General features: G+C 56.5%; 53 protein-coding genes (1 of these 53 running past the window's edge). 32 read left to right on the top strand and 21 right to left on the bottom strand.

All coding sequences use genetic code 11. The features are described 5' to 3' along the window. Together moeB and moeA are read right to left on the bottom strand one after the other, a co-directional pair. On the bottom strand, positions 1 to 552 hold the 5' portion of the coding sequence (moeB, locus tag NR195_RS11160; RefSeq protein ID WP_256844521.1) for a molybdopterin-synthase adenylyltransferase MoeB. The gene continues 207 nt to the left of window position 1, outside the view; 552 of the gene's 759 nt are visible here — the first part of the coding sequence; the start codon lies at positions 550 to 552; its stop codon lies off the left edge, out of view. Beyond that, positions 553 to 1,788, bottom strand: coding sequence for a molybdopterin molybdotransferase MoeA (gene moeA, locus NR195_RS11155; RefSeq protein ID WP_187494351.1), 1,236 nt, complete (start codon positions 1,786 to 1,788; stop codon positions 553 to 555). Between the two features lie 256 nt (positions 1,789 to 2,044). Between moeA and NR195_RS11150 the strand changes: the two genes are divergently transcribed. From NR195_RS11150 to NR195_RS11110, 9 genes are all read left to right on the top strand, one after another. After that, positions 2,045 to 3,004 carry an isoaspartyl peptidase/L-asparaginase family protein gene (locus NR195_RS11150; RefSeq protein WP_022625970.1) on the top strand — a complete coding sequence of 320 codons (960 nt, stop codon included), beginning with the start codon at positions 2,045 to 2,047 and terminating at the stop codon, positions 3,002 to 3,004. A 9-nt stretch (positions 3,005 to 3,013) separates the two neighbouring features. Further along, positions 3,014 to 4,870 carry a dipeptide ABC transporter ATP-binding protein gene (locus NR195_RS11145; protein WP_010254373.1) on the top strand — a complete coding sequence of 619 codons (1,857 nt, stop codon included), beginning with the start codon at positions 3,014 to 3,016 and terminating at the stop codon, positions 4,868 to 4,870. 54 nt (positions 4,871 to 4,924) lie between these two features. Next, positions 4,925 to 6,460, top strand: coding sequence for a glutathione ABC transporter substrate-binding protein GsiB (gene gsiB, locus NR195_RS11140; protein WP_010669736.1), 1,536 nt, complete (start codon positions 4,925 to 4,927; stop codon positions 6,458 to 6,460). A 46-nt stretch (positions 6,461 to 6,506) separates the two neighbouring features. Then, positions 6,507 to 7,436 carry a glutathione ABC transporter permease GsiC gene (gene gsiC, locus NR195_RS11135; protein WP_010254376.1) on the top strand — a complete coding sequence of 310 codons (930 nt, stop codon included), beginning with the start codon at positions 6,507 to 6,509 and terminating at the stop codon, positions 7,434 to 7,436. Continuing rightward, positions 7,433 to 8,338, top strand: a complete 906-nt coding sequence (gsiD, locus tag NR195_RS11130; protein WP_187491625.1) for a glutathione ABC transporter permease GsiD — start codon at positions 7,433 to 7,435, stop codon at positions 8,336 to 8,338. Before gsiC ends, gsiD begins: the two co-directional genes overlap by 4 nt. Continuing rightward, on the top strand, positions 8,335 to 8,784 hold the full coding sequence (locus NR195_RS11125) for a DUF4385 domain-containing protein (RefSeq protein WP_111533563.1): 450 nt from the start codon (positions 8,335 to 8,337) through the stop codon (positions 8,782 to 8,784). Before gsiD ends, NR195_RS11125 begins: the two co-directional genes overlap by 4 nt. A 516-nt stretch (positions 8,785 to 9,300) precedes the next feature. Beyond that, positions 9,301 to 9,936, top strand: a complete 636-nt coding sequence (locus NR195_RS11120; RefSeq protein WP_010254395.1) for a carbonic anhydrase — start codon at positions 9,301 to 9,303, stop codon at positions 9,934 to 9,936. A gap of 141 nt (positions 9,937 to 10,077) precedes the next feature. Further along, positions 10,078 to 10,737: a DUF3313 domain-containing protein gene (locus tag NR195_RS11115; protein ID WP_179257093.1), complete on the top strand. Its 660-nt coding sequence runs from the start codon at positions 10,078 to 10,080 to the stop codon at positions 10,735 to 10,737. Positions 10,738 to 10,852: 115 nt separating this feature from the next. After that, entirely contained in the window at positions 10,853 to 11,989 is a 1,137-nt protein-coding gene (locus NR195_RS11110; protein ID WP_033766797.1) for a PQQ-dependent sugar dehydrogenase, read from the top strand. A 207-nt stretch (positions 11,990 to 12,196) separates the two neighbouring features. On the opposite strand, the gene NR195_RS11105 is transcribed toward NR195_RS11110, so the two are convergent. Further along, the gene (locus tag NR195_RS11105; protein WP_033785519.1) at positions 12,197 to 12,853 is read right to left on the bottom strand and encodes an HAD family phosphatase; all 657 of its coding nucleotides are present in this window, start codon (positions 12,851 to 12,853) and stop codon (positions 12,197 to 12,199) included. A gap of 272 nt (positions 12,854 to 13,125) precedes the next feature. Between NR195_RS11105 and NR195_RS11100 the strand changes: the two genes are divergently transcribed. Continuing rightward, complete coding sequence (locus tag NR195_RS11100; protein ID WP_010254406.1) at positions 13,126 to 14,328, top strand: serine hydrolase; 1,203 nt, start codon at positions 13,126 to 13,128, stop codon at positions 14,326 to 14,328. A gap of 263 nt (positions 14,329 to 14,591) precedes the next feature. Here NR195_RS11100 and ybjG read toward each other — a convergent pair whose 3' ends face one another. Continuing rightward, complete coding sequence (ybjG, locus tag NR195_RS11095) at positions 14,592 to 15,197, bottom strand: undecaprenyl-diphosphate phosphatase (protein WP_010254408.1); 606 nt, start codon at positions 15,195 to 15,197, stop codon at positions 14,592 to 14,594. Positions 15,198 to 15,601: 404 nt separating this feature from the next. Then, positions 15,602 to 17,290, bottom strand: a complete 1,689-nt coding sequence (locus tag NR195_RS11090; RefSeq protein WP_010254410.1) for an aspartate:alanine antiporter — start codon at positions 17,288 to 17,290, stop codon at positions 15,602 to 15,604. A gap of 258 nt (positions 17,291 to 17,548) precedes the next feature. Between NR195_RS11090 and ybjM the strand changes: the two genes are divergently transcribed. Continuing rightward, complete coding sequence (gene ybjM, locus NR195_RS11085; protein WP_010254412.1) at positions 17,549 to 17,914, top strand: inner membrane protein YbjM; 366 nt, start codon at positions 17,549 to 17,551, stop codon at positions 17,912 to 17,914. 89 nt (positions 17,915 to 18,003) lie between these two features. Here ybjM and NR195_RS11080 read toward each other — a convergent pair whose 3' ends face one another. Further along, on the bottom strand, positions 18,004 to 18,267 hold the full coding sequence (locus NR195_RS11080) for a GrxA family glutaredoxin (protein ID WP_010254413.1): 264 nt from the start codon (positions 18,265 to 18,267) through the stop codon (positions 18,004 to 18,006). 255 nt (positions 18,268 to 18,522) lie between these two features. Between NR195_RS11080 and NR195_RS11075 the strand changes: the two genes are divergently transcribed. The 10 genes from NR195_RS11075 to rlmC all read left to right on the top strand — a co-directional run bounded on the left by NR195_RS11075 (position 18,523) and on the right by rlmC (position 27,345). Beyond that, positions 18,523 to 18,774, top strand: coding sequence for a DUF1418 family protein (locus tag NR195_RS11075; RefSeq protein WP_010254414.1), 252 nt, complete (start codon positions 18,523 to 18,525; stop codon positions 18,772 to 18,774). 16 nt (positions 18,775 to 18,790) lie between these two features. Further along, a complete protein-coding gene (gene nfsA / locus NR195_RS11070; protein ID WP_050679485.1) occupies positions 18,791 to 19,513 on the top strand; it encodes an oxygen-insensitive NADPH nitroreductase in 723 nt (240 codons plus the stop codon). A 20-nt stretch (positions 19,514 to 19,533) separates the two neighbouring features. Then, complete coding sequence (gene rimK, locus NR195_RS11065) at positions 19,534 to 20,436, top strand: 30S ribosomal protein S6--L-glutamate ligase (protein ID WP_122458973.1); 903 nt, start codon at positions 19,534 to 19,536, stop codon at positions 20,434 to 20,436. 87 nt (positions 20,437 to 20,523) lie between these two features. Next, positions 20,524 to 21,003: a YbjN domain-containing protein gene (locus NR195_RS11060; protein WP_022625960.1), complete on the top strand. Its 480-nt coding sequence runs from the start codon at positions 20,524 to 20,526 to the stop codon at positions 21,001 to 21,003. 387 nt (positions 21,004 to 21,390) lie between these two features. Continuing rightward, complete coding sequence (potF, locus tag NR195_RS11055; RefSeq protein ID WP_010254418.1) at positions 21,391 to 22,500, top strand: spermidine/putrescine ABC transporter substrate-binding protein PotF; 1,110 nt, start codon at positions 21,391 to 21,393, stop codon at positions 22,498 to 22,500. Between the two features lie 122 nt (positions 22,501 to 22,622). Beyond that, positions 22,623 to 23,756 (top strand): putrescine ABC transporter ATP-binding subunit PotG, encoded by a 1,134-nt coding sequence (potG, locus tag NR195_RS11050; RefSeq protein ID WP_010254420.1) that lies wholly within the window; start codon positions 22,623 to 22,625, stop codon positions 23,754 to 23,756. A gap of 9 nt (positions 23,757 to 23,765) precedes the next feature. Further along, positions 23,766 to 24,728, top strand: coding sequence for a putrescine ABC transporter permease PotH (gene potH, locus NR195_RS11045; RefSeq protein ID WP_010254421.1), 963 nt, complete (start codon positions 23,766 to 23,768; stop codon positions 24,726 to 24,728). Further along, positions 24,725 to 25,570, top strand: a complete 846-nt coding sequence (gene potI, locus NR195_RS11040) for a putrescine ABC transporter permease PotI (RefSeq protein ID WP_010254422.1) — start codon at positions 24,725 to 24,727, stop codon at positions 25,568 to 25,570. Before potH ends, potI begins: the two co-directional genes overlap by 4 nt. A 75-nt stretch (positions 25,571 to 25,645) precedes the next feature. Next, positions 25,646 to 26,113 (top strand): YbjO family protein, encoded by a 468-nt coding sequence (locus NR195_RS11035; protein WP_010254423.1) that lies wholly within the window; start codon positions 25,646 to 25,648, stop codon positions 26,111 to 26,113. A 41-nt stretch (positions 26,114 to 26,154) separates the two neighbouring features. Further along, entirely contained in the window at positions 26,155 to 27,345 is a 1,191-nt protein-coding gene (gene rlmC, locus NR195_RS11030) for a 23S rRNA (uracil(747)-C(5))-methyltransferase RlmC (protein ID WP_256844520.1), read from the top strand. On the opposite strand, the gene NR195_RS11025 is transcribed toward rlmC, so the two are convergent. The 6 genes from NR195_RS11025 to NR195_RS11000 all read right to left on the bottom strand — a co-directional run bounded on the left by NR195_RS11025 (position 27,324) and on the right by NR195_RS11000 (position 31,801). Then, complete coding sequence (locus NR195_RS11025; protein WP_010254425.1) at positions 27,324 to 28,055, bottom strand: arginine ABC transporter substrate-binding protein; 732 nt, start codon at positions 28,053 to 28,055, stop codon at positions 27,324 to 27,326. The genes rlmC and NR195_RS11025 overlap by 22 nt on opposite strands. Positions 28,056 to 28,170: 115 nt before the next feature. Further along, the gene (artM, locus tag NR195_RS11020) at positions 28,171 to 28,839 is read right to left on the bottom strand and encodes an arginine ABC transporter permease ArtM (protein ID WP_031593159.1); all 669 of its coding nucleotides are present in this window, start codon (positions 28,837 to 28,839) and stop codon (positions 28,171 to 28,173) included. Further along, positions 28,839 to 29,555 carry an arginine ABC transporter permease ArtQ gene (artQ, locus tag NR195_RS11015; RefSeq protein WP_256844519.1) on the bottom strand — a complete coding sequence of 239 codons (717 nt, stop codon included), beginning with the start codon at positions 29,553 to 29,555 and terminating at the stop codon, positions 28,839 to 28,841. Before artQ ends, artM begins: the two co-directional genes overlap by 1 nt. A gap of 6 nt (positions 29,556 to 29,561) precedes the next feature. After that, positions 29,562 to 30,293 carry an arginine ABC transporter substrate-binding protein gene (artJ, locus tag NR195_RS11010; RefSeq protein ID WP_031593157.1) on the bottom strand — a complete coding sequence of 244 codons (732 nt, stop codon included), beginning with the start codon at positions 30,291 to 30,293 and terminating at the stop codon, positions 29,562 to 29,564. Positions 30,294 to 30,308: 15 nt separating this feature from the next. Further along, positions 30,309 to 31,037, bottom strand: a complete 729-nt coding sequence (gene artP / locus NR195_RS11005) for an arginine ABC transporter ATP-binding protein ArtP (RefSeq protein WP_010254433.1) — start codon at positions 31,035 to 31,037, stop codon at positions 30,309 to 30,311. Positions 31,038 to 31,261: 224 nt separating this feature from the next. Continuing rightward, positions 31,262 to 31,801 carry a lipoprotein gene (locus NR195_RS11000; RefSeq protein WP_010254434.1) on the bottom strand — a complete coding sequence of 180 codons (540 nt, stop codon included), beginning with the start codon at positions 31,799 to 31,801 and terminating at the stop codon, positions 31,262 to 31,264. Between the two features lie 106 nt (positions 31,802 to 31,907). Here NR195_RS11000 and NR195_RS10995 point away from each other — a divergent pair, with 106 nt between their 5' ends. Then, complete coding sequence (locus NR195_RS10995; RefSeq protein WP_003849304.1) at positions 31,908 to 32,228, top strand: heavy metal-binding domain-containing protein; 321 nt, start codon at positions 31,908 to 31,910, stop codon at positions 32,226 to 32,228. Further along, positions 32,225 to 33,049 carry an N-acetylmuramoyl-L-alanine amidase gene (locus NR195_RS10990; protein ID WP_256844518.1) on the top strand — a complete coding sequence of 275 codons (825 nt, stop codon included), beginning with the start codon at positions 32,225 to 32,227 and terminating at the stop codon, positions 33,047 to 33,049. The genes NR195_RS10995 and NR195_RS10990 overlap by 4 nt, the downstream gene beginning before the upstream one ends. Before the next feature lie 4 nt (positions 33,050 to 33,053). Here NR195_RS10990 and ltaE read toward each other — a convergent pair whose 3' ends face one another. The 3 genes from ltaE to NR195_RS10975 form a co-directional block, all read right to left on the bottom strand. Continuing rightward, positions 33,054 to 34,055, bottom strand: coding sequence for a low-specificity L-threonine aldolase (gene ltaE / locus NR195_RS10985; RefSeq protein WP_182504527.1), 1,002 nt, complete (start codon positions 34,053 to 34,055; stop codon positions 33,054 to 33,056). Between the two features lie 69 nt (positions 34,056 to 34,124). Then, entirely contained in the window at positions 34,125 to 35,846 is a 1,722-nt protein-coding gene (poxB, locus tag NR195_RS10980) for a ubiquinone-dependent pyruvate dehydrogenase (protein WP_010254446.1), read from the bottom strand. A 130-nt stretch (positions 35,847 to 35,976) separates the two neighbouring features. Beyond that, positions 35,977 to 36,876: a lysine exporter LysO family protein gene (locus NR195_RS10975; RefSeq protein WP_256844517.1), complete on the bottom strand. Its 900-nt coding sequence runs from the start codon at positions 36,874 to 36,876 to the stop codon at positions 35,977 to 35,979. Positions 36,877 to 37,008: 132 nt separating this feature from the next. On the opposite strand from NR195_RS10975, the gene NR195_RS10970 reads away from it, so the two are divergent. After that, positions 37,009 to 38,646 carry an ATP-dependent endonuclease gene (locus NR195_RS10970; protein WP_256844516.1) on the top strand — a complete coding sequence of 546 codons (1,638 nt, stop codon included), beginning with the start codon at positions 37,009 to 37,011 and terminating at the stop codon, positions 38,644 to 38,646. Positions 38,647 to 38,719: 73 nt separating this feature from the next. Here NR195_RS10970 and cspD read toward each other — a convergent pair whose 3' ends face one another. Next, positions 38,720 to 38,941: a cold shock-like protein CspD gene (gene cspD / locus NR195_RS10965; protein ID WP_010254451.1), complete on the bottom strand. Its 222-nt coding sequence runs from the start codon at positions 38,939 to 38,941 to the stop codon at positions 38,720 to 38,722. A gap of 316 nt (positions 38,942 to 39,257) precedes the next feature. Here cspD and clpS point away from each other — a divergent pair, with 316 nt between their 5' ends. Further along, positions 39,258 to 39,578, top strand: a complete 321-nt coding sequence (gene clpS, locus NR195_RS10960; protein WP_010254453.1) for an ATP-dependent Clp protease adapter ClpS — start codon at positions 39,258 to 39,260, stop codon at positions 39,576 to 39,578. 52 nt (positions 39,579 to 39,630) lie between these two features. Continuing rightward, on the top strand, positions 39,631 to 41,907 hold the full coding sequence (gene clpA / locus NR195_RS10955) for an ATP-dependent Clp protease ATP-binding subunit ClpA (protein WP_010254457.1): 2,277 nt from the start codon (positions 39,631 to 39,633) through the stop codon (positions 41,905 to 41,907). A gap of 86 nt (positions 41,908 to 41,993) precedes the next feature. Here the strand turns inward: clpA and infA are convergent, their stop codons facing one another. The 5 genes from infA to trxB form a co-directional block, all read right to left on the bottom strand. Further along, positions 41,994 to 42,212, bottom strand: coding sequence for a translation initiation factor IF-1 (infA, locus tag NR195_RS10950; protein ID WP_002211347.1), 219 nt, complete (start codon positions 42,210 to 42,212; stop codon positions 41,994 to 41,996). 345 nt (positions 42,213 to 42,557) lie between these two features. After that, the gene (gene aat / locus NR195_RS10945; RefSeq protein WP_010254921.1) at positions 42,558 to 43,250 is read right to left on the bottom strand and encodes a leucyl/phenylalanyl-tRNA--protein transferase; all 693 of its coding nucleotides are present in this window, start codon (positions 43,248 to 43,250) and stop codon (positions 42,558 to 42,560) included. A gap of 33 nt (positions 43,251 to 43,283) precedes the next feature. Further along, positions 43,284 to 45,014 carry a cysteine/glutathione ABC transporter ATP-binding protein/permease CydC gene (gene cydC, locus NR195_RS10940; protein WP_256844515.1) on the bottom strand — a complete coding sequence of 577 codons (1,731 nt, stop codon included), beginning with the start codon at positions 45,012 to 45,014 and terminating at the stop codon, positions 43,284 to 43,286. After that, on the bottom strand, positions 45,014 to 46,783 hold the full coding sequence (cydD, locus tag NR195_RS10935) for a cysteine/glutathione ABC transporter permease/ATP-binding protein CydD (RefSeq protein ID WP_256844514.1): 1,770 nt from the start codon (positions 46,781 to 46,783) through the stop codon (positions 45,014 to 45,016). Before cydD ends, cydC begins: the two co-directional genes overlap by 1 nt. 143 nt (positions 46,784 to 46,926) lie before the next feature. Next, a complete protein-coding gene (trxB, locus tag NR195_RS10930) occupies positions 46,927 to 47,895 on the bottom strand; it encodes a thioredoxin-disulfide reductase (RefSeq protein WP_003849329.1) in 969 nt (322 codons plus the stop codon). A 520-nt stretch (positions 47,896 to 48,415) separates the two neighbouring features. On the opposite strand from trxB, the gene lrp reads away from it, so the two are divergent. From lrp to NR195_RS10900, 6 genes are all read left to right on the top strand, one after another. Beyond that, complete coding sequence (gene lrp / locus NR195_RS10925; RefSeq protein ID WP_006118610.1) at positions 48,416 to 48,910, top strand: leucine-responsive transcriptional regulator Lrp; 495 nt, start codon at positions 48,416 to 48,418, stop codon at positions 48,908 to 48,910. 118 nt (positions 48,911 to 49,028) lie between these two features. Beyond that, complete coding sequence (locus NR195_RS10920; RefSeq protein ID WP_256844513.1) at positions 49,029 to 52,562, top strand: DNA translocase FtsK 4TM domain-containing protein; 3,534 nt, start codon at positions 49,029 to 49,031, stop codon at positions 52,560 to 52,562. A gap of 177 nt (positions 52,563 to 52,739) precedes the next feature. Further along, the gene (lolA, locus tag NR195_RS10915; RefSeq protein ID WP_003849334.1) at positions 52,740 to 53,351 is read left to right on the top strand and encodes an outer membrane lipoprotein chaperone LolA; all 612 of its coding nucleotides are present in this window, start codon (positions 52,740 to 52,742) and stop codon (positions 53,349 to 53,351) included. Positions 53,352 to 53,358: 7 nt separating this feature from the next. Continuing rightward, positions 53,359 to 54,702: a replication-associated recombination protein A gene (locus tag NR195_RS10910; RefSeq protein WP_033757131.1), complete on the top strand. Its 1,344-nt coding sequence runs from the start codon at positions 53,359 to 53,361 to the stop codon at positions 54,700 to 54,702. A 92-nt stretch (positions 54,703 to 54,794) separates the two neighbouring features. After that, entirely contained in the window at positions 54,795 to 56,087 is a 1,293-nt protein-coding gene (gene serS / locus NR195_RS10905; protein WP_010254930.1) for a serine--tRNA ligase, read from the top strand. 318 nt (positions 56,088 to 56,405) lie between these two features. Then, the gene (locus NR195_RS10900; RefSeq protein ID WP_010254932.1) at positions 56,406 to 57,557 is read left to right on the top strand and encodes an MFS transporter; all 1,152 of its coding nucleotides are present in this window, start codon (positions 56,406 to 56,408) and stop codon (positions 57,555 to 57,557) included. Positions 57,558 to 57,671 lie beyond the last annotated feature (114 nt).

Genomic DNA, 57,671 nt, shown 5'->3' with positions numbered 1-57,671 from the left:
TTGTTCCCCAAACAGGCGGCTGATGCAACGATAGCAGGGTGTGCCGGGCTGCCAGTTGAATACGCTGATCTGACCTTCCATCCGAATCGCGGCGCCGGAGACCAGTGGCACCTGCTGCTGACGACAGAGCCGGTTAAGCTGCTCACGCACTGCAACGTTGTCAGTGCAGTCAAGCACCACCTGCTGCCGGGCGATCAGCGCCAGCAGCGCTGCATCGTCCAGCTGTCCATTAACCGGATGCAGCTGGCAGTGCGGATTGATGGCGGCCAGGCTTTGTGCGGCGGAGTCCACTTTGGCGCGGCTAATGTCAGCATCGTGATGCAGGATCTGCCGTTGCAGGTTAGAGTGCGATACGGTATCGAAGTCGAGCAGCGTCAGGCTGCCGACACCGGCAGCCGCCAGATAGGGCGCAGCGGCGCAGCCGAGTCCGCCCAGCCCGACGATCAGCGCATGACTCGCTTTCAGCCGCTCCTGACCGTCGAAATCAAAGCCGCGCAATACAATCTGCCGGTTGTAGCGCAGCATCTCCTCATCGCTTAATTCAGGCAGCATTTACGCCTCCAGCAGGGCGTTGAACGGTTCCACCTCGACCCATTCGCCCGGTTCAACATTGCCGCGATCCCGTTCCAGCACAATAAAACAGTTTGCCTGGGCGAAGGAGCTGAAGACGTGCGAACCCTGCATCCCGGTGGTTTCCACCTCCAGTTCACCCTGTGCGTTCTGTCGCAGGATGCCGCGCTGAAAATCGAGCCGGCCTGGTGACTTTTTAAGCCGCGAGGCGCAGCGCACTTTCTGACGTGGCGGCAATGCTGATTTTTGCTGACCGGTGAGGGTGGCAAGCAGCGGCTGAACGAGCTGATAAAAGGTCACGGCGGCGGAGACCGGATTACCTGGCAGGCCGCAGAACCAGCTGCTGGTGAGGCGGCCAAAGGCAAATGGCTTGCCAGGCTTGATCGCCAGCTTCCAGAAGCTGATGGCACCAAGCTCTTCCAGCATCGTTTTGGTGAAGTCCGCTTCGCCCACCGAGACGCCGCCGGTAGTAATCACGACATCCGCCTGCCGATCGGCCTCGGTGAAAGCAGCACGCAGTGCGGCCGGGTCATCTTTGATGATGCCAAGGTCGATGACTTCGCAACCCAGCTTATGCAGCATCAGTGATACCGCAAAGCGGTTGGTGTCGTAGATCTGGCCTTCGGCCAGCGGCTCGCCTACCGGCTGGAGTTCATCACCGGTGGAGAAGATAGCGACCCGCAGTTTTCGCAGCACGCTGACCTGCGCGATACCCAGTGAGGCGAGCAGTGGCAGCTCAGCGGCACCCAGACGCGTTCCCGCTTCCAGCACCACGGTGCCTGGCTGAATATCATCACCGATGAGACGAATGTTCTGTCCGGGACGGACCGGCGCGGTGATCATAATCGCATCACCCTGTGTTTCGGTCTGCTCCTGCATTACTACTGCTTCACAGCCTGCGGGCACCGGCGCACCGGTCATGATGCGAATCACGCTGCCCTGCGGCCACTCACCGCTAAACGGTGCGCCGGCAAAGGCTTTACCCGCCACTGGCAGCGGCTGACCGCTGCTGGCGTCTGCCAGCCTGACGGCGTAGCCATCCATTGCAGAGTTATCAAATGGCGGGACGGCAATCGGTGAGGTCACCGCTTTGGCGGTGATACGCCCGACCGCTTCGGCCAGCGGCACGCTAAGAGAGTCGGTGACGGGCGTCAGCTGTGACAGCATTTTTTGTTGTGCCTCCTCAAGGGAGATCAAGCCTGCAGTAAAACTTTCCATGGATATTCCAGCCTGGTTATCTCAGATGCTGCCTATTATGGTGGGAATTAGCCGCTGAGTCACATCGGTGTCGGCCTGACTTGCCTGTTGTTGTGGCCAAAGTGAAATATGGCGGTAAGAAAAGGTTATAACCACAGGAACAGTTTCCGCTTTACAACACTTAGCAGGCTTTCTATAGTCAAAAATCACCAAAAATGGGTGAAAACCATTTTAAATCAGTGTTTTTCGTCCTGATGCAACCACAGGGTAGATCGTTATGGTCAATGCAGTGATCGCCATTCATGGAGGCGCCGGTGCCATTACGCGCTCAGCAATGAGCGCCGAAAAAGAGCAACTCTATCGTCAGGCGCTACACGATATTGTCACTCAGGGCCAGCAGATACTGGCTCAGGGCGGCAGCGCACTCGATGCGGTGACCGAAGCGGTGCGGCTGCTGGAAGAGTGCCCGCTGTTCAACGCCGGTAAAGGCGCGGTCTTCACCCATCAGGGCACCCATGAACTCGATGCCTGCATCATGGATGGCCGCACGCTGGGTGCAGGGGCGGTCGCGGGCGTAACGCGGGTACGTAATCCGGTGCTGGCGGCACGTGCCGTGCTGGAACATAGCGAGCATGTCCTGTTTATCGGCGAGGGCGCAGAGCAGTTTGCTGAGGCGCACGGGCTGGAAATGGTCACGCCTGATTACTTCTCGACCCCGGAACGCTGGGAGCAGTTGCAGCGCGCGCTGAACAGCGATACGGCAGTGCTGGACCATGATGGAGCCGCGCACAGCGATGACCCGCTCGACCCGGACCGTAAGTTTGGTACGGTGGGGGCCGTCGCGCTGGATCTTGAGGGCAACCTCGCGGCCGCCACGTCAACGGGCGGTATGACCAACAAGCAGGCCGGGCGGGTCGGCGACTCGCCGCTGCCGGGCGCAGGCTGCTACGCCAGCAACGACAGCGTGGCGGTCTCCTGTACCGGCACTGGTGAAGTCTTTATGCGGACGCTGGCGGCCTATGATGTGGCAGCCCAGATGCGCTACGCCGGGCGCTCACTGCAGCAGGCCACAGTTAATGTCATTCATGACAGCGTGCTGGAGCTGGGCGGCAGCGGGGGGCTGATTGCCGTCGACCGCGCAGGCAACGTAGCGCTGCCGTTCAACAGCGAAGGGATGTATCGCGGTGTGGCGCGGGTTGGCGAAGTGGCAGACGTCGCTATCTATCGCGAAAGTTAAGGAGCAGAGATGAGCGACAGGCAAACGTTACCGCCGCTGGCCCCTGAGCAGGTCCTGGCGGTGCGCGATCTCAATGTGCGTTTTCAGCACGAAACCACCGTCACTGACGCGGTGCGTCATTTGTCACTCGATCTGTTTCGCGGCGAAACGCTGGCGCTGGTGGGGGAGTCAGGCTCAGGGAAATCAGTGACCTCGCTGGCGCTGATGCGGCTGATTGAGCAGGCTGGCGGGAGGGTCAGCGGCGAGGTGCTGTTGCGGCGTCGCAACGGCGACGTGCTGGATCTGATGCGCGCCTCAAAAGGTCAGATGCGGCGGGTGCGCGGTGCAGATATGGCGATGATCTTTCAGGAGCCGATGACCTCGCTGAATCCGGTCTTCTCCGTGGGCGAGCAGATCGCGGAATCCATCCGTCTGCATCAGGGCCTGAGCCACGCCGGCGCGCTGGCCGAGGCGCGCCGGATGCTGGATCTGGTACGAATCCCGGATGCGCAAAATGTGTTATCCCGCTTCCCGCATCAGCTGTCGGGCGGGATGCGTCAGCGCGTGATGATCGCCATGGCGCTCTGTTGCAAACCGGCCCTGCTGATTGCCGATGAGCCGACCACCGCGCTCGACGTCACCATTCAGGCGCAGATTTTGCAACTCATCCGCGTGCTGCAAAAAGAGATGCAGATGGGGGTGATTTTTATCACTCACGATATGGGCGTGGTCGCCGAAATGGCCGATCGGGTTCAGGTGATGTACCGCGGCGAAGTAGTAGAAAATGCCCCGGTAGCCAGGCTGTTCAGCGCCCCGCAGCAGCCCTATACCCAGGCGCTGCTGGCGGCGGTGCCAAAGCTCGGTTCGATGCAGGGCCAGCCCCTGCCGGCCAAATTTCCGTTGCTGCACAGCGATGCCGTTGATGACGTGCCGCAGGATACGGTTCGCCGCCTGCAGCCACCCATTTTGCAGGTGCGCGATCTGGTCACCCGCTTTGATATTCGCGGCGGCCTGCTGAACCGCGTTAAAAGCCGGGTGCATGCCGTCGAAAAAGTCAGTTTTGATCTCTATGCCGGTGAGACACTGGCGCTGGTGGGAGAGTCTGGCTGTGGTAAATCGACCACCGGGCGATCGCTGCTGAAGCTGGTTGCCAGTCAGGGTGGCACCCTGACCTTTGACGGACAGCGGATAGACCATTTGTCAGGTGCCGCGCTGGCCCATCTGCGACGCGACATTCAGTTTATCTTCCAGGATCCCTACGCCTCGCTCGATCCCCGGCTGACGGTTGGCTTCTCCATTATGGAGCCGCTGCTGGTCCACAAGGCGATGCCGCGTCGCGAGGCGGAGCAGCGCGTCGCCTGGCTGCTGGATAAAGTGGGTCTGCTACCGGAACATGCTCAGCGCTATCCCCATGAGTTTTCCGGCGGCCAGCGTCAGCGCATCTGTATAGCCCGCGCGCTGGCGCTGAATCCCAAAGTGGTGATCGCCGATGAGTCCGTCTCGGCGCTGGATGTGTCAATTCAGGCGCAGATTATTAATCTGATGCTCGACCTGCAGCGCGAGTTTGGCATCGCCTTCCTGTTTATTTCTCACGATATGGCGGTGGTGGAGCGTATCAGCCATCGCGTGGCGGTGATGTATCTCGGTCAGATTGTCGAGATGGGGCCGCGTCAGGCGGTGTTTGAGCAGCCTCAGCACCCTTACACCCGAAAACTCATGGCAGCGGTGCCGGTAGCCGATCCGGCTCACCGGCGTCGCGAACGAGCCTTACTGGTCGATGAGATCCCCAGCCCGATTCATGCGTTAGGGGATGAACCTGAAGTGGCGCCGCTGATGGAGGTGGCTCCGGGCCATTTCGTCGCCCGCCACGTTATCAGCGCGACCTGAACAGTGACGATGTCGCCCCGGCGACCAACCCGACAGGGATTACAGGAGAACAAGATGCAGATTACGATGCGTAAAGGGTTACTGGCGGCTGGCGTGTTAAGCAGCGCAATGGCATTGCCCGCCTGGGCAGCACAGGATGCGGTGATTGCCGTCGCGTCCAACTTCACCACTCTCGATCCCTATGACGCCAACGACACGCTGTCGCAGGCGGTCGCGAAATCCTTCTATCAGGGCCTGTTTGGCTTTGATAAAGAGATGAAGCTCACTAACGTGCTGGCTGAGAGCTATCAGGCCAGCGCCGACGGCCTGACCTACACCATTAAGCTGCGTTCCGGAGTTAAATTCCAGGATGGCACTGACTTCAATGCGGAAGCGGTAAAGGTCAACCTCGATCGTGCCAGCAACCCGGATAACCATCTCAAGCGCTACAACCTGTTTAAACATATCGCCAGCACCGAAGTGGTGGATCCAACTACGGTAAAAGTAACGCTGAAAGAGCCGTTCTCCGCCTTTATCAACATCCTGGCCCATCCGGCGGCAGCGATGATTTCGCCTACCGCGCTGAAAAAATATGGCAAAGAGATCGGTTTCCATCCGGTAGGAACCGGCCCGTTTGTGTTTGAAACCTGGAACCAGACCGATTTTGTGAAGGTGAAGAAGTGGGACGGCTACTGGAAGCCGGGCTATCCGAAGCTGGACAGCATTACCTGGCGACCGGTGGTGGATAACAACACCCGCGCGGCGATGCTGCAGACCGGCGAAGCGAACTTTGCTTTCCCGGTGCCCTATGAGCAGGCAAAACTGCTGGAGAAGAACAGCAAGCTTGCTGTGGTAACCACGCCATCGATTATGCAGCGTTACATCAGCCTTAACGTCACTCAGAAGCCGTTCGATAATCCGAAGGTGCGTGAAGCGCTGGAGTATGCCATCAACCGTCAGGCGCTGGCGAAAGTGGCGTTCTCCGGTTACGCCACGCCTGCTACCGGCATCGTGCCGCCCACCATCGACTTCGCTCAGACCTATCCGGCCATCAGCTACGATCCGGCCAAAGCGAAAGCCCTGCTGAAAGAGGCGGGTTACCCGAACGGGTTTGAAACCACGCTCTGGTCGTCACACAACCACAGCACCGCGCAGAAAGTGTTGCAGTTCACCCAGCAGCAGCTGGCGCAGGTTGGCGTGAAAGTTAAAGTTACGGCGATGGATGCGGGTCAGCGTGCCGCTGAAGTAGAAGGCAAGGGCCAGAAAGAGAGCGGCGTGCGCATGTTCTACACCGGCTGGTCCGCCTCAACCGGCGAAGCGGACTGGGCACTGACGCCACTGTTTGCTACTACGGCCTGGCCACCGGCGATCTTCAATACCGCGTTTTACAGCAATCCTAAGGTCGATAAAGATCTGGCTGATGCGCTGAAAACCACCGATCGTGCCGAGAAAGCGCGTCTCTACAAAGATGCGCAGGATACCATCTGGCAGGATCACCCATGGATCCCACTGGTAGTTGAGCAGCTGGTTTCTGCCAACAGCAAAAACCTCAGCGGTTTTTATGTGATGCCCGATACCTCATTCAATTTCGATGAGGCAACTCTGAAGTAACGGAGCCGGCCAGCCCGTGAGGCTGGCCGCAGCTGCAGGATGTTGCATGTTTAACTATTTTCTCAAACGACTCTTTGGGCTGATCCCCACGCTGCTGATTGTGGCGGTGCTGGTGTTCCTGTTTGTTCACCTGCTGCCGGGCGACCCGGCGCGTCTGATCGCCGGGCCGGAAGCCGATGCCTCGGTTGTGGCGCTGGTGCGTCAGGAGCTAGGACTCGACCTGCCGCTGCCGCAGCAGTTCTGGCACTTTATGCTGAATGCGCTGCAGGGCGATTTCGGCCAGTCGATGGTCTCGAAGCGGCCGGTCGCGGAGGAGATCGCCTCACGCTTTATGCCGACCCTGTGGCTGACGCTGGTCAGCATGATCTGGGCCGTGATTTTTGGCATGGCAATCGGCATCGTTTCTGCTGTCTGGCGCAATCGCTGGCCCGATCGACTGGGGATGACGCTGGCGGTGTCGGGCATTTCGTTTCCCGCCTTTGCGCTGGGCATGCTGCTGATGCAGGTCTTCTCAGTTGAACTGGGATGGCTGCCAACCGTCGGTGCAGAGAGCTGGAAACATTACATTCTGCCCTCCATCACCCTGGGTGCGGCGGTGGCGGCGGTGATGGCGCGCTTTACCCGTGCCTCGTTCGTGGAGGTGATGCAGGAAGATTATATGCGGACCGCCCGGGCCAAAGGGGTGCGCGAGTCGCTGGTGGTGGTCAAGCATGGCCTGCGCAACGCCATGATCCCGGTGGTAACGATGATGGGGCTGCAGTTTGGTTTCCTGCTGGGCGGCTCGATCGTGGTCGAGGTGGTGTTTAACTGGCCGGGCCTGGGGCGACTGCTGGTCGATTCCGTGGCGATGCGCGACTACCCGGTTATTCAGGCGGAAGTTTTGCTGTTTTCACTGGAGTTTATTCTGATCAACCTGTTTGTCGACATGCTCTATGCGGTGATTAATCCCGCTATTCGCTTTAAGGAGTCGCGATGAAAAACTGGCGACGCGAAGCGGCACTGAAAACGATGCCGCTGATTGCGGAGAATCGGGTGCGAACGCCGTGGCGTGAATTCTGGCGGCGTTTCAGAGGGCAGCCGGTGGCGCTGCTGGCCGGGCTGTTTGTGCTGGTACTGATTGTGCTGGCGGTTATTGCCCCGTGGATTGCGCCGTTCGACGCAGAGAATTACTTCGATTATGACCGGCTCAATGACGGCCCCTCGCTGATGCATCTGTTTGGCGTCGATTCGCTGGGGCGCGACATCTTCAGTCGGGTGCTGGTCGGCACGCGGATTTCCCTGATTGCAGGCTTCTTTTCGGTGGTGATCGGCGCGCTGATCGGCACGCTGTTTGGGCTGTTAGCCGGCTATTACGAAGGCTGGTGGGACCGCATCACCATGCGTATCTGCGATGTGCTGTTTGCCTTTCCCGGCATTCTGCTGGCGATTGCGGTGGTGGCGATTATGGGCAGCGGCATGAGTAATGTGATTGTGGCGGTCGCTATCTTCAGTATCCCGGCTTTTGCCCGGCTGGTTCGCGGCAATACGCTGGTGCTGAAGCATCAGACCTATATTGAGTCGGCACGCAGTATCGGCGCTTCTGACTGGACTATCCTGATGCGGCATATCCTGCCCGGCACGGTATCGCCGATTGTGGTCTATTTCACCATGCGGGTCGGTACCTCAATCATTACCGCGGCCAGCCTGTCGTTTCTGGGGCTGGGGGCGCAACCGCCTACGCCGGAGTGGGGTGCAATGCTGAATGAGGCGCGGGCCGACATGGTTATCGCGCCTCACGTGGCAATTTTCCCCAGCCTGGCCATCTTCCTCACCGTTCTGGCATTTAATTTACTCGGAGACGGGCTGCGCGACGCACTTGATCCTAAACTAAAGAGATGAAACCTTTCGATTATGATCAGGACTTCAGCACTATCGACTTCCGCCAGCACCCCGAGCTTTATCAGGTCGGGCGTGGTGAGCAGGGCGTGCTGATGGTCGAGCCTTATAAAGGCGAAATACTGCCACACTGGCGTTTTCGTACCGTTCCCATTGCTGAAGAGTCGGCTGAGAAAATCATGGCGCTGTTTGAGGAGTATCGGCGCAAAGATGATTTTGTCGGCATGGATATGGCGCGCAAATTTATTCAGATGGGGTATACCCGTGCGCGCCGTTACAGCAACCACAAGGGCGGACGTAAATATGACGCAGATGGCAAGGAGCTGCCGCGCGGCATCAACGAGGAAAAAGCCGCGGCGGCGGCTGTTTTCAAAGGCTACTGGGACAAACTTCGTGCAGATGAAGACTATCTGCGACGTAAAAAAGCGCATCAGCAGCAGTATGGCTAAGCGTTAATTCTGCTCTCCCGGCAGCTGTTACCTCCTGCTGCCGGGGTTGTTTTAATGAACCCGTCCTGCTCAATCTTATCCCTCATTCCTTGCCTGCAACGGTTCTGCTGCAGCGCCCGTGCTGCCAGATGCGCAGCCGTTTCGCCACGCCCTAAAACGCCATAGCCCGCCACGCTTGCCAGATAAGGTCAGACAGCAGCAGAAGAGAAACCTTTTCTGCTGGCGAGCCGGGGGCGTAAAGTAGTGAAAAAACGCGTAAAAGCCGATCCACAGCACAGGCAAAAAAACGGGCGGTTCAAACCGTGCTTTTTCCAATAACTTCCCGTGCTATAAAAAGAAATTGGCTGCGGAGCCTCTGACTGATGAACAAGCGAAACGCTGACAGTGGCCGCTGTTTAGAGCATCCGGTAAAAGGCGGGTTGATATTCACTTGTTTTCATTAATAATAAACGGGCAAACCCCACTGAGGGGGCTATGCCCCTCAGGTAATGAAATGGATAATGTGAGAGCTAAATAATGAAAGAGATCATCAACGGATTTCTGAATTTCCAGCAGAATGTGTTTCCTGAAAGGAAGGATCTTTTCAAAAGCCTGGCATCAAATCAAAATCCGAAAGCGCTGTTCATCTCCTGTTCAGATAGCCGTCTGGTGCCTGAACTGGTGACGCAGCAGGAGCCAGGAGAGCTGTTCGTTATCCGCAATGCGGGCAACATCGTTCCCTCATTCGGCCCGGAGCCAGGCGGTGTCTCCGCCACTATCGAATATGCGGTGGTCGCGCTGGGCGTCTCCGACATCATCATCTGTGGTCACTCTAACTGTGGTGCCATGAACGCCATCGCCTCCTGCGCCTGCATGGATACCATGCCTGCGGTTGAGCACTGGCTGCGCTATGCCGATGCGGCAAAAGCGGTGGTTGAGCAGCGTGAGTATGACTCGCCAGAGAAGAAGCTGAACGAGATGGTCAAAGAGAACGTCATCGCCCAGCTGAACAACATGAAAACCCATCCTTCCGTTTCCGTCGCGCTGCGTAACGGTAAGCTGCGTCTGCACGGCTGGGTTTACGATATCGAAAGCGGCACCATTATGGCGCTGACCCAGGGTGGCAAACAGTTCATCACCCTGTCTGAGAATCCTGATACCTGCTTTGAGTAATCTTTTTCGCCCGCTGTGCTCTGCAGCGGGTTTTCCTGCTATTTATTCTGCATAACAGCGTTAAATCGCCTCTGTTATTCTGCATTTCCCTTCTGGCTTATCTATGCTTGCTTAAACCTTCCTGATACAAGCGAGTTGATGATGCGTAAAACTTCCGTTGCTGCTCTTCTGGCGGTCTCTGCCATGCTGCTCAGTGGTTGTACTTCTCATGTTGCTGATAAGCAGCAATATTCAGGTTTTTTAAGCGATTACAGTCAGTTGCAACCGGCTTCGTCAGCCAGTGGTGAACCGACTCTGCGCTGGATATCACCCGACTATCAAAGCAGCCATTATAAAGATGTGCTTTATACATCGCTGATCTACTACCCGGCGGCGCACCCCACGCCACGTGTCACTCAGCAAACGCTGGATCAGGTGCTCAGTTACACCGAGATCCAGCTAAAAGGCGCGATAGCCACCCGCCTGCCGCTGGTGAATCAGGCTACGCCGCATACCCTGAAGGTAAGGGCCGCCATTACCGCCGTGTCAGCAGAAAATCAGGGCGTGCAGTTTTATGAAGTGGTACCGGTTGCCGCGGTCGTTGCCAGCACCATGGCGGCGTCAGGGCATCGTACTCAGAACAGCGAACTGTTTCTGGAGATAGAAGCCAGCGATGCGGTGACGGGCAAACCGATGATCCGGGTGGTTCGCAAAGCCTTTGGCAAAACGGTCAGTAACAGCAATACGCCGATCACCTTTGACGAGCTGAAGCCTGGGATCGATACGATGGTGCGTGACACGGTAAGTTTTAACGCGCCCTGACTCTGACGGGCGACAGCAGAGCGCTGTCGCCCTGATTAATCTTTTGTAAATCCTCAACATCATTGCAGAGGGGCTGACTACGCTTAAGGGCATTCTATCCCGTCAGGAGATCGTTATGGCCCGTTTCTCAACTGCCTTGTTGCTAAGTGGCTCCCTGTTCTGTACCGCCCCCCTGTTTGCCGCCGACGTAAAGGTCGAGGTATTACAGGATAAGTTACAACATCCATGGTCCGTCGCCTTCCTGCCCGACAACAAAACGCTGCTGATTACCGAACGTAGCGGACAACTGCGCAGCTGGAGCCCGGAGAGCGGCCTGTCGCAGCCGATCCAGGGCGTGCCAAAGGTCTGGGCAGAACGGCAGAGTGGCCTGCTGGACGTGGTGCTGGCACCCGATTTTGCCACCAGTCGTCGCGTCTGGCTTAGCTATACCGAAGCGAACAGCAGTGGTAAAGCGGGCGCGGTGGTAGGCGTTGGCACGCTGAGCAAGGATAACCGGCAACTCAGCGATTTCCGCGAGGTGATTCGGCAGACGCCGATGCTCTCCAGCGGCAACAACATCGGTACCCGGCTGGCGTTTGATACCCAGGGCTATCTCTGGATCGCCTTCGGCGATAACTTTGCCAGCAGCGCTGCGCAGGATCTCGATAAGCTGCAGGGCAAACTGCTGCGGCTCAACGCCGATGGCAGCGTGCCGGACGATAACCCGTTTGCGAAACAGCGCGGCGCACGGCCAGAGATCTGGGCCTTTGGTTTGCGTAATCCGCAGGGGCTGGCGCTTAACCCCTGGACCGGCAAGATATGGGAAAATGAACATGGCCCGCGCGGCGGCGATGAAGTGAATATCATGGAGCGGGGCAAGAATTACGGCTGGCCGCTGGCAACCTACGGCATCGACTATAGCGGTGACAAAGTGCCGGAGTCACAAGGCACACAGGTTGCGGGTACCGAACCGCCGCTTTATCACTGGAAGGATTCTCCGGCCATCAGCGGCATGGCGTTCTACAATAGCGCCCGTTTTCCGCAGTGGAAAAACTCGCTGTTTATCGGCGCTCTGAAAGAGAAAAACCTGATTCGTCTGAGTATTAACGGCGAGAAAGTGGTGGAAGAGCAGCGTCTGCTGGACGATCAGAAGGCGCGCATTCGCGATGTGCGTCAGGGGCCGGATGGCTGGCTCTATGTGCTGACCGATGAGGCCAATGGCAAGCTGCTGAAAGTGGGATTAGCGCAGGACGCTGGTGCGTCCCGCGGCTAAGAGCCTGTCCCCGGGCTATTTTATTGGTCAGTCTGGGCCAGGGCAGTGCTCACACAGGCTGCTTTAGCAACCTGAACGCCCGTCAGGGCGGCCCTGAAGGGGCGAGCGCAGCGAGTAATCCTCACGGACTACGTGTACTACGGATTGTGCCGCGCTGCCCGTGTCCAGGCTGCCAGCAACAGTATGCCTGATGGAGCAGGCTCTGAGTCAGCGCGCCCAGTGATAAACCTGCCAGCCGCGGTTTAACGCTTCCTGGTGTAACTGTTCGTCAGGGTTGATGACATGGGCATGATCGGCCTGTTCCAGTAGCGGCAGGTCGTTCATCGAATCGCTGTAGGCCCAGGTGCGGTCAAAGGCCTCGTCCTGCTGCAGCGCTTTCCAGTCACCCAGTCGCGTGACTTTGCCCTCTTTATAGGTCATGGTGCCGTAAGTGTTGCCGCTGTAGCGCTCGTCCACGATTTCAACGCCAATCGCCAGCGCGCCGCAGGCACCCAGCTTTTCTGCAATCGGCACCACCAGATGCTCGCCGCTGGCGGAGATGATCATGACCTTGTCGCCACGCGCCCGGTGCCACTCAATCCGCTCGCGGGCTGCAGGATAAACGCGTGGCATGATGTCGCGGTGAATGAAGCGGCGCACCCAGCCTTCAACGGTAAGCGTGGCCATGCCCGCCAGGGGAGAGAGTGTTTTATTCATATACTCTTCAATCGACAGCGTACCGGCATAGTACTGGCTCATTAATGCCTGTTCCTGATCAATCAGTTCACTGGGGGCGAATCCCTGTGATACCAGCCAGCGCAGCCACAGGCTGGTGCTGTCTTCACAAATGAGTGTTTCATCCAGATCAAAAAGGGCTAAGTCCATGGTCGGTCTCCTCGGCTGACTGGCGTTCAGGTTAACTGATATTTGTGACGGGCTTAACTCTTCTGCGAAAAATCGGAATTTCACGCAGTTTTAATAGCGACAGAATCGGGGAAAAGCGGCACGCGCGCGGCACTTATGCCAGGGTTACTCTACTAAACTCTAAAAAACTTTACGATTCGACGGTTTTTTTCGCTGCCGTCAAGGGTTAGCGTTTGAGTGAGAATTTTCTGCCCCTGGAATTTCGATTTAACAAGGACAATCCGGCCAAGCCCATGACAAACACTCGCTTCACATCTCGCCTGCGGCACCTTGCTGCCACTTCATTACTGATTCTTGCCCCCGTCAGCGTTTTTGCTGAGCAGGCTCCCGCCGCGCCAGGCATTGATGCTAAAGCGTGGATTCTGATCGACTACGCCAGCGGTAAGGTGTTAACCGAATCCAGTGCCGATCAGCGCCTCGACCCCGCCAGTCTGACTAAAATGATGACCAGCTATGTTGTGGGTCAGGCGATTAAAGCGGGGAAAATCAAGCCGGATGACCTGGTTACCGTCGGACAGGATGCCTGGGCCACCGGCAATCCTAAGCTGCGCGGCTCGTCGCTGATGTTCCTCAAGCCGGGCGATCGTATTCCGGTGCATGAGCTGAATAAGGGAATCGTGATCCAGTCCGGCAATGACGCCTGTATTGCGCTGGCGGATTATGTGGCGGGCAGTCAGGATTCGTTTATCGGCCTGATGAACAACTACGTGAAGGCGCTGGGACTGCAGAATACCCACTTTATGACGGTGCATGGTCTGGATGCAGAAGGGCAGTACAGTACCGCGCGTGACATGGCGCTGATTGCTCAGGCGCTGATCCGCGATGTGCCCGAAGAGTACGCGCTGAATAAAGAGAAAGAGTTCACCTTCAATAATATTCGCCAGATCAACCGCAACCGCCTGTTGTGGAGCACCAATCTCAAGGTTGATGGCGTCAAAACCGGCCACACCTCAGGCGCGGGGAATAACCTGGTCGCTTCAGCAACCGAAGGGGATATGCGTCTGATCTCGGTGGTGCTGGGCACCGCCAGCGATGCGATTCGTTTCCGCGAAAGTGAAAAGCTGCTGACATGGGGCTTCCGTTTCTTTGAAACGGTCACGCCGATTAAAGCGGATGCGCCGTTTGCGCAGCAGCGGGTCTGGTTTGGTGATCGCAGCCAGGTCAATCTGGGCGTGGCGAAAGATGCTGCGCTGACCATCCCTAAAGGGCAGATGAAGAATCTGAAGGCGAGTTTCAGACTCACTACGCCGCAGCTGGAAGCTCCGCTGAAGAAGAATCAGGTGGTCGGCACCATCGATTTCCAGCTGGACGGGAAAACCATTGAGCAGCGGCCGCTGGTGGTGATGCAGGATGTGCCGGAAGGCGGGTTCTTCAGCCGGATGATTGATTTCGTGATGATGAAATTCAATGGCTGGTTCGGGAAGTGGTTTTCATAAGTAAGCAGGGACGCTGATATGTTCCTCTCAGACGAGCGCTGTTTCTAAAACAGGATCTAACCGCAACGCATTAGCTCAGCGCGCAGGGAGCTGGGTCAGAAGAGGAAAGCGTCCCGCGCCAGGGATGGCGCGGGACGAGCATGCCATGGATGGCGGTTTTTGCGTCTTTCCAATCTGACCCAGTTCCCTGCGCAGGCTCGATCTCACCGCTGTCAGGTGCAGTTTTTTTCCGACAGCTTCAGGGACGCTAACGCGTCCCTTTTTTAATCCTGCGTCCAGCCTTTGCGAATCGGCACGGCAAACAGCGACCGATAGAGTGGATTGATTACCGCCAGCATCCGCTCGCCATAGAACTGCCACGCCAGATGCGAAGCCAGACAGCTCAGCAGACCCACCAGGAACCCGCCCAGCATATCCATTGGCCAGTGAACGCCAAGGTAGACCCGTGACCAGGCAATAGCGCAACCGGCCACCATCAGAACCACACCTGACCAGAGGCGATGCCAGAAGATAAAGGCCAGTGCAAAGGTGAAGATCGTGGTGCCGTGATCGCTGGGATAGGAGTCATCGGCGGCGTGATGCAGGAACTGATAACCAAAACCGATAGCGAAAGGGCGGGGATGCGGCAACAGCTGGCCCACAGACCAGGAGATCGCCAGCGCATAGATCAGCGCCATACCGGTTTTCAGTACCAGCACCCGCTGCGAAGAAACCTGATCACGCGGTCCCCAGAGCCACATCGCCACGATTAACAGCGGCACGATGGCGATCAGATCTTTGGCAAAAAACGTCGCCAGCTGCAGTAACCAGGCGGGTGAAGCCGGTGTGGCATTAATGGCAGTAAACAGTGAATGGTTCAGCTCTTCCATTTCGGGATAAATTCCTCAGCAGACAGTCCGGTTAACGGCAGCTGGCAGCATCCCGCCAGCCCGGCCCGATAACAGCGGCAAAAAAAACGGTCAGCGACAGCACGCTCACCCAATCAGTCAGCACAAATTGCTAACTAAACAGCGGTCTATCCTGCTTTTTACCGTTTTGTTCGTCTATAGAAAGGCTCTTAATCTGCCGTTGAGTTGTGTAACGGTTTAAGTTTTATGACATTTGCAGTTGCGAATCAGGCGGGGAATGACGGGCAGGGACGAAAAAAAGGCATAAAAAAACCCGCCGGGAAAAAGACCAGCGGGCTCCACAATTTGGGGATTTCAAAGAAAAGCAGTGGCACTTATTATGACTATCCCTTAACAATAAAGTTCTGGACGCAGGCAAAAAAATTTTATAGGGGCAATATCGGCCAGATAATCACAATCAGCGTTCCCGCCAGCGTCAGCAACACATTGGCGATGGCATAGGTCCCGGCATAGCCCAGCGCCGGAATATTGCTGCGTGCCGTATCACTGATGATCTCCATGGCCGGTGCGCAGGTACGTGCGCCCATGATGGCGCCAAACAGCAGGGCGCGGTTCATCCGCAACACATAAGCACCAAACAGATAGCAGATGATCACCGGAATCAGGCTGACCAGCAGGCCGCACAGCAGCATCAGCGCACCATCGCTGCTCAGGCCGTGATTAATGCCACTACCGGCACTCAATCCCACTCCCGCCATAAACACCATCAGACCGAACTCTTTCACCATAGTGAGCGCGCCCTGCGGAATATAACCAAAGGTTGGATGGTTGGCGCGCAGGAAGCCGAGCATGATACCGGCGAACAGCAGGCCCGCGGCGTTACCAATACCAAAACTGAAATTGCTGAACTGGAAGGTGATCAGACCAATCATCAGACCCACGATAAAGAAGGCGCAGAAGGCTAAAAGATCGGTCATCTGACTGTGAATCGCGATAAAGCCAATGCGATCCGCCACGCTTTTCACTCGTCGTGCCTCGCCGCTGACCTGCAGCACATCACCTTTGTTCAGCATGATACTGTCGTCGATCGGCATCTCAATCTGACTGCGTATCACCCGGTTCAGGAAGCAGCCGTGATCGGTGAGGTTTAACTTGCTGAGGCGTTTGTTTACCGCATTGTGGTTTTTCACCACGATCTCTTCAGTGACGATACGCATATCCAGCAGGTCGCGGTCAAAAACCTCTTTGCCGTTGCGGAAGCTGGGGTCGAGCCGGGCGTGAGCATCGGGATAGCCCACCAGCGAGATATCATCGCCGAGCTGTAACACCGCATCGCCATCGGGACTGGCGAGAATACCGTTGCGGCGGATGCGCTCAATGTAGCAACCGGTCTGACGATAGATACCCAGTTCGCGCAGGTTTTTGCCGCCGCTCCATGCCACCAGTTCCGGACCGACGCGATAGGCGCGGATCACCGGCAGGAAAACTTTGCGCTGGCTGTCCGCATCCAGACCGCGTTCCCGGGCGATCTGCTGAGCGCAGGTGGGCAGATCCTGATGTTGCAGACGGGGCAGATAACGTGCGCCGAAAATCAGACTGACCAGGCCTATCAGATAGGTCACGGCATAACCGAGGCTCAACTGATCCTGCATCAGTCCAAGCTGTTTCGGATCGCTGATGCTTTGCCGCAGGGTATCGCCCGCTCCGACCAGCACCGGCGTTGAGGTCATCGACCCGGCCAGCATGCCGGCGGTGAGACCGATATCCCAGCCAAAGAGTTTGCCCAGTCCCAGCGCCAGCAACAGTGCGCTGACCACCATGACGATGGCGAGCATGAAATAGTTTTTGCCGTCGCGAAAGAAAATGGAAAAAAAGTTGGGACCGGCTTCGACGCCGACACAAAAAATAAACAGCATAAAGCCCAGACTCAATGCATCTGTATTGATCGTAAAGTGCTGCTGGCCTAATAAGAGCGAAACCACTAATACGCCAATCGAATTTCCCAGCTGAACCGAGCCCAGACGCAACTTACCCAGACAGAGGCCGAGCGCTAAAACGACAAACAATAACAAAATGTCATTTCCGCTTAACAATCCTGCGACGTTAATATTCACTGTTTAACTTCTTGTTTACATGTAACCTATTGAAGAGTAGCCTGTTTTTCGCTATCGTGAGCAGGCCGTTGAGGTGCTGTTGCATCAGTACTGCAAATGGAACCTTTACCGCGGCGCTATTCTAATCACAAATATCTTTCACAGCCATTGGCTGTTTTCATTCGTTGCCACAGCGAACTGTTTCTTTTTATTTCCATCTGAACGCATCAGGGTTATCAGCAGGTTATTGTCGGGGTTACTTTTAATCAGTGGGGTGGTATGCCGCAGCGTTCTTATCTCTGGACTACCCGCCTGTGCGGCGTGGTGTTGTACAGTCTGGTGTTTGTCTTTACCTGTCATTTCTGGCAGGTCGGTCCCGGCCCGCTTCGCGGTCAGCCCGAATTACTGCTCTTTATGTTGCCCGGTATCGTGATGGCATTGGTGCAGGTGGAAAGCCCGTTAAAAAGCACTCTGCTGATGGGGCTATGGGGAACGTTACTGGCAGCACTGCTGTTAAACAGCAGCCTGTTTATCCACAGCAATGCACTTTTTGTGGTCGCATGGAGCCTTAGCGCGCTGTTCTGGGCAGGCTGCGGGGCTTTGCTGGTGCGGTTGATGCAGATAGTGATGGCCTCACTCAATTAAACAGTGTTGGGCGATGGATGACCGGCAGAGCGCAAAAAAGGCGAGACAGGAAAATCCTGGCTCGCCTTTTTCATTCCGGCTATCAGCGCTTACGCGGCAAATCCCAGATTCTCTTTGGTCCAGGCCGCAAACTCGGTGTAGCCACCGATATGTTTTTCGTCGACGAAAATCTGTGGCACGGTGCTGACCGGTTTACCGGCGCTCGCTTCCAGGTCGGCTTTAGTAATGCCTTCTGCGTTAATATCGACATACTGGTAGCTAAAATCATCACGTTCAGCGGTTAGTTTGTCGGCCAGTTCATGGGCACGCACACAGTAGGGACAGCCCGGACGACCAAAAATAACAGCAATCATTGAGAACTCCTTGCAGCGACTATTATGTGATGTGTATCACACAATGAAACAGAGAATGGCAACCATGATGCCCGCTCGTATCGCTTAAGGAAAGCAGGATTTGCCTGTTAGTCTGATGCCCGCACGCTATCGCTGCCCGGTCAGGAAGCCTCTGAATCAGAGGCTTTTTCGCGCCGGCAGCCCGTGTATCTCGCGCAATTTTTGGGTTGTTGACCATAATTGACGCTCAGTCAGCCGCTAAGGCAGGAGGATATCATGCAGAGTGTAGCCAGATTACCCCGGTTTGTGGTGGTGCTGGAGGCGGCTGGCGGCCTGTTAATCGTGGCCGCGCTGCTGCTGATCAACCACTGGCTTCCGCTGCCAGACAAGGCGGATGTAAAAACGCTGGCCACTGTGCTGTTTATTGCTGGCGTGGTTCTGATGCTGCCTGCTGCCTGGCTGTTAATGTGGCGCACCGCGAAAGCGATAGCACCACAGCTGTTTAATCAAACTGACAAAAAAAGATAATATTGCTGGAGACTTTATGACACCGACCATTGATTTACTGTGCAGCCATCGTTCAATCCGCGCCTTTACTGACCAGCCGGTCAGCGAAGCACAGCGTGAAGCGATTATTACTGCGGCGCAATCGGCGTCCACATCCAGTTTTTTACAGTGTTCTTCCATTATCCGTATCACCGACAAAGCCCTGCGCGACAAGCTGGTGACGCTGACGGGCGGACAGACCTGGGTCGCGGATGCGCCTGAGTTCTGGATCTTCTGCGCTGACTTTAATCGCCACCTGCAGATTTGCCCTGATGCGCAGCTGGGTCGTGCCGAGCAGTTGCTGCTGGGCTGCGTCGATACCGCGCTGATGGGGCAGAATGCCATGGTCGCAGCGGAATCGCTGGATCTGGGCGGCGTCTTTATCGGCGGAATCCGTAACAGTATCGTGGAAGTAACCGAACTGCTGGGCCTGCCGAAATTTGTTCTGCCGTTGTTTGGTTTTTGCCTGGGCCATCCGGAGTCAAAGCCGGACGTCAAACCGCGTATGCCGCACGCGATGCTGGTGCATGAGAACCGCTATCAGCCGCTGGATCCGGCGGTACTGGCCGAATACGATAGCCGCACAGAACTCTATTATCAGCAGCGCGGCAGCAACCAGCGCAGTGAAACCTGGAGTGAGCTGATCCAGCGCCTGATCATTAAAGAGACGCGTCCGTTTATGCTCGATTATCTGCATCAGCAGGGCTGGGCCACGCGTTAAGCCAGTAAGGGAGAGCAGCGATGAAGATAGCTATCCTGTCACGTGATGAGACGCTCTACTCCAGTCGGCGACTGCGTGAGGAGGCCGCCGCACGCGGCCACCAGGTTCAGATCATCGATCCGCTCTCCTGCTATATGAATATTAATCCCGCCTCACCGGCGGTTCACTACTGTGGTGAACCGCTGGGCCATTTTGATGCGGTTATCCCGCGCATCGGCAACCCTATCACTTTTTATGGCACGGCCGTGCTGCGACAGTTTGAGATGTGCGGCAGCTATCCGCTGAATGAGTCCGCCGCCATTACCCGCACCCGTGACAAATTGCGCTCGCTGCAGCTGCTGGCACGGGAAGGCATCGACATGCCGGTCACCGGCTTTGCCTCCTCACCCGATGACACCGCTGATCTGATCGCCCTTGTCGGCGGTGCGCCGCTGGTGGTCAAGCTGGTGGAGGGCACCCAGGGCATTGGCGTGGTGCTGGCGGAAACGCGGCAGGCGGCAGAAAGCGTTATCGATGCCTTTCGCGGCCTGAATGCCCATATTCTGGTGCAGGAGTTTATTAAAGAAGCGCAGGGTCGTGATGTTCGCTGTCTGGTGATTGGCAATCAGGTGGTGGCAGCGATTGAGCGGGTGGCGAAAGAGGGCGACTTCCGCTCTAATCTGCATCGCGGCGGCAAAGCTTATCCCGTCGTCATTACGCAACAGGAGCGCCAGATCGCCGTGAAAGCGGCGGCTACGCTCGGGCTGGAAGTGGCGGGCGTCGATATTCTGCGCGCCCATCGCGGCCCGCTGGTGATGGAAGTTAACGCCTCGCCCGGTCTTGAAGGCATTGAAACCAGCACTGACCTTAACATCGCCGTCCTGATGATCGAACGGATTGAGCAGCAGGCCATCCCCGGGCTCCGTCCTAAAACCGCTGGCTGACACGCGCTTTTCAGCGGTTTTCATGGCATCGTCGCGCATTTTTCCGTAAGCTAAGTCGCCTGTTTATCACCCCACTGGGATTTTACGATGGATTCTCTTGTCGTTCCGGATATCGACCTGCTGCGTCGCTGGCTGGATCAGCAAAATATCACCTGGTTCGAATGCGATGCCTGTCAGGCACTTCATCTGCCGCACATGCAAAACTTCGATGGGGTGTTTGACGCCAAAATCGATCTGGTCGACAACGTCATTCTGTTTTCGGCGCTGGCTGAAGTGAAGCCGACGGCGCTGATTCCACTGGTTGGCGATTTGTCGCAGATCAATGCCAGTTCGCTGACGGTGAAAGCATTTATCGACATTCAGGATGATAATCTGCCGAAACTCATTGTCTGTCAGTCAATGATTACCACCGCCGGGTTAACCTTTGGTCAGTTCTCGCACTTTATGAAACAGAGTGAAGAGCAGATCTCCATGGTGATCCTGGAAGCCTTTGCCAACAATCTGTTGATCGTGGGCGAAGAAGAAGAGCACGTTCCGGTGACCAGCGTTCATTCTGTGCTGCACTAAGCCCGACATGGTCACACACTAAGCCGTCCCTGAGACGGCTTTTTTATGCCCGCCATCCGCTGCCGCGATAATTTTTTATTCTGCATTTTGCCCTTTAACGCCAGATATTAGTCGTGGTTTATGCCATCAAAGCCGAACCTCATAGCTCAAACATGCATAAAATATCGCTTTCAGGCGTTTTTTACGCTGGGGTCTGGTGAAGCCTGACCGGGGGGGCTATGCTTGCGGGGCTGTAACAGGCGCGTAACTGCGCCTCAGCTATAGGTTTTTGCTATTAAACTCCCGCTGAATAATGATTCATTGTGTCACTGACGTCTTGTACAGAACGCAATGCAGGGATCTCTGGTTTGCAGCGTTGTAATGACCCGCTCAGGAGGATGGAAAAATATGTTCAACTCACGTCAGAAATGGCTGTCAGCTGTGGTAGCTGCTGCGCTGATGGCCGCATCGGCCAGCAGCATGGCGGAAGATAAAACGCTGCACGTCTACAACTGGTCCGATTATATTTCGCCAGATACCGTGCCGAACTTTGAAAAGCAGTCCGGCATCAAAGTGGTCTACGATGTTTTTGACTCCAACGAAGTCCTGGAAGGCAAACTGATGGCGGGCAGCACCGGCTATGATGTGGTGGTGCCATCCTCCAGCTTCCTGGCGCGTCAGTTGCAGTCCGGGGTATTCCAGCCGCTGGATAAGAGCAAACTGCCTAACTACAAAAACCTCGATCCGGCGCTGATGGAAAAAGTGGCGCAGCACGATCCGGGTAATAAATATGCCATTCCTTATCTGTGGGGCACCACCGGTATCGGCTACAACGTCGACAAGGTCAAAGCCGCACTGGGCGCCGATGCGCCGGTCAACAGCTGGGATCTGGTGCTGAAGCCGGAAAATCTGGAGAAGCTGAAAAGCTGCGGCGTCTCCTTCCTGGATGCCCCAGAAGAGATTTTCGCCACGGTGCTCAACTACCTGGGCAAAGATCCTAATACCTCTGATGCCAAAGAGTATTCCGGCGCGGCCACTGACCTGCTGCTGAAACTGCGTCCGAATATCCGCTACTTCCATTCGTCGCAGTACATCAACGATCTGGCCAACGGTAATATCTGCGTCGCCATTGGCTGGTCGGGCGATATTCTGCAGGCGAAAAACCGTGCTGATGCGGCGAAAAATGGCGTGCATCTGGGCTACAGCGTACCGAAAGAGGGCGCACTGGCCTTCTTCGATATGATGGCGATCCCGAAAGATGCGAAAAACCTCGATGGTGCTTACGCCTGGCTGAACTACATCATGGATCCGAAAGTGATCGCCGATGTCTCCAACAAAATGAACTACGCCAACGGCAACAAAGCGTCGCTGCCGTTGATCAATGCCGACGTCCGCAACAACCCGGGTATCTTCCCGACGCCAGAAGCGATGTCGAAATTGTTTGTGCTGAAAGTCCAGGATCCTAAACTGGATCGTGTGCGTACGCGCGCATGGACTAAAGTAAAAAGTGGTAAGTAATTCGTCCTTAACGGATTGACCTGTCATGAATCAGCAACAGAGGCGCGGTGTCGGCCTCTGTTGTGCCATTTTTAGCGGCAAATTTTGTCGCCATGTTCCGCCTGGCTCCGGAGAGAACCTTTGTGAACGATGCCATTCCCCGTCCTCAAAATAAAACCGCAAAGGCGTTAACGCCACTGCTGGAAATTCGCAATCTGACCAAATCCTTTGACGGGCAACACGCCGTGGATGATGTCAGCCTGACTATTTATAAAGGTGAGATCTTTGCCCTGCTGGGCGCATCGGGCTGTGGTAAATCAACGCTGCTGCGCATGCTGGCCGGTTTTGAGCCGCCAACCAGCGGGCAGATTGTGCTGGATGGCCAGGATCTGTCCCACGTTGCTCCCTATCAGCGCCCGATCAACATGATGTTCCAGTCCTACGCGCTGTTTCCCCACATGACGGTGGAGCAGAATATCGCCTTTGGTCTGAAACAGGATCGGCTGCCGAAAGGGGAGATCACCAGCCGGGTAGCAGAGATGCTGGCGCTGGTGCATATGCAGGAGTTTGCTAAACGCAAACCGCACCAGCTCTCCGGTGGTCAGCGTCAGCGTGTGGCGCTGGCCCGCAGCCTGGCGAAGCGGCCGAAACTGCTGCTGCTGGATGAGCCGATGGGGGCACTGGACAAGAAGCTGCGCGACAGGATGCAGCTGGAAGTGGTCGATATTCTGGAGCGTGTTGGCGCCACCTGTGTGATGGTGACGCACGATCAGGAAGAGGCGATGACCATGGCGGGCCGTATCGCGATTATGAATCGCGGCAAGTTCGTGCAGATTGGTGAACCGGAGGAGATCTACGAGCATCCTACCAGCCGCTACAGCGCGGAATTTATCGGTTCGGTTAACGTCTTCGAAGGCTTACTGCGTGAACGTCAGGCGGATGGCCTGGTGATCGACAGTCCCGGCCTGATGCATCCGCTGAAAGTCGACTCCGATGTCTCGGTGGTGGATAACGTTCCGGTCCATGTCGCACTGCGCCCGGAAAAAGTGATGTTGTGCGATGAGGTGCCTGCCGATGGCTGTAACTTTGCGGTGGGTGAAGTGGTCCACATCGCCTATCTCGGCGACCTCTCTATCTTCCATGTCCGTCTGCACAGCGGACAGATGATCAGCGCACAGTTGCAAAACGCGCATCGCTACCGCAAAGGGTTGCCGACCTGGGGTGATGAAGTCCGCCTCTGCTGGGAATGCGACAGCTGCGTGGTGTTGACGGTTTAAGGAGCGGCTATGAGCCAGATTTTCCAACGCGCCAAAGCGCCTGCCCGACTGGTCGGCACGCCGCTGCAACGCTGGGCCACGCGGATAAAAATGCAGCATGGCCGCAAGCTGGTGATCGCCTTGCCTTATGTCTGGCTGGTGCTGTTGTTTCTGCTGCCGTTTCTGACGGTGCTGAAGATCAGCTTCGCGGACATTGCGCGTGCGATTCCCCCCTACACCGAGCTGGTGAGCTGGGCTGATGACCAGTTCAGCATTGTGCTCAATTTCGGCAACTACCTGACGCTGACCGACGATCCGCTCTACGTCGATGCCTATCTGCAGTCGCTGAAAGTGGCGGCGATCTCCACGGTGATCTGTCTGCTGATTGGCTACCCGCTCGCCTGGGCCGTGGCGCACAGCAAGCCATCCATGCGCACCATTCTGCTGCTGCTGGTGATCCTGCCGTCGTGGACCTCATTTCTGGTGCGCGTCTACGCCTGGATGGGGCTGCTTAACAACAACGGTATCCTGAACCGGTTCCTGCTGTGGCTGGGGGTGATCGATCATCCGCTGGTGATCCTCTACACCAATACAGCGGTCTATATCGGTATCGTCTACTGCTATCTGCCGTTTATGGTGCTGCCAATCTACACCGCGCTGACCCGCATTGATTACTCGCTGGTGGAAGCCTCACTGGATCTGGGTGCGCGTCCGCTGAAGACCTTTTTCAGCGTGATTGTCCCGCTGACAAAAGGGGGCATTATCGCCGGATCGATGCTGGTGTTTATTCCGGCGGTGGGGGAGTACGTGATCCCTGAACTGCTGGGTGGCCCGGACAGCATCATGATTGGCCGTATCCTGTGGCAGGAGTTCTTTAACAACCGCGACTGGCCGGTGGCCTCCGCGCTGGCGGTTATCATTCTGCTGATCCTGATTCTGCCGATCATCTGGTTCCACAAGCATCAAAACCGTGAAATGGGAGAGAAGGCATGAATAATTTGCCAACCATTCGCTCACCCTGGCGTACCGGTATTCTGGTCTGCTGCTTCCTGTTCCTCTATGCGCCGATGCTTCTGCTGGTGGTTTACTCATTCAACAGCTCACCGCTGGTGACGGTGTGGGAGAGCTTCTCGTTCCACTGGTACAGGGTGCTCTTCCAGGACAGCGCGATGATTGACGCCGTGCTGCTGAGTCTGAGCATTGCCGGTCTCTCCGCCACCATGGCGGTGGTGCTGGGCACGCTGGCGGCGGTGATTATCGTGCGCTTTGGTCGCTTCCGCGGCCACAACGGTTTTGCCTTTATGCTCACCGCGCCGCTGGTGATGCCCGACGTCATCACCGGCCTGTCGCTGCTGCTGCTGTTTGTGGCAATGGGCAACGCCTTTGGCTGGCCGAGCGAACGCGGCATGCTGACCATCTGGCTGGCCCACGTCACCTTCTGTACCGCCTATGTGGCCGTGGTGATTAACTCGCGTCTGCGTGAGCTGGACCGTTCCATCGAAGAGGCGGCGATGGATTTAGGCGCAACGCCGCTGAAGGTCTTTTTTGTGATTACCGTGCCCATGATTGCACCGGCTATTGTGACCGGCTGGCTGCTGGCGTTTACCCTGTCACTCGACGATCTGGTGATTGCCAGCTTTGTGACCGGGCCGGGTGCCACCACATTGCCGATGGCGATCTTCGCCACCGTGCGACGCGGCGTTAACCCGGAAATCAATGCGCTGGCTTCATTGATCCTGTTTGTGGTCGGTTTAGTGGGTTTTATCGCCTGGCGGGTGATGGCACACGAAGAAAAACAACGTTTAAGCGATATTCAGAAAGCTAAACGTGGCTGAAATCCGTAACCTTTGCCACTATATGAACGGGCCGGTCTGACCGGCCCGTTTTTCGATCAGGTGGAGTCACGGACTATGTCAGAAATCTTCAAAAGCAGTGCCACGCTTTCAATCGCGCCGGTTCCGGTGACGGTTGCGGGCATTGCTATTATTGCGACCCGCTGCCTGAGCGTCCTGATGCTGGCAAATGAGCTGGGTTACAGTGAACTCGCCAATTTTGTTCACCGCAGCGCCCAGTCCTGGGACGCGACACTCATCTTTGTCGCCAGCCAGCTGATCTTCCTGTTCGAACTGCGCTGCGCCTTTACCCTGATGCGCGGCAGTAACCGTGGACGCTGGGGCTATGTGGCGACGCAGGTGATTGTGCTCAGCTATATGCTGGTCGCCTCGCTGGGCTGGATCTACCCCGAGATTTTCAGCATTGATGGCGACAATAACGTCCAGATTATCCACCATACCCTGTCGCAGAAAATCCCCGATCTGCTGGTGCTCCTGCTGCTGTTTCTGCCTGCCAGCAGCCGCGCTTTTTTCAGGAAGCGATGATACAATCGCGCTCCGCCCGACCCGATCGTTAAGGCTTTACCATGCACTGCGCGCTTTATGACGCTAACCGTTGCCGCTCCTGTCAGTGGCTGGAAAAACCCTATCCCACTCAGCTGAACGACAAACAGTCGATGCTGGAACAGTTACTGGCTGAGCAGCCGGTCGCTGCCTGGTTGCCGCCGGTCACCTCACCGCAGCAGGCATTTCGTAATAAAGCCAAAATGGTGGTGAGTGGCAGCGTAGAGCGTCCGGTGCTGGGATTAATCCATCGTGATGGTGAAGCTGTGGATCTGTGCGATTGTCCGCTCTATCCCGCCAGCTTCCAGCCGGTTTTTGCTGCACTTAAGCCCTTTATCGCCCGTGCCGGACTGACGCCCTATAACGTGGCGCGCAAACGCGGCGAACTCAAATTCCTGCTGATAACCGAAAGCCAGCAGGGTGGCGTGATGCTGCGCTTTGTCCTGCGTTCAACCGCGAAACTGGAACAGCTGCGCGCCGCATTGCCGTGGCTGCAACAGCAACTGCCGCAGCTGGCGGTGATCTCTGCCAATATTCAGCCGGTGCATATGGCGATTCTGGAGGGGGAAGAAGAGATTGCGCTGACGCCCGCGCAGTCGCTGGCAGAGAACTTCAACGGCGTGCCGCTGTGGATCCGCCCGCAAAGCTTCTTCCAGACCAACCCGCAGGTTGCCAGCGCACTCTATGCCACCGCGCGCGACTGGGTCAGGGCGCTGCCGGTCAACAGCATGTGGGATCTCTTCTGCGGCGTAGGCGGTTTTGGTCTGCACTGCGCGACAGCGGAGATGGAACTGACGGGCATTGAGATCAGCGCCGAGGCGATAAAATGCGCCCAGCGTTCCGCTGAGATGCTGGGGCTGGAAAAAGTGCAGTTTGCGGCGCTGGATTCTACGGCGTTTGCGACCGGACGCGATGCGGTGCCGCAGTTGGTGCTGGTTAATCCGCCGCGTCGTGGAATTGGTGAGGCGCTGTGTAACTATCTCAGCCAGATGGCCCCGGATTATCTGCTCTATTCAAGCTGCAATCCGCAGACCATGGCGCAGGATATTGCCCGACTGAGCGCCTATGAGGTGACGAAGGTGCAACTGTTCGATATGTTTCCCCACACCGCCCATTTTGAAGTGCTGACGCTGTTAACCCGCCGTCAGCACGAGTCCGGGAAAGCATCGGCAGAGGCTGCCTCAGCCGGTAATCACTCCGGGAACCACTTCTGATTAAGCTGCTGCCAGCTGCCGTTGGCTTTCAGTTCGTTCAGCGCCTGATTGAACTGATCGCGAAGCGCCGTATTGCCTTTGCGTACGGCAATGCCGAGACCGGTGCCAAAGTAGTCCGCATCCGTAACATGTTCACCGACAGTGGCGAGATCCGCATTGGTCTTCAGCCACTGATTCACCACCGCGCTGTCGCCAAACACGCCATCCAGCCGGCCACTCTTCATATCCAGAATCGCATTCTGATAGCTGTCATAGGCCACCACTTTCACTTCCGGATGCTTATCCTGCAGGTACTTCTGGTGAGTGGTGCCGTTTTCCACGCCAATGCGCTTGCCCTTAAGCTCAGCAAAGCTGCTGAACTGGCCTTTACGGGCGATCACGATGGCGGAGTTAGCGTAATAAGGCTGGGTAAAATCGACCTGCTTGCTGCGCTCAGTGGTGATATCCATGCCGGAAATCACCGCGTCATAGCGGCGGAACTTCAGTGACGGGATCAGGCTGTCGAAGGCATTGTTGGTAAAGGTACACTCCGCTTTCATCTGCTGGCACAGCGCTTTGGCCAGATCGATATCGAATCCCACCAGGTTATTTTCCCGATCCAGGGATTCAAACGGCGGATAAGTCGCTGAAGCGGCGAAGCGAATCTTTTCCGCTGCCTGGGCGGTAAGTGCCAGCGAAGCCAGCGCAGCGGCAACAATCCATTTTTTCATTTTATGATTCCTGTGATGTGGTCAGCCAGAGAAGGCGATACCCTGCCATAAAATGCATTTTTATGCAATTAGTGTGATTTTTCAGGCGAAAAGGGCGAGGGGCCTCGCCCGGATATCAGTTACGTCGTTCGAAGGCCAGGGCGCGCTTTTCGATCAGCCGCATCATCAGCGTCAGCAAACCGTTAACGCAGAGATAAACCAGACCCGCCGCGGCATAGACCGTGATGTCGTAGGTGCGGCCATAGAGCAACTGACCGTGGCCCATGACTTCCATCAGGGTGATGGTGTAGGCCAGCGAGGTGCCTTTGAACACCAGCACCACTTCATTGGAGTAGGAGGAGAGGGCGCGTTTAAATGCATATGGCAGCAGAATGCGCAGCGTATCTTTGCGGCTCATGCCGAGCGCGGCACACGATTGCCACTGTCCGGAAGGAATCGCACGCACCGCACCGTAAAACAGCTGCGTGGTGTAAGCCGCGCTGTTCAGCGACAGCGCCAGCATCGCGCACAGCCAGGGCTGCGACAGTAAATGCCACAGCCAGGGGATCTGCTGGATCGAGGGAAACTGTCCCGGACCGTAATAGATCAGGAAGATCTGCACCAGCAGCGGTGTGCCGGTAAACAGTGTAATAAAGCCTTTGACCAGCGGGTTGAACACCGGCGTTTTCAGCGACAGCACCACGGTGAAGAGCAGCGCCAGCAGCAGGGCCACGACCAGCGATGCTGCCGTCAGCGTCAGGCTGGTATGCAACCCTTTCAGGAGTTCAGGCAGATAGGCCAGCATTAGCTGTTCCCCCGTTCAAAGCGGGTGGTGCGCAGTTCGATGCGGCGTAACACCGCCTGGCTGAACAGCGTGATCACTAAGTAGATAGCGGCCGCCACCAGGAACCAGGTAAACGGCTCCTGCGTGCGGGTGGCGATACTTTTGGTTAGCAGCATCAGATCGTTGACGCTAATCAGCGAGACCAGCGCAGTATCTTTCAGCAGCACCAGCCACTGATTGCCCAGACCGGGCAGGGCGTGACGCCACATCTGCGGCATAATCAGCCGGAGAAAGATGGCCGATTTTTTCATGCCCAGCGCCTGACCCGACTCCCACTGACCCATCGGCACCGCTTTCAGCGCGCCGCGCAGCGTTTGCGAGGCGTAGGCGGCATAGAGCATCGCCAGCGCAATCACACCGCACAGGAACGGACTGACGTCGAAGTTTTCAATTTCAACCTGAATCGGTAACTGAAACAGGCCGAAATTCAGGGTGAAGCCGTCAGAGAGGGTGAGCAGCAGCTGTGAGGCGCCAAAATAGATAAACAGCACCACCAGAATTTCCGGCAGGCCACGGATCAGCGTTACCAGGCCGGTGCCAATCCACGCCAGCGGTTTCAGGCGCAGTGACTCCCAGCCAGCGAAAATCATCGCCAGCACCAGGCCAGCGATGAGAGCACAAACAGCAAGGCCGACGGTCATGCCGGCGGCGCTTGCGAGGGTCATCATTTCATTCATCAGAGATTACTGCTGGAACCATTTGCTGTAGATGGTTTTGTACGTGCCGTCTGCTTTGATCTTATCCAGCGCGCCATTGAATCTGGTCTGCAGATCGGTGTTACCGGTACGTACCGCAATGCCCAGGCCGGTACCAAAGTAGGCTTTGTCCGTGACTTTCTCACCAACGGCAGCCAGCGCGGCATTCTGCTTCAGCCATTCGTTGACTACTGCGGTGTCACCGAACACAGCATCAATACGGCCATTTTTCAGATCCAGCACCGCATTCTGATAGCTGTCGTAAGGAACGGTGGTGATTTCGCTGTGTTTCTCAGTCAGGTATTTCTGATGCGTGGTGCCGTTCTGGACGCCAACCCGCTTGCCTTTCAGCGCTTCCACGCTGGCGACTTTGCCTTTCTGGGCAACAAACAGCGCGGAGTTGTCGTAGTAAGGCTTGGTGAACAGGACCTGTTTTTCACGATCTGGTGTGATATCCATGCCCGCCATCACCGCATCAAAACGACGGAATTTCAGGCTTGGGATCAGGCTGTCGAACGCCTGATTGGTGAAGGTGCAGGTCGCATCAATCTCTTTACACAGCGCATTGGCCAGATCGACATCAAAGCCCTGAATCTTGTTGTCCGCATCCACAAACTCAAAAGGAGGATAAGAGGCTTCGGTCGCAAAACGAATCGTCTGTGCCGCCGTAGCGCTCAGGCTAAAACCAGCAAGCAGTGCAGCAAGTACCATTTTTTTCATTTTTAGCATCCTGACTTAGTGCGAAAGATAGTGAGCAAACGCCTCGGTTTGCGGCTGTGTAAAGCGGCTGGCATCGCCCTGTTCCACAATGTGACCGTTCTCCATATAGACGACGCGGCTGGCCGTTTTACGTGCCACCTCCACTTCATGGGTCACAATCACCTGGGTAATGCGGGTCTGGGCCAGTTCGCGAATGATACTGACAATCTGTGCGGTAATTTCAGGGTCCAGCGCGGCTGTCGGCTCATCGAACAGCAGCACCTGCGGCTCCATCATCAGCGCGCGGGCAATCGCCACACGCTGCTGCTGACCACCGGAGAGATGCAGCGGAAAGCGATCGCTGTAGGGCGTCAGGCGCAGCCGGTCAAGCAGCTTGTCGGCGCGGGCGCGGGCGTCGCTTTTGCTGAGGCCCAGTACCCGGCAGGGCGCTTCAATCAGATTCTGCAGCACGGTAAGATGCGGCCAGAGGTTGTACTGCTGAAACACCATACCGACGTTCTGACGCAGTTCGCGAATCGCAGCATCGGAGGGTTTCTGACTGAAGTCGAACTGATTACCGGCAATCTGCAACTGACCTGAACGCGGTTGCTCCAGCAGGTTAAGCACCCGCAGCAGCGAACTCTTACCCGCACCGCTGGGACCCAGCAGCACCAGGGTCTCGCCTTGCGGACACTCAAGGTTAATGTCGAACAGCGCCTGATGAGCACCGTAGAAGCAGTTTATTGCGTTTAGTTGAATACTCATGCGCCAGATTTGAATAGCTATTAGTGTCGCGGATTTTAACGTCACCAGAATAGTTATGCAAATAAGGTGGGTTAAAATTTGTAAAACAGCAGGCTAACCGCAAAAGCTTAGCACAATATCATGCACTGCCTGGGAGCAGCGCGCTGCAGCGGGACGGGCGGCGGAAATAAAAAAAGCGCAGCGCCCGGGGGCGACTGCGCTTCTCTGAACGGTTAAGCCTGAGGTTATTTTTTCGATTTCTCAAGCATCTGGCTCAGGCTGCCACCCTCTGCATGCGCAGGGTTGGCCATGTAGCGCACATCATCCACCACCCAGCAACTGCCCTGATGGATCATCAGCACTTCATCCTGCCACTGCTTGCCGTCGCGGCTCAGGTCGACCCGCAGCGGGATGTTGCGTGCATCGCGGTTCGGAATGGTGGAAGCATCAGCGACGCTGGCGGCGGTCGGACCCTGTGACAGGCTGGAGAAGAGATCGCCATTGCGCCACTGTGCGCCTGCATTGCTGCCGCTGGCCGCCTGCAATGAGTGGTACAGCGCATCACTCAGGTAAGGGCGATATTTTGCCAGGGTGTTGCTGTCGGGCAGACCCTGCGTAGGCTGTTCGATACGCAGGTCGTAAAACTGCTGGGCCACCTGGTCAGGACCGCCTTCAATGCACGGTGCGGTACGTGGGCCATTATCCTTAATCACTGGCTCAACGGTGGTACAGGCGCTGAGCAGCAGGGCCGCCGGGATCATTAGCGCAAACGCGTTGTTTCTCATCTCGATTTCCTTATGGTTCTCTGGCAAGGTGCCCTTTTTAGCATAGAGTATAGCCGTGCTTTTTAGTCGAAAGAGCCTTAGCCCGGTTTTCAACAAGGAGAATGCGATGAAATTTTCAACAACCCCCACGCTGGAAGGTCACAGCATCAGCGAATATTGTGGCGTCGTCACCGGTGAAGCGATTCTGGGTGCCAACATCTTCCGTGACTTTTTCGCTGGCATCCGTGATGTGGTCGGTGGCCGCTCCGGTGCTTACGAGAAAGAGCTGCGTAAAGCGCGAGAGATCGCGTTTGAAGAGCTGGAGGAGCAGGCAAAAGCGCTGGGCGCCAACGCCGTGGTCGGTATTGATATTGACTACGAAACGGTCGGCAAAGATGGCAGCATGCTGATGGTAAGCGTCAGCGGCACGGCGGTGATCATTCGTTGAAACGGTGGCTGTGGCTGATACTGACGCTGCTGCTGGCGGGCTGCCAGTCCGGGATAGAATCCCGTGACGGCTACTGGGCCGATCTGCGGCATCCGGCGCAGGGCGCGCGACCGCGGGTGAAGGTGATAGTGATCCACTACACCGCCGAAGATTTTTCTTCGTCGCTGGCGACCCTGACCGATAGGGAAGTCAGCGCCCACTATCTGATCCCCCGCCAGCCGCCACAGCGCGCCGGGAAAGGCGTTATCTGGCAACTGGTGCCGGAGCAGCAGCTCGCCTGGCATGCCGGTCCAAGCTTCTGGCGCGGAGCCAGCCGCATCAATGACACATCGATTGGTATCGAACTGGTGAACCAGGGTTATCGCCGGACCCTGACCGGTCTTGAATGGCAGCCGTTTACTTCTGCGCAGATCACCACGCTGGAGGCGATGCTGCGCGATATTGCACAGCGCTACGGCATCGCACCGGAAAATATTGTCGGTCACAGTGATATCGCGCCGCAGCGTAAGCAGGATCCCGGCCCACTCTTTCCGTGGCATCAGCTGGCCCAGCGCGGAATGGGTGCCTGGCCCGATGCCGGACGAGTGCAGTTTCATTTAGCGGGTCAGGATCCGCACGCGGTGGTACCCGTGGAGCCACTACTGGAACGTTTACAGCGCTATGGCTATCCCATAACGGCAGAGATGAGCGCGCGTGAACAGCAGAGGGTAATCGCCGCGTTTCAGATGCATTTCCGGCCTGCGGATTATCGCGGGCAGCCCGATGCAGAAACCGCCGCGATAGCTGCCGCGCTACTGGATAAATATGGCGCGGCGCAATAGCGGATTATTGGTGTAAAAACGCCTTCCAGTGGGCGACGACCTGCGCCAGTGCCGCACGATCAGCATCCAGATGGGTGACCAGACGGGTGCGGGTTCCTGCGCTGATTAACACCCCGCGCGCCTTCATCCACTCACCTAATGGTTTGACCTGGGCTTCCGGCACCGCCACAAACAGCATGTTGGTCTGCTGATCGATGACCTGAACGCCCAGCTCATGCAACTGCTGTCCCAGCCAGGCGGCATTGTCATGATCCTCCTGCAGCCGCGCCACGTTGTGTTCTAACGCATAGAGACCCGCCGCCGCCAGAATACCGGCCTGGCGCATGCCGCCGCCGGTCATTTTACGCCAGCGACGTGCGCGCTCAATCAGCGCCGTGTCGCCACACAGCAGAGAACCGACAGGCGTGCCCAGACCTTTAGAGAGACAGATGGTCAGGGTGTCGCAGTAGCGGGCAATCGCCGCCAGCGTGGTCTGCTGCGCGACTACCGCATTGAAAATGCGTGCGCCATCAATGTGCAGCGCCAGCTGGTGCTCGCGGGTAAAAGTCCACGCCTGTTCCAGATACGCCAGCGGCAGGACTTTACCGTGATGCGTGTTCTCCAGACTCAGCAGGCGGGTGCGGGCAAAGTGAATGTCGTCCGGCTTAATGGCGGCCGCTACTACGTCGAGCGGCAGCGTACCATCGTCGACGGCCAGAATCGGCTGTGGCTGAATACTGCCCAGCACCGCCGCGCCGCCCGCCTCATATTTGTAGTTGTGCGCCTGCTGACCGACGATATATTCATCGCCGCGTTCGCAATGGCTGAGTAGCGCCACCAGATTCGCCTGGGTGCCGGTCGGGAAAAACAGCGCCGCTGCTTTGCCGCTCAGCCGTGCGGCTTCCGCCTCCAGCGCATTTACGGTGGGGTCGTCACGGTAGACGTCATCACCGGTTTCGGCAGACATCATCGCGCTTAACATGGCGGCGCTGGGCCGGGTTACGGTATCACTGCGTAAATCGATCACCCTATGCTCCTGAACGTGGCGGAAGAAAAAAAAGGCGGGCATCGCGCCCGCCTGGATGGAGTCTCTGTTTTACCGCAGCCAGTTGGTTTTCGCCAGTTCTACCACCTCATCACCGCGACCATTCATAATGGCGCGCAGCATGTAGAGACTGAAGCCTTTAGCCTGCTCCATTTTGATCTCGGGCGGCATCGCCAGTTCCTCTTTGGCGGTAATGACATCCACCAGCACCGGGCCATCGTGGGCAAACGCCTGCTCCAGCGCGCCATTGAGATCAGATGCCTTTTCCACCCGGATACCCCGGATACCGCAGGCCTCGGCGATAGCGGCAAAGTCAGGATTTTCCAGCTCGGTGCCATCGGTGAGATAGCCACCCGCTTTCATCTCCATCGCCACAAAGCCCAGCACGCTGTTGTTGAAGATCACCAGTTTGACCGGCATTTTCAGTTGCGCCAGCGAGATAAAATCCCCCATCAGCATGCTGAAGCCGCCGTCGCCACACAGTGCCACCACCTGACGATTGCGATCAATCGACTGCGCGCCCAGCGCCTGTGGCATCGCGTTCGCCATTGAGCCGTGGTTAAACGAACCCAGCAGGCGACGTCTGCCGTTCATCTTCAGATAGCGCGCCGCCCAGACGGTCGGTGTCCCGACATCGCAGGTAAAGATGGCGTCATCACTGGCGTAGTGGCTGATCTGCTGTGCCAGATATTGCGGATGGATCGGCTGCTTGTCGTTGGGCTGCGCCAGCTCGTCCAGACTTTTGCGCGCCTCGCCATAGTGCTTAACCGCGCTGTCGAGATGGCTGCGATCGCTTTTGTGCGTCAGTTGCGGCAACAGCGCCTGCAGTGTGCTTTTCACATCGCCGACATAGGCCTGATTGACGTGACAATGTGACCCAAGGCTGCCCGGATTGATATCAATCTGGATGATTTTAGCCTTTTCCGGATAGAAGGCGCGATAGGGGAACTGCGTGCCCAGCAACACCAGCGTCCCGGCATTCATCATGGCGTGGAAACCGGATGAGAAACCGATCAGTCCGGTCATGCCGACATCATAAGGGTTGTCATATTCGATGTGTTCTTTGCCGCGCAGCGCATGGACGATAGGGGCTTTCAGCGCTTCTGCCAGCGCTACCACCTCCTGATGCGCTCCGGCGCAGCCACTGCCGCACAGCAGCGTAATATCGCTGGCTTCGTTCAGCGTTTGCGCCAGCTGCGCCAGTTCGGCGGGCTGTGGCAGGACCTGCGGCAACTGTGGCGGATACCATTCCGCGCTGGCGCTCTCTGGCGCCAGTTTAAGCGCGACATCCCCAGGCAGCACCACCACCGAGACACCACGATTCAGAATCGCTTTACGCATCGCGATGCCCAGCACCTGCGGGAGCTGCTCAGGGTTCGAAACCAGTTCGCAGTAGTGGCTGCATTCGCGGAACAGCTCCTGCGGATGGGTTTCCTGAAAATAGCCGCTGCCGATTTCGCTGGAGGGAATATGTGCCGCAATCGCCAGAACAGGAACGCGGTTACGATGGCAATCGAATAGACCGTTGATCAGATGTAAGTTGCCTGGCCCACAGGAGCCGGCGCAGACCGCCAGTTCACCGCTGATGTGCGCTTCCGCGCCCGCTGCGAATGCGGCGACTTCTTCATGGCGCGTCGGCATCCATTCAATGGTGCCCATGCGATTAAGACTGTCGCTCAGGCCGTTAAGGGAATCCCCGGTGACGCCCCAGATGCGTTTTACGCCCGCGCTTTCCAGCGTTTTGGCGACCAGCGCCGCGACGGTTTGTTTCATGCTCTTCTCCTTTGTCGGCCCGCCCTGAAGAGTGACGTGACCAGAACCGAAAAAAGAAGCGTAGACGACACGGAAGAAAAACAGGCGTGAAAAAATGCGCTGGCAGAGCTCAGCGCATATCAGACAGGATTCAGGCGGAGAAGAGGGCGATAAGAATCGGGGCCAGCAGGCTCATCACAAAGCCGTGCACAATGGCGGCCGGGACGATCTCATTGCCGCCCGCCCGCTGCAGCACCGGCAGGGTAAAGTCCATTGAAGTTGCGCCACACAGGCCCAGTGCGCTGGAGCGATGACGGCCAATCAACGCCGGAATGAGCATGATTGCCACCAGTTCACGTATCAGGTCGTTGAAGAAGGCGGCGCTGCCGATGACCGGACCAAAAGCTTCGGTCATCAGAATGCCGGAGAGAGAGTACCAGCCAAAACCGCTGGCTAACGCCAGACCGGTTTTCAGCGGCACGCCCAGCAGCAACGCCGCAATCATGCCGCCGATAAGCGCGCTGACCAGCACTACGCTGGCAACCAGCAGGCCACGACGGTTCAGGATAATCTGACGCAGCGTCATGCCGCTGCCGCGCAGCTGAATGCCAACCAGAAACAGCAGGAAGATCAGCGCATATTCGCTGGCCGTCGAGGCGTGTTGCAGCAGTGGCCACTGGGTCAGGCCAAGCAGAAAACCGATGACAACCACGCCGCATAGCTTCAGAGAGTCCAGCGCCATATGCAGCCGCGAGGGCAGTTTCTCCTGACGATGCGCATGCTGCCAGGGGGCATATTTTTCCAGCCCGCGCAGCGCCAGCAGGTTGCACAGCAGAATGCAGAAGGCCGCTACCAGCGCGGTGTGAAATACCGCCAGCAGATTGCTGCTCAGGTTGTCGAGAAAGGCCAGGCTGATGCCCATAAAGAACAGAATGACGTAAACCATCCAGCCCAGCAGCTCATTGACCCGGCGCAGGGTTGAAGTTTGACGGAACGGTAGCAGCCAGCCGGCGATCAGCGGCAGCAGAATAATCAGGAGTCCGGAGTACATAGCGATATGGGCCATCCATGGTGGAAGAGGCCACACGCTAGCGAAAAAGCGTAACGGAGTAAACCCTGAGAAAGCGGCTTGACCGGCTCGCTGGCGGCAACCATGCTGTTTATAAACTGAGGATGGACGCCTATGATTCTGGAACATATCGACATTCGCGGTTTCCGCGGCATCAATAAGCTCTCACTGCCTTTAACCCAGACCAATCTGCTGATTGGTGAGAACGCCTGGGGCAAATCCAGTCTGCTGGATGCCCTGAGCCTGTTACTTTCGCCCCATGAACCGGCCTATGTTTTTACCGAGGCTGATTTCCATTTCACCCCAGGCGATGTGACCGATGCGATGCGCCGTCTGTCGGTGGTGTTCCACTTTCGCGATGACGGCAACGACCCGGATGCGGTGTTCTCGACCTTCTGGCAGCGTGATGCTCAGGGCCAGCGTCAGCTCTGTTACAGCGTCAGCGCCACCTGGCGTGACAGCGGTATCGAAACCCGGCGTCGTTTTGTTGACCTGAACTATCAGCTGTTGCCTGAGCAGAACTGCGCGGCGGCCATCGATCTTTTGCTGAAACGGTATCCGGTTTTGCGATTGCGCGATGCGCGTTTCAGTAAGCGGACGCGGAGTAGTGCACCGCTCCCCACCGCACATCCTGAGCTACTGGCGGGTATGGAGACGCTGGCGCGCGATCTGGAGCACCATCCGCAACAGCTCAGCGATGAGGTGCTGCGGCGGGGGCTGAAGACGATGCAGCAACTGATGCAGCACTACTTCCTGGTGCAGCCGCCCGATGCGGGCAACGAGGTCAGGCTAAGGGACCCGCAGACGCGCGAGGGGGGACAGGGATGGCGGGCGCTGGATCACCTGAACCAGCTGATTGCCGGAACCGACTCCCGCAGCCGTCAGCTGATACTGCTGCAGATGTTTACCCTGCTGATTGAGGCACGAGGAGACGTCCCGCTGGCCGCCGGTGCCCGCCCGCTGCTGCTGATTGAAGATCCGGAAACCCGGCTGCATCCGATTATGCTGTCGGTAGCATGGAATCTGCTGAGGCTGCTGCCGCTGCAAAAAATCGCCACCACTAATTCGCCGGAGCTGCTGTCGCAGGTGCCGGTGGAAAACGTCTGTCGTCTGGTGCGTGGACCCTCGCGCGTAGCGGCCTGGCGCATCGGTCCGGAGGGACTGAGTGCCGAAGAGAGCCGGCGCATCGGCTTCCATATTCGGGTCAACCGGCCTGCTGCGCTGTTTGCCCGTTGCTGGCTGCTGGTGGAGGGAGAAACCGAAGTCTGGATCATGAATGAGCTGGCGCAGCAGTGCGGTTACAACTTCGCTGCTGAAGGCGTGAAGGTGATTGAGTTTGCGCAGTCGGGGTTAAAACCGCTACTGAAGTTTGCCCGGCGCATGGGTATCGCCTGGCATGTCCTGACTGACGGTGATCAGGCGGGGAATAAATATGCCAGTACGGCACGCACTCAGTTACAGCCGGGTGAACCGGAGCCGCGTTTTCTGACGCAATTACCGGCGCTGGATATGGAAAATTTTCTCTATCAGCACGGCTTTCAGGATGTCTATCATCAGATGGCGCACCTGCCGTTAAACGTTCCGATGAGTTCCAGGCGTATTATTACTAAAGCGATTCACCAGAGCTCCAAGCCGGAACTGGCGATCGCAGTGGCTACGTCGGCGGCGGAACGCGGGCCAGAGGCCATCCCGGCATTGATGCGGCAGATGTTTGCCCGGGTGATTGGACTGGCGCAGGGCCAGGCAGATTAGGTGACATCGAACAGGAAAATGCCAGCGGCACTGGCTGGCATTTTTGGGTCTTTGTTCAGAAAGGCGATATGTGTCAGGCCACAGCCTGCACCTCGACCGGCACGATCAGGCTGGCGTGATTGCCTTTCGGGCCTTCATGGACATCGAACTGAACCTGCTGGCCTGCCTTAAGCGTGCGGTAGCCTTCCATCTGAATGGTGGAGTAGTGCGCAAAAATATCTTCGCCACCGCCAATCGGACAGATAAAGCCAAAGCCTTTGGAATTGTTGAACCATTTAACTGTGCCCGTCTCCATGCTTTTACTTCCCTCGCAAGACATTTTATAAGTAGGTGAGGTCATCGAAGCTGTGAGTCGGATTTGATTAAAACTCAATCAGCCTGTGCAGCTAGAATGTAGAGAAAGCGCGGCTGACGTCAAGCAAACCACCGGGCCAGGTGGGGAAAAAATCATCAAAATTTGAGGCAGTTAACGCTATTGCAAATTTTGTGATGCAGGTCGCGCAGGGGAATTTCTGAATAAATTTTCAGCAGCGGCATGCGGCTTGACAGGCATGTTAAACTCTCAATATGTAGCTACTTAAAGGCTAAAAGCAAAATCTCAACGGAACACTATGGCAAACGCAAACGACTGGCTTAACTTTGAACATCTGGCCGACGATAAAGTACGTGAAGGGTTAAAGCCGCCTTCTATGTATAAAGTCATTCTGAATAATGACGATTATACACCTATGGAATTTGTTATTGACGTTGTACAAAAGTTCTTTTCTTATGATGTTGAACGTGCAACGCAGCTGATGTTGAAAGTTCACTATCACGGCAAGGCGATCTGTGGTGTATTTACTGCAGAAGTCGCCGAAACAAAAGCGGCCCAGGTGAACAACTATGCACGGGAAAATCATCATCCGTTGCTGTGTACGCTGGAAAAGGCCTGAACCCGTCTCCATATAGGAAACAGGTAAGGGCGATAATTGGGGGAGGTGCCTAATGCTCAATCAAGAACTGGAACTCAGTTTAAATATGGCTTTCGCCAGAGCGCGTGAGCACCGTCATGAGTTTATGACCGTCGAGCATCTGTTACTGGCGTTGCTCAGTAACCCGTCGGCCAGAGAGGCACTGGAAGCCTGTACGGTGGACATTGTGGCTCTGCGGCAGGAACTCGAAGCCTTCATCGAACAAACCACGCCCGTGCTGCCTGCCAGCGAAGAGGAGCGTGATACACAACCCACGCTTAGCTTCCAGCGCGTCCTGCAGCGTGCGGTTTTCCATGTCCAGTCATCCGGTCGCAGCGAAGTCTCCGGTGCGAATGTGCTGGTCGCCATTTTCAGCGAGCAGGAGTCGCAAGCGGCTTATCTGCTACGCAAACATGAAGTGAGCCGCCTTGATGTGGTGAACTTCATCTCTCACGGTACGCGTAAAGATGAGTCCGGCCAGGCGCCAGGCGCAGAAAATCCGGTTAACGAAGAGCAAGCAGGCGGGGAGGAGCGTATGGAAAACTTCACCACCAATCTTAATCAGCTTGCTCGCGTCGGTGGTATTGATCCACTGATTGGTCGCGATAAAGAGCTGGAACGTACCGTTCAGGTGCTATGTCGTCGCCGTAAAAATAACCCGCTGCTGGTGGGTGAGTCGGGTGTGGGTAAAACCGCCATTGCTGAAGGTCTCGCCTGGCGCATAGAGCAGGGCGATGTACCGGAAGTGATGAAAGACTGCACGATCTACTCGCTGGATATCGGTTCGTTATTAGCCGGCACCAAGTACCGTGGTGACTTTGAAAAACGTTTCAAAGCGCTGCTGAAACAGCTGGAGCAGGACGAACACAGCATTCTGTTTATCGATGAGATCCATACCATCATCGGTGCGGGTGCTGCATCCGGCGGGCAGGTCGATGCTGCGAACCTGATCAAACCTCTTCTTTCCTCTGGCAAGATTCGGGTGATGGGTTCCACCACCTATCAGGAATTCAGCAACATCTTTGAAAAAGATCGTGCCCTGGCGCGTCGCTTCCAGAAGATCGATATCACGGAGCCTTCACCAGAAGAGACCGTGCAGATCCTGAATGGCCTGAAGACCAAGTACGAAGCGCATCACGATGTGCGCTATACCGCGAAAGCGGTGCGCGCAGCCGTGGAACTGGCGGTGAAATATATCAACGACCGTCATCTGCCTGACAAGGCGATTGATGTGATTGATGAAGCGGGTGCGCGAGCGCGCCTGATGCCAGCCAGTAAGCGCAAGAAAACCATCAACGTCTCTGACATTGAAACGGTGGTGGCCCGTATTGCCCGTATTCCTGAGCAAAGCGTGTCAGCAAGCGACCGCGATACGCTGAAAAATCTGGGCGATCGTCTGAAGATGCTGGTGTTTGGTCAGGACAACGCCATTGAGGCGCTGACGGAAGCGATCAAAATGAGCCGTGCAGGTCTGGGTCAGGATCGTAAGCCCGTCGGTTCCTTCCTGTTTGCCGGGCCTACCGGTGTCGGTAAAACGGAAGTCACCGTGCAGCTGGCGAAAGCGCTGGGCATTGAGTTGCTGCGCTTTGATATGTCCGAGTATATGGAGCGTCACACCGTCAGCCGTTTGATTGGTGCGCCTCCGGGTTACGTCGGTTTTGATCAGGGCGGCCTGCTGACGGATGCGGTGATTAAGCATCCTCATGCGGTGGTGTTGCTGGATGAGATTGAGAAAGCACACCCGGATGTCTTCAACCTGCTGCTGCAGGTGATGGATAACGGTATGCTGACCGACAACAACGGTCGCAAAGCGGACTTCCGCAATGTGGTGCTGGTCATGACCACTAACGCCGGTGTCCGCGAGACTGAACGTAAGTCGATTGGCCTGATTCATCAGGACAACAGCACCGATGCCATGGAAGAGATCAAAAAGATGTTTTCTCCAGAGTTTCGTAACCGTCTCGACAACATTATCTGGTTCAGTCACCTGTCACCAGAGGTGATCCATCAGGTGGTCGACAAGTTCATTGTCGAGTTGCAGGCGCAGCTGGATGCCAAAGGCGTGTCGCTGGAAGTCAGCGATGAAGCACGCGACTGGCTTGCTGAGAAAGGCTACGACAAAGCGATGGGCGCTCGTCCGATGGCGCGCACCGTGCAGGACAGCCTGAAGAAACCGTTAGCCAATGAACTGCTGTTTGGTTCGCTGGTGGATGGCGGCTCGGTGTCAGTGGCGCTGGATCGTGAGAAAGGTGAACTGACCTATCACTTCCTGAGTGCTGAAAAACGCAAAACCGAAGGCACGGTGCATTAATCACCTGCTGCAGATATGAAAAAGGCCGGATTAAAATCCGGCCTTTTTTTTCGCTGCAAATTGCAGAGCGATGAGATTACTGCAAATTAGCGACTACGGAAGACAATGCGGCCTTTGCTCAGGTCGTACGGGGTCAGCTCAACGGTCACTTTGTCACCCGTCAGGATGCGGATGTAGTTTTTGCGCATTTTACCGGAGATATGAGCAGTAACCACGTGTCCGTTCTCAAGTTCTACGCGGAACATGGTGTTAGGTAACGTATCCAGTACGGTACCTTGCATTTCAATATTGTCTTCTTTGGCCATCGAATCCTCTGGGTGTACTACCTTTCAGTTGAACCGGCAAGATAATGCCCAATTCAACGATTTATGTAAAGAACCGTCGGCGATTTTGCCAACGCTTTGCCGGGGTGCACGTCAGTCGCGCGCATCCGGTAAAATTAGGGTGTTTATGTGACGTCTGCGGGGGATTAGCGGGCTAAGAATCTGTATCAACCGGTTACACGCGCACGATTGAAAACAGTTCCGAGAGTGCGTTGAGATTCCCAGCCTGGCAATTCCGGCTCGTTATTGCGAAGCGCGGACGACATACCAAACTCGACCATTATACCACTTAATACGCCTTTATGTGTGCAAAACATCTCTGTGCGACTAAAAAAGGGTTTGTGTCTGCCAGCAGCCATCGCTGACAGGCTGGCACGCAAGGCTTTGTACATATTGCAGATAGTCAGCGCGTGGGATCTCCTGCGCGCCCAAAGAGGCCGTATGAGGGTTAAGTACCTGACAATCCACCAGACGGCCCTGATGTCTGAGGAAATGCTGACAAAATACCCAAAGTGCGGTTTTTGACGCATTCTGCTGACGGCTGAACATTGATTCGCCGCAGAAGATTTGCCCCATCGCCAGCCCATACATGCCACCTGCCAGCTGATGTTCATCCCACACCTCAATGGAGTGGGCGTGGCCCAGTTCATACAATCGCAACCAGGCGCGCTTCATTTCAAAGGTGATCCAGGTGCCTTCCTCGCGACCGGTGGCACAGCCCTCGATCACCTCGGCAAATGACTCATTCATCGTCACCCGATAGGGCGAACGGCTGTGGAAACGCTTCATGCTCCGGCTGAGATGAAACTGCTCAGGCAACAGCACTGCACGGGGATCGGGCGACCACCAGAGAATCGGGTCGCCAGAAGAAAACCACGGAAAGATGCCGCGCTGATAAGCGTTAAGTAACCGGGCAGGGGAGAGATCACCCCCCATGGCCAGCAGGCCGTTTGGCTCGCGCAGCGCCATCTCCGGTGGGGGAAATTGCAAAGATTCCCGTGACAGTTGTACCAGTCTCATCGCGTTTTGTTACCTATCAGCATTTCGCTAAGACTATAGCGCAATCCGCTGCCGGAAACGCCAGTACCGACCCGCTTTTGAGATTAATTCGGCATGACTTCCCTGTTCCACAATCACGCCATTATCCATCACGCAGATGCGATCCATCTGCTCCAGGCCGCTGAGCCGGTGGGTGACCATTATTACGGTCTTGCCAGCGGTCAGCCGCTGCAGCAGGGTGAGGATATGCTGCTCGGTTGTGGCATCCAGTCCTTCGGTGGGTTCATCCAGCAGCCAGAGATCGCCGTTATGCAGTAACGCACGCGCCAGCGCCAGCCGACGCAGTTCGCCGCCTGACAGCGGGCGACCGCCTTCTCCCATCCAGGCGTTTAATCCTTCCGGGCTCTCAAGCAGGCGCTGCAGGCCGACGTCATTCAGCACGCGGCGTAACTGCTCATCAGTAGCATCGGGACAGGCCAGCAGTAGGTTATCACGCAGGCTCTGACTGAAGAGATGAACCCGCTGAGTCACCACGCTGATGCGCTGACGCAGCGCTGGCTCTGACCATGCGGTGATCGGCAGGTCATTCAGGCTGATAACACCGTGCTGGCTATCCCAGCCACGGGTTAACAGCGCCAGCAGAGTGGATTTGCCGCAGCCGGTCGGCCCCAGCAGTGCAATGTGTTCACCGGCTGCCACCTTAAGGGTAAAGCGGTTCAGCACCTTATCCGGGCGGTCGGGATAGCTGAAGTCGAGCTGATCGATAGCAACCGCGAGTCGTCCTGGCCGGGCGTCTGAATCTGCCGGAAAGGTGATAGCGGGTGACTGATCGATAATGTCATTGACTCGCTGAGCGGCATTTATCACCTGCGACATGGGCAGAAAGGCCCCTGCAACCGGTGCCAGCGCCTCGAAAGCAGCCAGCGCGCAAAACACCACCAGGGCAATCAGCGAGCCGGGCAACTGCTGCTGGCTGATTGTCGCCGCACTGAGCCAGAGCAACAGTGTGACGGTTACGCCGCTGATCAGCAGCAGCAGGCTCTGTGCCGCAGCCTGCAAGCGCTGTTGCTGGCTCTGAGCCTGCTGCCAGCGCTGTTCATCTTCATCAAGTTGCTGACGCCAGTCCCGCGAGGCACCGTACAGGGTGAGCTCAGCCTGAGCCGCCAGCCACTGCATCAGCTGTAAGCGCCAGCGGGCGCGCCCACGGGCAATCGTGCCGCCTGCGGGCGATCCCAGACGGTAAAACAGCGCTGGCATCACCACCAGCGTACTCAGCATGATGCCGCCCAGCGTCAGTGCCAGCTGAAGATCGATAAAGCTCATTCCGAGGGTAACCACGACAATCACCACCAGTGCGCCGATCAGCGGCGAGATGACGCGCAGATAGAGGTGATCCAGCGTATCGACATCGGCCACGAAGCGGTTGAGCAGGTCCGCCTGCCGGAACCGCGAAAGCTGGCCTGGCGAAAGGGCCATCAGGCGACTGAAGGTGTGGACACGCAGATGCTGAAGAACCCTGAATGTTGCATCGTGGCTGACCAGCCGTTCAGCATAGCGTGCGGCAGTGCGAATGATGGCGGCGCCACGTACGCCTGCCGCAGGCAGCATATAGTTGAAGGTATAGAGACCGGCTACGCCTGCCACTGACGAGGCGGCCAGAAACCAGCCTGAAAGCGTCAGCAGGCCGATGCTGGCCAGCAGGGTAACAATCGCCAGCACGATGCCCAGCGCCAGGCGATAAGGGTGGCGCAGCCAGAGACGAAGAAAAGGACGCAAGGCGGACATCAGCGAATCTCCTGTTGACGATGCTTCAGCATCTCACTGAACGCACCCGGCTGTTGCGACAGCTGCTGCCAGTTACCCTGTTGCACCAGCTTACCGGCTTCCATTACCCAGAGGGTCTGCCAGTGACTTAGCGTATCAATCTGATGAGTTATCATCAGCGTGGTCTGGCGGGCTGCCGCCTGGTTAAGTGCCAGCATCACATGACGTTCACTGAGCGCATCCAGGCTGGCTGCGGGTTCATCGAGCAGCAAAAAATGCGAGGATTTATAGAGTGCGCGCGCGACCGCGACCCGCTGCGCCTGACCCACCGACAGCTGATTACCGCCATCGCCGGGCTGGGTGTCAATGCCCTGGGGCAGCCGAGGCAGGAACTCATTAATGCCGCACGACTCCAGCAGCGCCGCAAAACGCTCGTCATCCCAGGCCGCATTCATCACGATATTGTCGCGCAAGGTGGCGGCCGGTAACTGAGGATTCTGTCCTACCCAACTGAGTTGCTGATGCCAGTCACTCCGTCGTATATCGCGAAGTTCAACGCCATTCGCTTTCAGCGAACCCTGATAAGGCAGAAAACCGAGCAGGGCGTTCATCAGGGCCGTTTTACCTGCCCCGCTTTGACCGACCAGCGCAATCTGTTCGCCAGGGACGACAGTAAAAGAGAGCGGGCCGCACAACACCTGACCATCAGGCGCACAGACACGCAGATCTTCGGCGGTAAGTGCGATTGAGCGATCGGCAGTGAAGGGCAACTGGCCTTCCTGCGGCGCGGTGGCAGGCGTCGCCTGCATAAAGGCTTCAAGGGCATCGGCACCGCCTACAGCCTGGGCTTTGGCGTGATAGAAAGCGCCGAGATCGCGCAGCGGCTGGAAAAACTCCGGGGCGAGGATCAGCACCAGAAAGCCGGCAAACAGCGTCACGCCCTGGCCGTAATCACCAAAATGCAATTCGCCCAGATAGGAGAAGCCAAAGTAGACGGCCACCACGGCAATCGCCAGCGAGGCAAAAAACTCCAGTACGGCAGAGGAGAGAAAGGCTAAGCGCAGCACTTCCATGGTGCGCTGGCGAAAATCGGTGGTGGCGGTGGCAACCGCCTGCTGCTCCGCTGCGCCACGATGAAACAGCCGCAGCGTCTCTCTGCCGCGCAGGCGGTCGAGAAAGTTACCGCTCAGGCGGGCCAGCACCAGGAAGTTCCGGCGGTTGGCCTCGGCCGCACCCATCCCGACCAGCGCCATAAACAGCGGAATCAGTGGCGCGGTGGCAAACAGGATCAGACCCGCCGTCCAGTTGAGCGGAAAAATAGTCAGCAGAATGCAGCAGGGGATCAGCACCGCCAGGGTCATCTGCGGCAGATAGCGCGCGTAATACTCCTGCATCTCTTCGATCTGCTCCAGCAGCAGCGTCGCCCAGCTGCCGGCTGGCTTTCCCTGAATCCACGCCGGCCCCAGATCAGACAATCGGTCTAATACCTGCTGACGTAAAGCCTGACGGATAGCCTGTCCGGCACGATAACCGGTCAGTTCACGGGCATAGTTAATCAGGGCGCGGAGCACAAAGCAGAGCAGTAACAGCAGGATGCTGACAGTCAGGGATTCACGCGGCTGCTGGTCAACAATCAGAGCCTGCAGCAGCAAGGCCAGTAAACCCGCCTGAGCAATGATCAGAAGTGCACTTGCCATGCCCAGCAGGGTGTTGAGTCGCAACCAGCGACCGGCGAAATGACGTTGCTGACGAAGCCAGCGGGTAAGATGCTGCTGCCGCGATTTGTCCATGCGAGACCATGATGAATGTCGATGACGGGTGAAAATGGAAAGACATTTCCATCTCTTCAGGCGCAAGAATCTAGCATGAGAGCAATAAAAAAGGCGACGGAAAAACCGTCGCCTGGAACATTTGAGATCAGAGGGTTAACAACTTACTGATCGTTTTTAACCAGTCCGTCAAGAAAGCGCTCAGCGTCTAACGCGGCCATACAGCCGGTGCCCGCAGAGGTGATCGCCTGACGATAGATATGGTCCATCACATCGCCTGCCGCAAAGACGCCAGGGATGCTGGTCTGAGTGGCGTTGCCGTGCAGACCTGACTGAACTTTGATGTAACCGTTCTCCAGCGCCAGCTGACCCTCAAAAATGGCCGTATTCGGACTGTGTCCGATAGCAACAAAGAGACCCGCCACCTCCAGCGCTTCTGTCTCATCACTGTTCTGGGTAGAACGCAGCGTCAGACCGGTGACACCCATCTGATCGCCCACCACTTCTTCCAGCGTGCGATGGGTGTGCAGAACGATATTGCCATTGCGCACTTTTTCCATCAGGCGGTCGATCAGGATCTTCTCTGCGCGGAAGCTGTCACGACGGTGAATAAGGTGCACTTCAGCCGCAATATTCGCCAGGTAGAGCGCCTCTTCCACAGCCGTGTTGCCACCGCCAATCACCGCGACTTTCTGGTTGCGATAGAAGAAGCCGTCACAGGTTGCACAGGCAGAGACGCCTTTGCCTTTGAAGGCCTCTTCGGAAGGCAGACCGAGGTAGCGCGCTGACGCACCGGTGGCGATGATCAGGGCATCTGCCGTGTATTCGCCGCTGTCACCCGTAAGGCGGAACGGACGGTTCTGCAAATCGACGGTGTGAATGTGATCGAAAATGATCTCAGTATTAAATTTTTCGGCATGCTCATGCATCCGCTCCATCAGCGATGGACCTGTCAGATCGTGCGGGTCGCCCGGCCAGTTCTCCACCTCGGTGGTAGTGGTCAGCTGTCCGCCTTTTTCCAGACCCGTGATCAGTACTGGGTTCAGATTGGCGCGTGCAGCATAAACGGCTGCGGTATAACCCGCTGGGCCGGAGCCCAGAATGAGTAACTTACTGTGTTTGGCCGTACTCATGCGTTCCTCAGTTTCATTCGGCTGACATAGCCTGCGATTGTAGGGAATATCCGGCGACAATGACAAGGCTTCGGCAATTTTGTTAACGATAGCTGCAAACGGCGTAGACGATGAGCGACGGTTTTGCCTGGCCAATGCGCCAAAAGGGGGCAAAACTCGGGTCAGAGGGGTGCAATAGTGGAAAAATAGTCATTTAAAAACAGATACCCAGCGAACTGTCTGGCATCTTGTCCTGAATTTGGTGATTTTACTTTGACAATCGCCTGCGCTTTTGCGAAAACATTATCAGAAGCGAATAACATTTATCGGAACAAAACAGGTTTTCATCGCCCGTTTTGCACGTAACGCCGAATAAAAGCAGCCTGATATGGATAATGACGCATGATGTGGACAGACAACATGCGTCATATCGATAGGTGTCAGAACACAGGCTCTGTTAGCTCACTTCAGAAATGCCCCGAACAATGAGCGTTTTCAGGGCGTGGCAGGTAAAGGGAAGGAATTAAGAGAGACAATAATAATGGTAGACAATAAGAAACGCCCCGGGAAAGACCTCGACAGAATTGACAGGAACATTCTGAATGAACTTCAGAAAGATGGTCGCATTTCAAACGTAGAGCTTTCCAAACGCGTAGGCTTATCGCCTACGCCATGTCTTGAACGCGTGCGTCGTCTCGAACGTCAGGGATTTATTCTTGGCTACACCGCGCAGTTGAACCCGCACTATCTGGATGCGTCGCTGCTGGTGTTCGTTGAGATTACTCTGAATCGTGGTGCACCGGATGTGTTTGAGCAATTTAACGCCGCTGTGCAAAAACTTGAGGAAACTCAAGAGTGTCACCTCGTTTCCGGCGATTTCGACTACCTGCTGAAAACGCGCGTACCTGATATGTCAGCCTACCGTAAGCTGCTGGGTGAAACCCTGTTGCGCCTGCCGGGCGTAAACGACACGCGTACGTATGTGGTGATGGAAGAGGTTAAACAGAGCAATCGACTGGTGATCAAAACTCGCTGATGCGGGGCAGGTGCAAAACCTGTGAGATTTCGGTACACTCCTGTGCATTCATACAGGATCAGCGTCGGGCTCGCCCGGCGCTGTTGCTTCTTACTTTACAGGCACCTGGAGAGTCCTCTTGAGCCAGGAATATACAGAAGATAAAGACGTTTCGTTACAATCGATGAGCAGTGGACGTCGTCTGCTGGAAGCAATGCTCATTCTGGTGGCGCTGTTTGCCATCTACCTGATGGTTTCTCTGGTCAGTTTTAACCCTTCCGACCCGAGCTGGTCGCAAACGGCCTGGCATGAACCTATCCATAATATCGGCGGCAGCGTCGGTGCCTGGCTGGCTGACACCTTACTTTTCATCTTTGGTGTGATGGCGTATGCCATTCCGCCCGTCATCCTGGGACTGTGCTGGATTGCTTTCCGTCAGCGCGACAGCCAGGACTACTTTGACTACTTTGCCGTCGGGCTGCGCTTAATTGGCGTCCTCGCGCTGGTGGTGACGACCTGTGGTATGGCGGCGCTGAATGCCGATGATATCTGGTACTTTGCCTCGGGCGGCGTGATCGGCAGCCTGGTCAGTAATGCTATTGCACCCTGGTTCAGTCCGGCTGGCGGCACGCTGATGCTGCTCTGCGTCTGGGCGGCGGGCATTACCCTTTACACCGGCTGGTCATGGCTCACCATTGCAGAAAGAATTGGTGGCGTAGTCATGGGCGTACTGACGTTTGCAAGCAACCGCTCTCGTCACGATGAACCCTGGCAGGAAGAGGATGACGGGCGGGACGCCCGTGAATACGCGGATGTGCCTGAGCTTCATGCCGCCGATCAGGATGATGATGTGCTGCTTTCTGCCCCACGTGCAGCTGCTGAGCCTGCGGCGTCACAACAGGATCCGCTGCTGGCTAAAGCTGCAGCAGCCACCAGTGCGGCAGTCGCGGCCACCGCTGAAGCCGCCGAGGTGACCCTCGCCCCTGCAGCCACGGTGACGCCAGCATCTGTCGCTGCACCTGCTGCTGCGGTTACAGCTTCGGCGCCTGCCGCGTCAGCGACATCCATCCCTGCATCGCCGTCTGCACAACCTGCGCCTGCGTACGCACAGAGCGCGCCAGCTCCGCAGAGTGTGGCGAATTCCCCGACGCCGCCGCAGAGTGCTTCTGCACCCGCAGACTCACCACCGCTTTATCACTTTGAAATGCCAGACGACGCTCCGGCTACGCCGTCGTTCAGTGCTTACGACGATGATGAACCTAAAATGGGTAACTGGCGGGATACGTCAGCCATCCCTGCGGCAGCCGCTGCAACGGCAGCCCAGGCAACAACGCGTACTGCGCCTGTTTTTGATTTAGCCCCTGAAACCAATCTCAATCCGCAGGTTAAACAAGGTATCGGCCCGGCACTGCCGCGTCCTAACCCGGTAAAACTGCCAACCCGTCGTGAGCTGGCCTCTTATGGCATTAAGCTGCCTTCTCAGCGCATGGCAGAAGAGAAAGCGAAAACGGAAGAGACCGAACCGGTTAGTGCTGGCTCCGTTTCCTCTGCTCCGGATGCTGAAGAGGCGCTGCAGCAGGCTGAACTGCGACAGGCTTTCCAGTCTGAACAGCAGCAGCGTTACGGCACCAGCTGGCAGCAGGACGAGGAAGATGAACAGGATGCACAGCAGCAGGATGCACTGGCCCGTCAGTTCGCCGAGCAGCAACAGCAGCGCTATGAGCCAGAAGTGAAAAAAGAGCCGGTATTCAATATTGATACCGCCTCAGCGTTTGATTTTTCACCGATGAAAGATCTGGTGGATGACGGTCCTTCTGAACCGCTGTTTACCATTGCGGCGACGCCAGAACCTGAAGCTCCAGCGGTTTCACACGAACCCTGGCAGCAGGTGAGTGAGGTTTCAAGACCTCAGGCTCCGGCTCATGTTCCTGCACCAGCCAGCTTTGCCCCGGCAGAACCTGCCTATAGCGCCCCGGCAGCACCGTCTGAACCTGACTATGCTGCGCCTGCGGCAACCTCTGCGCCCGCTTATGGTGCCCCTGCGGCTCCTCAGGCTCCGGCTTACGCTGCGCCTGCCTTTGGCACGCCAGCGGCAGCGCCGGTTCAGCCGGTGGAAGAGGCGAGACCTTCACTGCATGACAGCCTGATTCATCCATTCCTGATGCGTCACGAGCAGCCGCTGGAGAAACCTTCCACGCCACTGCCTTCGCTGGATCTGCTGACCGCACCGCCTGAAGAGGAAGAACCGGTTGATATGTTCTCGCTGGAGCAGACTGCCCGTCTGGTGGAGTCGCGCTTAGGCGATTATCGCGTCAAAGCGGAGGTGGTCGGTATCTCGCCTGGCCCGGTTATTACCCGTTTCGAACTTGACCTGGCACCGGGCGTTAAAGCGGCGCGTATCTCCAATCTGTCCCGCGATCTGGCGCGTTCGCTGTCGACGGTAGCGGTTCGTGTGGTGGAAGTGATCCCAGGCAAACCCTACGTAGGTCTGGAACTGCCAAACAAGCATCGTCAGACCGTCTATCTGCGTGAAGTGCTGGATTGTCCTAAATTCCGCGACAACCCTTCACCGCTGGCCGTCGTACTGGGTAAAGATATTGCCGGTCAGCCGGTGGTGGCCGATCTGGCGAAAATGCCACACTTACTTGTCGCCGGTACCACCGGTTCTGGTAAGTCTGTGGGCGTGAACGCCATGATTATCAGCATGCTGTATAAGGCGACGCCGGAAGAAGTTCGCTTCATCATGATCGACCCGAAAATGCTTGAGCTGTCGGTCTATGAAGGTATTCCGCATCTGCTGACCGAAGTGGTCACAGACATGAAGGATGCTGCCAATGCGCTGCGCTGGAGCGTCGGTGAAATGGAGCGTCGCTACAAGCTGATGTCGGCGCTGGGCGTGCGTAATCTGGCGGGCTACAACGAAAAAGTGGAACAGGCCGAAGCGATGGGTCGTCCGATTCCCGATCCGTTCTGGAAGCCGGGCGACAGCATGGATATGACGCCGCCGGTTCTGGAGAAGCTGCCTTATATTGTTGTGATGGTCGATGAGTTTGCTGACCTGATCATGGCAGTCGGTAAAAAGGTGGAAGAGCTGATTGCCCGCCTGGCACAGAAAGCCCGTGCTGCCGGCATCCATCTGGTACTGGCGACACAGCGTCCATCCGTGGATGTCATTACCGGTCTGATCAAAGCGAACATTCCGACGCGTATCGCCTTTACCGTTTCCAGCAAAATTGATTCACGTACCATTCTCGATCAGGGCGGAGCGGAGTCATTGCTGGGTATGGGTGACATGCTCTACATGCCGCCGAACTCCTCGCTGCCGATTCGTGTTCACGGTGCGTTTGTTCGTGACCAGGAAGTGCATGCAGTGGTTCAGGACTGGAAAGCGCGTGGTCGTCCGCAATATATCGACAGCATTACGGCGGGCGAAGAGAGCGAAAATGCCGGTGGCATCGACAGTGATGAAGAGCTCGATCCGCTGTTCGATCAGGCGGTCGGTTTTGTGGTCGATAAGCGCCGTGCGTCGATTTCAGGCGTTCAGCGTCAGTTCCGCATCGGCTATAACCGCGCGGCACGTATCATTGAACAGATGGAAGCGCAGGGCATCGTTTCTGCACCAGGACACAATGGTAACCGTGAAGTGCTGTCGCCACCGCCACACGATATGTAGTGGCTAAATGTTTTGAAACACAACGCAATGAGCCAGTTCCGACTGGCTCATTGTTTTTATGCGGTTAAACCCCATATCTGAATCAGCTTTCGGTTTTTTCCTCTGTTCTGATGGCGGAACGGCGGCCAGGCTTAATGCAGTTATCGATGGGAACGTTTAAATAAGGAATTGAAGCAGATGAAATTACGCGTAATCGCTCTGGGCCTGTTGGCCACCTTTTCTTCAGCCAGCGTTCTGGCTGATGCTTCCAGTGATCTGCAACAGCGCCTGAACAAGGTCAGCAGCTTCCACGCCAGCTTCACCCAAAAAGTGACCGACAGCAGCGGCGCGAATGTGCAGGACGGCGAAGGCGAATTGTGGGTAAAACGTCCCAGCCTGTTTAACTGGCACATGACCGCGCCGGACGAAAGCATCATCATCTCCGACGGTAAATCGCTGTGGTTCTACAACCCGTTTGTTGAGCAGGCGACAGTCAGCCTGTTGCAGAATGCGACCAGCAACACGCCCTTTATGCTGATTGCCCGCAACCAGTCAAATGACTGGAAGCAGTACAATATCAAACAGCAGGGTGACAATTTTGAACTGACACCTAAGAACAGCGACGGCAACCTGAAACAGTTCACCATCCAGGTGACGTCCAGCGGGACCATCAACCGCTTCAGTGCTATCGAGCAGGATGGCCAGCGCAGCGATTACCAGCTGAAAAGCCAGCAGAATGGCGCTATCAGCCCGGATAAATTCACGTTCACACCGCCAAAAGGCGTGACGGTGGACGACCAACGTCAGTGAGGTCACGGTGAGTAACCTGTCCCTGGATTTTTCCACCGAAAATTTCAAACCTCTGGCCGCGCGTATGCGGCCAGAAACATTGAAACAGTACATTGGTCAGCAACATCTGCTGGGCGCAGGCAAACCTCTGCCGCGCGCGATTGAAGCAGGGCACCTGCATTCAATGATCCTGTGGGGACCTCCCGGGACCGGCAAGACCACGCTGGCTGAGATCATTGCCCATTACGGTAACGCCGATGTGGAGCGTATTTCGGCCGTCACCTCCGGCGTAAAAGAGATCCGTGAGGCGATTGAGCGGGCCCGTCAGAATAAACATGCCGGGCGGCGCACGATCCTGTTTGTGGACGAGGTCCATCGGTTCAACAAGAGCCAGCAGGATGCCTTTCTGCCCCATATCGAAGATGGCACCATTACCTTTATTGGTGCGACCACCGAAAACCCCTCTTTTGAACTTAACTCTGCGTTGTTGTCACGCGCCCGCGTTTACCTGCTGAAATCACTGACTCTGGAAGATATTGAGCAGGTGCTGGATCAGGCGATGCAGGATAAAGCGCGAGGTTATGGCGACAGTGACATCGTGCTGCCGGACAACACACGCAGGATGATCGCTGAACTGGTTAATGGTGATGCACGTCGGGCACTGAATACGCTGGAAATGATGGCTGATATGGCCGAAATCACCGCATCAGGTCAGCGAGAACTGACGCCGCAGCTGCTTAACGAAGTCTCTGGTGAGCGATCCGCGCGGTTTGATAATAAAGGCGATCGTTTTTACGATCTGATTTCCGCACTGCACAAATCGGTACGCGGCTCCGCACCGGATGCGGCGCTCTACTGGTATGCGCGCATTATCACTGCGGGCGGCGATCCGCTCTATGTGGCTCGTCGGTTGCTGGCAATCGCCTCCGAAGATGTCGGCAACGCCGATCCGCGCGGTATGCAGGTGGCGATTGCGGCCTGGGATTGCTTCACGCGCGTCGGTCCGGCAGAAGGGGAGCGTGCGATTGCCCAGGCCATTGTTTATCTGGCTTGCGCGCCTAAAAGTAATGCGGTCTACAACGCGTTTAAAGCCGCAATGCGTGATGCGCGCGACCATCCCGATTACGATGTGCCGGAACATCTGCGCAATGCCCCGACTAAGCTGATGAAAGAGATGGGCCTGGGTAAAGAGTACCGTTATGCCCATGATGAAACCAACGCCTATGCCGCGGGTGAAGTCTATTTTCCGCAGGAACTGGCCAGCGCGCGCTATTACACCCCAACCCAGCGCGGGCTTGAAGGCAAGATTGGTGAAAAGCTAAGCTGGCTGGCTGAGCAGGATCAAAATAGCCCGACAAAACGCTACCGCTGAAACAGACGTTACGGTAATGTGGGCAATGTTTTCAACGCATTCCGCTGGAATGCGTCCCTTCTTTCAACCAACTTTTTATACACAGGATAAGCATGCTCGATCCCAATCTGCTGCGTAACGAGCCAGACGCAGTCGCAGAAAAACTGGCACGCCGGGGATACAAACTGGATGTGGAAACGCTGCGTTCGCTTGAAGAGCGTCGCAAAGTGCTGCAGGTGGAAACAGAAAATCTGCAGGCAGAGCGTAACTCCCGATCCAAATCCATCGGTCAGGCCAAAGCACGTGGGGAAGACATCGAGCCGCTGCGTCAGGAAGTGAACGCGCTGGGCGAACGCCTGGATGCCGCAAAAGCAGAACTGGATGAACTGCAGAATCAAATCCGTGACTTCTCACTGGCACTGCCGAACATTCCGGCCGATGAAGTGCCGCTGGGCAAAGATGACAGCGAAAACCAGGAAGTGAGCCGCTGGGGTACCCCGCGCGAGTTCAGCTTCCCGGTTAAAGATCACGTTGAGCTGGGTGAAGCGGCTAAAGGCCTGGATTTTGCGTCTGCCGTGAAACTGACCGGTTCACGCTTTGTGGTCATGCAGGGGCAGATTGCCCGCCTGCACCGTGCACTGAGTCAGTTTATGATTGACCTGCACACCGAGCAGCATGGCTACCTTGAAACCTACGTGCCTTATCTGGTTAACCACGAAACGCTTTACGGTACCGGACAGCTGCCTAAGTTTGGCGAAGACCTGTTCCACACCCGTCCGCTGGAAGAGGAGTCAGACAGCAGCAACTATGCGTTAATTCCTACTGCGGAAGTGCCGCTGACTAACCTGGTGCGTGATGAGATCCTCGAAGAGGATAGCCTGCCGGTTAAACTGACTGCGCATACGCCGTGCTTCCGTTCTGAAGCGGGTTCTTACGGTCGTGACACGCGTGGCCTGATCCGTATGCACCAGTTCGACAAAGTTGAGATGGTGCAGATCGTCACGCCGGAGCAGTCAATGGATGCCCTGGAAGAGCTGACCGGTCACGCTGAGAAAGTGCTGCAGCTGCTGAACCTGCCATATCGTAAGGTTTTACTCTGCACCGGCGATATGGGCTTTGGATCGACTAAAACTTACGATCTGGAAGTCTGGCTACCGGCGCAGAATACCTATCGTGAAATTTCATCCTGTTCCAACATGGGTGATTTCCAGGCGCGTCGTATGCAGGCGCGTTGCCGCAACAAACAGGATAAGAAACCGCGTCTGGTTCATACCCTGAATGGCTCAGGGCTGGCCGTAGGCCGTACCCTGGTGGCGGTGCTGGAAAATTATCAGCAGGAAGATGGCCGCATCACTGTGCCTGAGGTTTTACGCCCCTATATGAATGGCGTCGAAATTATCGGCTAAGCAACAGTAACTCTCTGAACCCGGCCATGGCCGGGTTTTTTTATATTATTGCTCCGGAAAAACTGTTCTGTCAGGCCTCATTTTAATCACAAATAAACGTTATCGATATCAGCCAGGCCGGAATGGCTAAAAACCTAGTTTTTCATAGAGATAGCATTTAGCGACCTGCCGCTTCTTACGATTGTAACCCACTGAAGATTAGTAAATTAAATTGTCGCACAGCAAAATGTGCTGCCGTTAAAGTTCGCCCATTGACTTTAAAAAAGCCAGTGGCAAACTGCGCGCAATTTCCTTCATTTGCTCTGGTTTCTATCCCCTATGTCAACCTGGTCACGCCCCGTGATATTGCTGCTTTGCGGCCTGATGTTAATGACGGTCGCAATTGCCGTGCTGAATACGCTCGTTCCACTATGGCTGACGCATGACTTACTGACAACCTGGCAGGTGGGCATCGTAAGCTCCTCCTATTACACCGGTAATCTCGCAGGAACTCTGCTGGCTGGCTGGTTAATCAGGCATTACGGCTTCAACCGCAGCTACTACCTGGCTACCTTGATGTTTGCCGTCGCAACCCTGTGCCTGGCGATGATGTCGGGTTTCTGGGCATGGAGTTCAATGCGTTTCATCGCCGGTGTCGGCTGTGCGCTGATGTGGGTGGTGGTCGAGAGCGCACTTCTGTGCAGCGGAACGGTACGTAATCGGGGACAGCTGCTGGCGGCCTATATGGTTGTCTATTACATCGGCACCGTGACAGGCCAGTTGCTGGTCAGCAAACTGTCTACGGAATTACTCAGCGTGATTCCGTGGGTGACGTCGCTGGTCTTCTGCGCCGTGCTGCCACTGGTCTTTACTCGCGTCTCCGCCAGCGGTGAAGCGACAGAAGCCGCTCCGGCCCGCATCTGGCCGATGCTGCGTCGCCGTAGCTCACGTCTGGGCATCAATGGCTGCATTATCTCTGGCATCCTTCTGGGCTCGCTTTATGGCCTGATGCCGCTTTACCTGTCACATCAGGGAATGAGTGATGCCAATGTGGGTTACTGGATGGCGTTGCTGGTCAGCGCAGGCATTGTGGGCCAGTGGCCCATTGGCCGTCTGGCCGATCGTTTTGGTCGCATGCTGGTGCTGCGAGTTCAGGTCTTTGTGGTTATCCTGGGTGCGATGGCCATGTTAACCAATGCCGCGATGGCACCAGCGCTATTTGTTCTGGGGCTGGCAGGCTTCACACTCTATCCGGTGGCGATGTCCTGGGCTTGCGAGACGGTCGCACATCATGAACTGGTAGCGATGAATCAGGCACTGCTGATGAGTTATACCGTGGGCAGTCTGGCTGGACCGGCAATGACCTCTGTTCTGATGCAGAATTATTCTGACCAGCTGCTGTTCGTGATGATCGCTGCTGTGGCGCTGATTTATCTGGTGATGCTGCTGCGCAAAGCGAATCATCAGGCTACGCCAGTGGCACATGCCTGATCGCTGAACAGCAAAAAGGGAGCGTTAAGCTTAATGCCAGTCAGTTAAGCGACAGGTGATAACGCAGTCTGGTGCCGGGCAGGGGCTGGCGGTCCTCGCGCCGCTGCGCGGTTC

Origin of the sequence: Pantoea sp. Ft-CA_14 (assembly GCF_024520875.1) — a bacterium.
Taxonomy (GTDB): Bacteria; Pseudomonadota; Gammaproteobacteria; order Enterobacterales; family Enterobacteriaceae; genus Pantoea; species Pantoea agglomerans.
This window is presented reverse-complemented; position numbering and strand designations above follow the sequence as displayed.

Bases quoted from the DNA above. Each gene is read 5' to 3' on its own strand.
- moeA (WP_187494351.1), bottom strand. From the start codon at position 1,788: ATGGAAAGTTTTACTGCAGGCTTGATCTCCCTTGAGGAGGCACAACAA.
- NR195_RS11150 (WP_022625970.1), top strand. From the start codon at position 2,045: ATGGTCAATGCAGTGATCGCCATTCATGGAGGCGCCGGTGCCATTACG.
- NR195_RS11145 (WP_010254373.1), top strand. From the start codon at position 3,014: ATGAGCGACAGGCAAACGTTACCGCCGCTGGCCCCTGAGCAGGTCCTG.
- gsiB (WP_010669736.1), top strand. From the start codon at position 4,925: ATGCAGATTACGATGCGTAAAGGGTTACTGGCGGCTGGCGTGTTAAGC.
- gsiC (WP_010254376.1), top strand. From the start codon at position 6,507: ATGTTTAACTATTTTCTCAAACGACTCTTTGGGCTGATCCCCACGCTG.
- gsiD (WP_187491625.1), top strand. From the start codon at position 7,433: ATGAAAAACTGGCGACGCGAAGCGGCACTGAAAACGATGCCGCTGATT.
- NR195_RS11125 (WP_111533563.1), top strand. From the start codon at position 8,335: ATGAAACCTTTCGATTATGATCAGGACTTCAGCACTATCGACTTCCGC.
- NR195_RS11120 (WP_010254395.1), top strand. From the start codon at position 9,301: ATGAAAGAGATCATCAACGGATTTCTGAATTTCCAGCAGAATGTGTTT.
- NR195_RS11115 (WP_179257093.1), top strand. From the start codon at position 10,078: ATGCGTAAAACTTCCGTTGCTGCTCTTCTGGCGGTCTCTGCCATGCTG.
- NR195_RS11110 (WP_033766797.1), top strand. From the start codon at position 10,853: ATGGCCCGTTTCTCAACTGCCTTGTTGCTAAGTGGCTCCCTGTTCTGT.
- NR195_RS11105 (WP_033785519.1), bottom strand. From the start codon at position 12,853: ATGGACTTAGCCCTTTTTGATCTGGATGAAACACTCATTTGTGAAGAC.
- NR195_RS11100 (WP_010254406.1), top strand. From the start codon at position 13,126: ATGACAAACACTCGCTTCACATCTCGCCTGCGGCACCTTGCTGCCACT.
- ybjG (WP_010254408.1), bottom strand. From the start codon at position 15,197: ATGGAAGAGCTGAACCATTCACTGTTTACTGCCATTAATGCCACACCG.
- ybjM (WP_010254412.1), top strand. From the start codon at position 17,549: ATGCCGCAGCGTTCTTATCTCTGGACTACCCGCCTGTGCGGCGTGGTG.
- NR195_RS11080 (WP_010254413.1), bottom strand. From the start codon at position 18,267: ATGATTGCTGTTATTTTTGGTCGTCCGGGCTGTCCCTACTGTGTGCGT.
- NR195_RS11075 (WP_010254414.1), top strand. From the start codon at position 18,523: ATGCAGAGTGTAGCCAGATTACCCCGGTTTGTGGTGGTGCTGGAGGCG.
- nfsA (WP_050679485.1), top strand. From the start codon at position 18,791: ATGACACCGACCATTGATTTACTGTGCAGCCATCGTTCAATCCGCGCC.
- rimK (WP_122458973.1), top strand. From the start codon at position 19,534: ATGAAGATAGCTATCCTGTCACGTGATGAGACGCTCTACTCCAGTCGG.
- NR195_RS11060 (WP_022625960.1), top strand. From the start codon at position 20,524: ATGGATTCTCTTGTCGTTCCGGATATCGACCTGCTGCGTCGCTGGCTG.
- potF (WP_010254418.1), top strand. From the start codon at position 21,391: ATGTTCAACTCACGTCAGAAATGGCTGTCAGCTGTGGTAGCTGCTGCG.
- potH (WP_010254421.1), top strand. From the start codon at position 23,766: ATGAGCCAGATTTTCCAACGCGCCAAAGCGCCTGCCCGACTGGTCGGC.
- potI (WP_010254422.1), top strand. From the start codon at position 24,725: ATGAATAATTTGCCAACCATTCGCTCACCCTGGCGTACCGGTATTCTG.
- NR195_RS11035 (WP_010254423.1), top strand. From the start codon at position 25,646: ATGTCAGAAATCTTCAAAAGCAGTGCCACGCTTTCAATCGCGCCGGTT.
- rlmC (WP_256844520.1), top strand. From the start codon at position 26,155: ATGCACTGCGCGCTTTATGACGCTAACCGTTGCCGCTCCTGTCAGTGG.
- NR195_RS11025 (WP_010254425.1), bottom strand. From the start codon at position 28,055: ATGAAAAAATGGATTGTTGCCGCTGCGCTGGCTTCGCTGGCACTTACC.
- artM (WP_031593159.1), bottom strand. From the start codon at position 28,839: ATGCTGGCCTATCTGCCTGAACTCCTGAAAGGGTTGCATACCAGCCTG.
- artQ (WP_256844519.1), bottom strand. From the start codon at position 29,555: ATGAATGAAATGATGACCCTCGCAAGCGCCGCCGGCATGACCGTCGGC.
- artJ (WP_031593157.1), bottom strand. From the start codon at position 30,293: ATGAAAAAAATGGTACTTGCTGCACTGCTTGCTGGTTTTAGCCTGAGC.
- artP (WP_010254433.1), bottom strand. From the start codon at position 31,037: ATGAGTATTCAACTAAACGCAATAAACTGCTTCTACGGTGCTCATCAG.
- NR195_RS11000 (WP_010254434.1), bottom strand. From the start codon at position 31,801: ATGAGAAACAACGCGTTTGCGCTAATGATCCCGGCGGCCCTGCTGCTC.
- NR195_RS10995 (WP_003849304.1), top strand. From the start codon at position 31,908: ATGAAATTTTCAACAACCCCCACGCTGGAAGGTCACAGCATCAGCGAA.
- poxB (WP_010254446.1), bottom strand. From the start codon at position 35,846: ATGAAACAAACCGTCGCGGCGCTGGTCGCCAAAACGCTGGAAAGCGCG.
- NR195_RS10975 (WP_256844517.1), bottom strand. From the start codon at position 36,876: ATGTACTCCGGACTCCTGATTATTCTGCTGCCGCTGATCGCCGGCTGG.
- NR195_RS10970 (WP_256844516.1), top strand. From the start codon at position 37,009: ATGATTCTGGAACATATCGACATTCGCGGTTTCCGCGGCATCAATAAG.
- cspD (WP_010254451.1), bottom strand. From the start codon at position 38,941: ATGGAGACGGGCACAGTTAAATGGTTCAACAATTCCAAAGGCTTTGGC.
- clpS (WP_010254453.1), top strand. From the start codon at position 39,258: ATGGCAAACGCAAACGACTGGCTTAACTTTGAACATCTGGCCGACGAT.
- clpA (WP_010254457.1), top strand. From the start codon at position 39,631: ATGCTCAATCAAGAACTGGAACTCAGTTTAAATATGGCTTTCGCCAGA.
- infA (WP_002211347.1), bottom strand. From the start codon at position 42,212: ATGGCCAAAGAAGACAATATTGAAATGCAAGGTACCGTACTGGATACG.
- aat (WP_010254921.1), bottom strand. From the start codon at position 43,250: ATGAGACTGGTACAACTGTCACGGGAATCTTTGCAATTTCCCCCACCG.
- cydC (WP_256844515.1), bottom strand. From the start codon at position 45,014: ATGTCCGCCTTGCGTCCTTTTCTTCGTCTCTGGCTGCGCCACCCTTAT.
- cydD (WP_256844514.1), bottom strand. From the start codon at position 46,783: ATGGACAAATCGCGGCAGCAGCATCTTACCCGCTGGCTTCGTCAGCAA.
- trxB (WP_003849329.1), bottom strand. From the start codon at position 47,895: ATGAGTACGGCCAAACACAGTAAGTTACTCATTCTGGGCTCCGGCCCA.
- lrp (WP_006118610.1), top strand. From the start codon at position 48,416: ATGGTAGACAATAAGAAACGCCCCGGGAAAGACCTCGACAGAATTGAC.
- lolA (WP_003849334.1), top strand. From the start codon at position 52,740: ATGAAATTACGCGTAATCGCTCTGGGCCTGTTGGCCACCTTTTCTTCA.
- serS (WP_010254930.1), top strand. From the start codon at position 54,795: ATGCTCGATCCCAATCTGCTGCGTAACGAGCCAGACGCAGTCGCAGAA.
- NR195_RS10900 (WP_010254932.1), top strand. From the start codon at position 56,406: ATGTCAACCTGGTCACGCCCCGTGATATTGCTGCTTTGCGGCCTGATG.